Source organism: Curtobacterium sp. PhB142 (assembly GCF_004341255.1).
Classification (GTDB): Bacteria; Actinomycetota; Actinomycetes; order Actinomycetales; family Microbacteriaceae; genus Curtobacterium.
On the sequence record NZ_SLUT01000014.1, the window covers coordinates 1 to 57,671 of the forward strand.

At 69.7% G+C, this 57,671-nt stretch carries 52 protein-coding genes (1 of these 52 running past the window's edge); 34 read left to right on the forward strand and 18 right to left on the reverse strand.

Annotated elements, in window-relative coordinates; all coding sequences use genetic code 11:
- On the forward strand, positions 1 to 795 hold a 795-nt coding region (locus tag EDF31_RS18690), incomplete at its 5' end, for a hypothetical protein (RefSeq protein ID WP_207896301.1).
- 27 nt (positions 796 to 822) lie between these two features.
- On the opposite strand, the gene EDF31_RS18695 is transcribed toward EDF31_RS18690, so the two are convergent.
- The 4 genes from EDF31_RS18695 to EDF31_RS18710 all read right to left on the reverse strand — a co-directional run bounded on the left by EDF31_RS18695 (position 823) and on the right by EDF31_RS18710 (position 5,562).
- A complete protein-coding gene (locus EDF31_RS18695) occupies positions 823 to 1,434 on the reverse strand; it encodes a hypothetical protein (protein WP_131847449.1) in 612 nt (203 codons plus the stop codon).
- A gap of 78 nt (positions 1,435 to 1,512) precedes the next feature.
- Complete coding sequence (locus EDF31_RS18700) at positions 1,513 to 2,565, reverse strand: BLUF domain-containing protein (RefSeq protein ID WP_111086135.1); 1,053 nt, start codon at positions 2,563 to 2,565, stop codon at positions 1,513 to 1,515.
- Between the two features lie 106 nt (positions 2,566 to 2,671).
- Positions 2,672 to 4,396 (reverse strand): glycosyltransferase, encoded by a 1,725-nt coding sequence (locus EDF31_RS18705; RefSeq protein WP_131847451.1) that lies wholly within the window; start codon positions 4,394 to 4,396, stop codon positions 2,672 to 2,674.
- Complete coding sequence (locus EDF31_RS18710; protein WP_131847453.1) at positions 4,393 to 5,562, reverse strand: hypothetical protein; 1,170 nt, start codon at positions 5,560 to 5,562, stop codon at positions 4,393 to 4,395. Before EDF31_RS18710 ends, EDF31_RS18705 begins: the two co-directional genes overlap by 4 nt.
- 651 nt (positions 5,563 to 6,213) lie before the next feature.
- Between EDF31_RS18710 and glgX the strand changes: the two genes are divergently transcribed.
- Both glgX and EDF31_RS18720 read left to right on the forward strand, forming a co-directional pair.
- Positions 6,214 to 8,232 carry a glycogen debranching protein GlgX gene (glgX, locus tag EDF31_RS18715; RefSeq protein WP_131847455.1) on the forward strand — a complete coding sequence of 673 codons (2,019 nt, stop codon included), beginning with the start codon at positions 6,214 to 6,216 and terminating at the stop codon, positions 8,230 to 8,232.
- A gap of 73 nt (positions 8,233 to 8,305) precedes the next feature.
- Positions 8,306 to 8,749, forward strand: coding sequence for a hypothetical protein (locus EDF31_RS18720; protein WP_131847457.1), 444 nt, complete (start codon positions 8,306 to 8,308; stop codon positions 8,747 to 8,749).
- 5 nt (positions 8,750 to 8,754) lie between these two features.
- On the opposite strand, the gene EDF31_RS18725 is transcribed toward EDF31_RS18720, so the two are convergent.
- Both EDF31_RS18725 and EDF31_RS18730 read right to left on the reverse strand, forming a co-directional pair.
- The gene (locus EDF31_RS18725; RefSeq protein WP_131847459.1) at positions 8,755 to 10,053 is read right to left on the reverse strand and encodes a SpoIIE family protein phosphatase; all 1,299 of its coding nucleotides are present in this window, start codon (positions 10,051 to 10,053) and stop codon (positions 8,755 to 8,757) included.
- A gap of 46 nt (positions 10,054 to 10,099) precedes the next feature.
- Positions 10,100 to 10,822, reverse strand: a complete 723-nt coding sequence (locus EDF31_RS18730; RefSeq protein ID WP_131847461.1) for a type II CAAX endopeptidase family protein — start codon at positions 10,820 to 10,822, stop codon at positions 10,100 to 10,102.
- Positions 10,823 to 10,981: 159 nt separating this feature from the next.
- Here EDF31_RS18730 and EDF31_RS18735 point away from each other — a divergent pair, with 159 nt between their 5' ends.
- From EDF31_RS18735 to EDF31_RS18810, 18 genes are all read left to right on the forward strand, one after another.
- Positions 10,982 to 12,424, forward strand: a complete 1,443-nt coding sequence (locus tag EDF31_RS18735; protein WP_131847463.1) for a polysaccharide biosynthesis tyrosine autokinase — start codon at positions 10,982 to 10,984, stop codon at positions 12,422 to 12,424.
- A gap of 77 nt (positions 12,425 to 12,501) precedes the next feature.
- Positions 12,502 to 13,386 (forward strand): hypothetical protein, encoded by an 885-nt coding sequence (locus tag EDF31_RS18740; RefSeq protein WP_131847465.1) that lies wholly within the window; start codon positions 12,502 to 12,504, stop codon positions 13,384 to 13,386.
- Complete coding sequence (locus EDF31_RS18745) at positions 13,373 to 14,860, forward strand: sugar transferase (protein ID WP_131847467.1); 1,488 nt, start codon at positions 13,373 to 13,375, stop codon at positions 14,858 to 14,860. The genes EDF31_RS18740 and EDF31_RS18745 overlap by 14 nt, the downstream gene beginning before the upstream one ends.
- A complete protein-coding gene (locus EDF31_RS18750; protein WP_131847469.1) occupies positions 14,861 to 15,667 on the forward strand; it encodes a WecB/TagA/CpsF family glycosyltransferase in 807 nt (268 codons plus the stop codon).
- Positions 15,660 to 16,757, forward strand: coding sequence for a glycosyltransferase family 4 protein (locus tag EDF31_RS18755; protein ID WP_131847471.1), 1,098 nt, complete (start codon positions 15,660 to 15,662; stop codon positions 16,755 to 16,757). The genes EDF31_RS18750 and EDF31_RS18755 overlap by 8 nt, the downstream gene beginning before the upstream one ends.
- A gap of 1 nt (position 16,758) precedes the next feature.
- Positions 16,759 to 17,868 (forward strand): glycosyltransferase family 4 protein, encoded by a 1,110-nt coding sequence (locus EDF31_RS18760; protein ID WP_131847473.1) that lies wholly within the window; start codon positions 16,759 to 16,761, stop codon positions 17,866 to 17,868.
- The gene (locus tag EDF31_RS18765; protein WP_165901495.1) at positions 17,861 to 18,727 is read left to right on the forward strand and encodes a glycosyltransferase; all 867 of its coding nucleotides are present in this window, start codon (positions 17,861 to 17,863) and stop codon (positions 18,725 to 18,727) included. The genes EDF31_RS18760 and EDF31_RS18765 overlap by 8 nt, the downstream gene beginning before the upstream one ends.
- Positions 18,724 to 20,025: a hypothetical protein gene (locus EDF31_RS20110; protein ID WP_165901496.1), complete on the forward strand. Its 1,302-nt coding sequence runs from the start codon at positions 18,724 to 18,726 to the stop codon at positions 20,023 to 20,025. The genes EDF31_RS18765 and EDF31_RS20110 overlap by 4 nt, the downstream gene beginning before the upstream one ends.
- 347 nt (positions 20,026 to 20,372) lie before the next feature.
- Positions 20,373 to 21,071, forward strand: a complete 699-nt coding sequence (locus tag EDF31_RS20115) for a glycosyltransferase (RefSeq protein WP_165901497.1) — start codon at positions 20,373 to 20,375, stop codon at positions 21,069 to 21,071.
- A gap of 11 nt (positions 21,072 to 21,082) precedes the next feature.
- Positions 21,083 to 21,652 (forward strand): acyltransferase, encoded by a 570-nt coding sequence (locus tag EDF31_RS20525; RefSeq protein ID WP_279387375.1) that lies wholly within the window; start codon positions 21,083 to 21,085, stop codon positions 21,650 to 21,652.
- Positions 21,645 to 22,733, forward strand: coding sequence for a hypothetical protein (locus tag EDF31_RS18780; protein ID WP_131847479.1), 1,089 nt, complete (start codon positions 21,645 to 21,647; stop codon positions 22,731 to 22,733). Before EDF31_RS20525 ends, EDF31_RS18780 begins: the two co-directional genes overlap by 8 nt.
- Complete coding sequence (locus EDF31_RS20120; protein WP_165901498.1) at positions 22,730 to 23,701, forward strand: hypothetical protein; 972 nt, start codon at positions 22,730 to 22,732, stop codon at positions 23,699 to 23,701. The genes EDF31_RS18780 and EDF31_RS20120 overlap by 4 nt, the downstream gene beginning before the upstream one ends.
- Positions 23,698 to 25,146, forward strand: coding sequence for an oligosaccharide flippase family protein (locus EDF31_RS18785; protein WP_165901499.1), 1,449 nt, complete (start codon positions 23,698 to 23,700; stop codon positions 25,144 to 25,146). The genes EDF31_RS20120 and EDF31_RS18785 overlap by 4 nt, the downstream gene beginning before the upstream one ends.
- A gap of 76 nt (positions 25,147 to 25,222) precedes the next feature.
- On the forward strand, positions 25,223 to 26,146 hold the full coding sequence (locus EDF31_RS18790) for a beta-1,6-N-acetylglucosaminyltransferase (protein ID WP_165901500.1): 924 nt from the start codon (positions 25,223 to 25,225) through the stop codon (positions 26,144 to 26,146).
- A gap of 22 nt (positions 26,147 to 26,168) precedes the next feature.
- Positions 26,169 to 27,197, forward strand: a complete 1,029-nt coding sequence (gmd, locus tag EDF31_RS18795) for a GDP-mannose 4,6-dehydratase (protein WP_131847485.1) — start codon at positions 26,169 to 26,171, stop codon at positions 27,195 to 27,197.
- Positions 27,197 to 28,168, forward strand: a complete 972-nt coding sequence (locus EDF31_RS18800; RefSeq protein WP_131847487.1) for a GDP-L-fucose synthase — start codon at positions 27,197 to 27,199, stop codon at positions 28,166 to 28,168. Before gmd ends, EDF31_RS18800 begins: the two co-directional genes overlap by 1 nt.
- A 35-nt stretch (positions 28,169 to 28,203) precedes the next feature.
- Entirely contained in the window at positions 28,204 to 30,024 is a 1,821-nt protein-coding gene (locus EDF31_RS18805) for a DUF4012 domain-containing protein (RefSeq protein ID WP_131847489.1), read from the forward strand.
- 375 nt (positions 30,025 to 30,399) lie between these two features.
- Positions 30,400 to 30,960, forward strand: a complete 561-nt coding sequence (locus tag EDF31_RS18810) for a sortase (protein WP_111086114.1) — start codon at positions 30,400 to 30,402, stop codon at positions 30,958 to 30,960.
- 64 nt (positions 30,961 to 31,024) lie between these two features.
- Here EDF31_RS18810 and EDF31_RS18815 read toward each other — a convergent pair whose 3' ends face one another.
- Positions 31,025 to 31,495, reverse strand: coding sequence for a VanZ family protein (locus EDF31_RS18815; RefSeq protein WP_165901501.1), 471 nt, complete (start codon positions 31,493 to 31,495; stop codon positions 31,025 to 31,027).
- A gap of 260 nt (positions 31,496 to 31,755) precedes the next feature.
- Between EDF31_RS18815 and EDF31_RS18820 the strand changes: the two genes are divergently transcribed.
- From EDF31_RS18820 to EDF31_RS18830, 3 genes are all read left to right on the forward strand, one after another.
- The gene (locus EDF31_RS18820) at positions 31,756 to 32,085 is read left to right on the forward strand and encodes a hypothetical protein (protein WP_131847493.1); all 330 of its coding nucleotides are present in this window, start codon (positions 31,756 to 31,758) and stop codon (positions 32,083 to 32,085) included.
- Positions 32,086 to 32,243: 158 nt separating this feature from the next.
- Entirely contained in the window at positions 32,244 to 32,573 is a 330-nt protein-coding gene (locus EDF31_RS18825; protein WP_207896303.1) for a hypothetical protein, read from the forward strand.
- A gap of 271 nt (positions 32,574 to 32,844) precedes the next feature.
- The gene (locus tag EDF31_RS18830) at positions 32,845 to 38,358 is read left to right on the forward strand and encodes an Ig-like domain-containing protein (RefSeq protein WP_165901502.1); all 5,514 of its coding nucleotides are present in this window, start codon (positions 32,845 to 32,847) and stop codon (positions 38,356 to 38,358) included.
- A 114-nt stretch (positions 38,359 to 38,472) separates the two neighbouring features.
- Here the strand turns inward: EDF31_RS18830 and EDF31_RS18835 are convergent, their stop codons facing one another.
- From EDF31_RS18835 to EDF31_RS18845, 3 genes are all read right to left on the reverse strand, one after another.
- A complete protein-coding gene (locus EDF31_RS18835) occupies positions 38,473 to 39,213 on the reverse strand; it encodes an SOS response-associated peptidase (RefSeq protein WP_131847497.1) in 741 nt (246 codons plus the stop codon).
- 117 nt (positions 39,214 to 39,330) lie between these two features.
- Positions 39,331 to 39,957 carry a hypothetical protein gene (locus EDF31_RS18840; protein WP_131847499.1) on the reverse strand — a complete coding sequence of 209 codons (627 nt, stop codon included), beginning with the start codon at positions 39,955 to 39,957 and terminating at the stop codon, positions 39,331 to 39,333.
- 3 nt (positions 39,958 to 39,960) lie between these two features.
- On the reverse strand, positions 39,961 to 40,647 hold the full coding sequence (locus EDF31_RS18845) for a hypothetical protein (protein WP_131847501.1): 687 nt from the start codon (positions 40,645 to 40,647) through the stop codon (positions 39,961 to 39,963).
- Positions 40,648 to 40,888: 241 nt separating this feature from the next.
- On the opposite strand from EDF31_RS18845, the gene EDF31_RS18850 reads away from it, so the two are divergent.
- The 3 genes from EDF31_RS18850 to EDF31_RS18860 are packed head-to-tail and all read left to right on the forward strand — an operon-like array spanning position 40,889 to position 42,698.
- Entirely contained in the window at positions 40,889 to 41,314 is a 426-nt protein-coding gene (locus EDF31_RS18850) for an organic hydroperoxide resistance protein (RefSeq protein WP_123293624.1), read from the forward strand.
- Positions 41,315 to 41,323: 9 nt separating this feature from the next.
- Entirely contained in the window at positions 41,324 to 41,710 is a 387-nt protein-coding gene (locus tag EDF31_RS18855; protein WP_123293625.1) for a YchJ family protein, read from the forward strand.
- A gap of 34 nt (positions 41,711 to 41,744) precedes the next feature.
- Complete coding sequence (locus EDF31_RS18860) at positions 41,745 to 42,698, forward strand: SDR family NAD(P)-dependent oxidoreductase (protein WP_131847503.1); 954 nt, start codon at positions 41,745 to 41,747, stop codon at positions 42,696 to 42,698.
- A gap of 20 nt (positions 42,699 to 42,718) precedes the next feature.
- Here the strand turns inward: EDF31_RS18860 and EDF31_RS18865 are convergent, their stop codons facing one another.
- On the reverse strand, positions 42,719 to 43,585 hold the full coding sequence (locus EDF31_RS18865; RefSeq protein WP_131847505.1) for a shikimate dehydrogenase: 867 nt from the start codon (positions 43,583 to 43,585) through the stop codon (positions 42,719 to 42,721).
- 58 nt (positions 43,586 to 43,643) lie between these two features.
- On the opposite strand from EDF31_RS18865, the gene EDF31_RS18870 reads away from it, so the two are divergent.
- A complete protein-coding gene (locus EDF31_RS18870) occupies positions 43,644 to 44,651 on the forward strand; it encodes an iron-siderophore ABC transporter substrate-binding protein (RefSeq protein ID WP_131847507.1) in 1,008 nt (335 codons plus the stop codon).
- 131 nt (positions 44,652 to 44,782) lie between these two features.
- On the opposite strand, the gene EDF31_RS18875 is transcribed toward EDF31_RS18870, so the two are convergent.
- Positions 44,783 to 45,187 carry a DUF1304 domain-containing protein gene (locus tag EDF31_RS18875; RefSeq protein ID WP_123293628.1) on the reverse strand — a complete coding sequence of 135 codons (405 nt, stop codon included), beginning with the start codon at positions 45,185 to 45,187 and terminating at the stop codon, positions 44,783 to 44,785.
- A gap of 60 nt (positions 45,188 to 45,247) precedes the next feature.
- Between EDF31_RS18875 and EDF31_RS18880 the strand changes: the two genes are divergently transcribed.
- Positions 45,248 to 45,583, forward strand: a complete 336-nt coding sequence (locus EDF31_RS18880; protein ID WP_123293629.1) for a chorismate mutase — start codon at positions 45,248 to 45,250, stop codon at positions 45,581 to 45,583.
- Positions 45,580 to 46,683, forward strand: a complete 1,104-nt coding sequence (locus EDF31_RS18885) for a beta-propeller fold lactonase family protein (protein WP_131847509.1) — start codon at positions 45,580 to 45,582, stop codon at positions 46,681 to 46,683. Before EDF31_RS18880 ends, EDF31_RS18885 begins: the two co-directional genes overlap by 4 nt.
- A 137-nt stretch (positions 46,684 to 46,820) precedes the next feature.
- Here EDF31_RS18885 and EDF31_RS18890 read toward each other — a convergent pair whose 3' ends face one another.
- The 4 genes from EDF31_RS18890 to purS are packed head-to-tail and all read right to left on the reverse strand — an operon-like array spanning position 46,821 to position 51,127.
- Positions 46,821 to 47,741 carry a 2-hydroxyacid dehydrogenase gene (locus EDF31_RS18890; RefSeq protein WP_165901503.1) on the reverse strand — a complete coding sequence of 307 codons (921 nt, stop codon included), beginning with the start codon at positions 47,739 to 47,741 and terminating at the stop codon, positions 46,821 to 46,823.
- Between the two features lie 16 nt (positions 47,742 to 47,757).
- Complete coding sequence (gene purL, locus EDF31_RS18895) at positions 47,758 to 50,139, reverse strand: phosphoribosylformylglycinamidine synthase subunit PurL (RefSeq protein ID WP_243650153.1); 2,382 nt, start codon at positions 50,137 to 50,139, stop codon at positions 47,758 to 47,760.
- 35 nt (positions 50,140 to 50,174) lie between these two features.
- Positions 50,175 to 50,870, reverse strand: coding sequence for a phosphoribosylformylglycinamidine synthase subunit PurQ (purQ, locus tag EDF31_RS18900; protein WP_111085606.1), 696 nt, complete (start codon positions 50,868 to 50,870; stop codon positions 50,175 to 50,177).
- 5 nt (positions 50,871 to 50,875) lie between these two features.
- A complete protein-coding gene (purS, locus tag EDF31_RS18905; RefSeq protein WP_017886272.1) occupies positions 50,876 to 51,127 on the reverse strand; it encodes a phosphoribosylformylglycinamidine synthase subunit PurS in 252 nt (83 codons plus the stop codon).
- A gap of 188 nt (positions 51,128 to 51,315) precedes the next feature.
- Here purS and EDF31_RS18910 point away from each other — a divergent pair, with 188 nt between their 5' ends.
- Together EDF31_RS18910 and EDF31_RS18915 are read left to right on the forward strand one after the other, a co-directional pair.
- Complete coding sequence (locus EDF31_RS18910) at positions 51,316 to 51,930, forward strand: PadR family transcriptional regulator (RefSeq protein WP_111085590.1); 615 nt, start codon at positions 51,316 to 51,318, stop codon at positions 51,928 to 51,930.
- Complete coding sequence (locus EDF31_RS18915) at positions 51,927 to 53,576, forward strand: DHA2 family efflux MFS transporter permease subunit (protein ID WP_123671983.1); 1,650 nt, start codon at positions 51,927 to 51,929, stop codon at positions 53,574 to 53,576. The genes EDF31_RS18910 and EDF31_RS18915 overlap by 4 nt, the downstream gene beginning before the upstream one ends.
- Positions 53,577 to 53,809: 233 nt before the next feature.
- Here the strand turns inward: EDF31_RS18915 and EDF31_RS18920 are convergent, their stop codons facing one another.
- Both EDF31_RS18920 and EDF31_RS18925 read right to left on the reverse strand, forming a co-directional pair.
- On the reverse strand, positions 53,810 to 54,628 hold the full coding sequence (locus tag EDF31_RS18920; protein ID WP_131847521.1) for a cytochrome c oxidase assembly protein: 819 nt from the start codon (positions 54,626 to 54,628) through the stop codon (positions 53,810 to 53,812).
- Positions 54,629 to 54,776: 148 nt separating this feature from the next.
- Positions 54,777 to 56,090, reverse strand: a complete 1,314-nt coding sequence (locus EDF31_RS18925) for an acyltransferase (RefSeq protein WP_131847513.1) — start codon at positions 56,088 to 56,090, stop codon at positions 54,777 to 54,779.
- Positions 56,091 to 56,259: 169 nt separating this feature from the next.
- Between EDF31_RS18925 and EDF31_RS18930 the strand changes: the two genes are divergently transcribed.
- Complete coding sequence (locus EDF31_RS18930; RefSeq protein ID WP_165901504.1) at positions 56,260 to 56,775, forward strand: Fur family transcriptional regulator; 516 nt, start codon at positions 56,260 to 56,262, stop codon at positions 56,773 to 56,775.
- A 50-nt stretch (positions 56,776 to 56,825) separates the two neighbouring features.
- Positions 56,826 to 57,671, forward strand: the 5' portion of a protein-coding gene (locus EDF31_RS18935) for a catalase (protein ID WP_131847515.1). Its footprint extends 681 nt past the window's final position; only the first 846 of its 1,527 coding nucleotides appear in the window; it begins with the start codon at positions 56,826 to 56,828; the stop codon falls past the right edge of the window.

A 57,671-nucleotide genomic window follows, 5' to 3' on the forward strand; every position in this document is an offset into this window, starting at 1 on the left:
GGAGAGCTCCGGAAGGGACAGGTGTTGCTCTTCGCCGACCCCGACCACGTCGGCACCCTCCGGCTGCACCGGTTCGACTCCCTCAACAGCGACGGGACCCTCACCACGAAGGGCGACGCGAACCCCTCCGCCGACTCCACACACATCTCCCGGTCCGCGGTCACGGGCGTCGGGTACCTCCGTGTCCCACTCATCGGCACACCCGTCCTCTGGGCTGCGGACCATCGAACGGGCCCGCTCGTCGCCCTCGGTTCGGCCCTCGTCCTCGTCGCTGGACTCGCCGTCCTGCCCGCCGTCGCAGATCCGAGCAGGACGACGGGGGCGTCCCGACGTGGGCCCCGGCATCGTCAGCAGGACCACCGGCCGTGGGCGGTGGGGGCTCTCCTCGTCACTTCTGTCTGCACCGTCGCGGCGCTGGCGGTACCTGCTCCGGCGGCCGCCGCGGCCTTCGCCGCCACCGCCACCGCACCCAGCACGATGGCGACCGTGGCCGCGACCCCGGCCACTGCGCTGACGTGCACGTCGAACACGAACGGGTCGGTCACCATCGGGTGGACCTACGACGGGGTGGCACCCGAGCGGTTCACCACGGTCATCGACGGCGTCGCGAGCAGCGACACCAGCGCCGGCACCGCCCGATCCACCAGGATCAGCTCCTGGGACCTCTTCTCGTTCCGCACCTCCAGTGTCACCGTCCGCGCCGACGTCACCTCGACGTGGACGACGACCTCCGCCAGCAGCGTCCGCATCAGCACCGTCCGCTTCCTCGGACTCGGCCGCACCAGTTGTGCCTGACCCGATCCCGCCCTCGTGGGCGGGAGGTCACGACGTCCGCGAAGGCGCCACGCGGAGCCCGGTGGAGCGCTGCTCGAGATCGGCCAGCGCGCGGATGACCTCCGGATCCCGGTGCCGCCATCGGTCGACGACGTCGACGCCGAGCCGGCCGGCGGCGTTCCGGGTCGTCAGCGCGCGGACAGCGAGCAACTCGGCTCCGTCCGGCTGCTGACCGAGGCGCTGTGTGAGCGTGGCGAGCCGGATGAAGCCGCCGCGGTACCGGATCCAGACCACCACCAGGACGATGATCAGCACCGCGGTCGACGAGGTACCCAGGAGGTGCGCCACGTGCAGCGTCTCCTGCTGCTGTTCTGCTCCGGCAGCCGCGATCCGCTGCGCGCTCTGGCTCGCGTCCTGCAGCGGTGCGCTGACCGACTTGCCGATGAACGGCACCTTCTCGAGTGCCGTTGCGGTGCTGCTCAACTGCTCCTGGAACGCGGTGCCCTGGTCGTGGACACGAGTTCCGATGTCGGCGAGGGCGCTGATCGATGCGGAGACCGCTCGCCCGAGCAGAACCGCGGCGACCATCCCGGCCACCACGACGACATCGAGCAGCACCTGCCCTGCCGTGCGGATCGGACGTGCGTCGTAGAACACCATGGACAGGTCCTACCACTCGCGCGATGCTGTGCCTCTCGGCCATCGGCCCATGTGGAGTCGGCGGGACCGGCCCCGTCGTCAGGCGCTGGGGATCGTGGGCAGGTCCCAGTAGGCGGGTCGTTCGTAGTGTTCGGTCCAGCCCCGTCGCATGCGCGACGCGGCGCGGTCGAAGGCGTCGACGACGTCGGTGTCCGGTGTGAGGAGCGCCTGCAGACGGATGCCGTCGTAGAGGGCGAGGAGCTGCTGTGCACCGCGGATCGGATCCATCGTGGCGGGTTCCCGCCCGGCACGGACGTCTTCGGCGAGGGCGGTGCGCACGGTCTCACGGAACTGGAGGTAGGCGGACCGGTAGTAGTCCGCTCCGTCGGTCGACGGGTCGGTCGACGTGGCGAGTGTGGACGCGATCAGGCGCATCAGGGCTGGTTCCTCGGCATGGGCGGCGAGGAGCGCGTGCAGGAACGCGATCGTGCCCTTCTCGGCGGCGAGGGGGAGCAGGGGAGCGGAGACTGCTCGGGTCCACCGCATCACGGTCGCGGCGAGCACGGCGTGCTGCGACGGGAAGAGCCCCAGGACCTCGGGGACGGTCATCCCCGCGCGTTCTGCGACGTCCTCGAGGGTGAACCGGGACGCGCCGCCGGCGTGGACAGCGGTGATCGCGGCGTTCAGGATCCGGGTTCGGGGGATCTCCTCGTCGGCCGCGTCCTGGTTCGTCAAGGGAGCGAGCGGGTGCTTCCGGAACCAGTCGAGCAGAGCACGCGCGCGGGACGCACCGAAGGTGGAGTCGTTGGGGCGGTTGGCGGTGAAGAGGTCGCTGAACCCCGGCACGTCGTGCAGCAACGGGTCGAGCGGCTGGAACGCCATCGACCAGTCCGGGAAGGACCGGTGTCGGATCGGCTCGTTGAGGAGCACTCGGACGTTGGTGTGGCGGGGATCGGCTCGGACCTGATCGAAGCGTTCAGCGACGACGTCGTCGTCGCCCTCGATGATGCCGATGCAGTTGTCGTCGCGGTGTGCGAGCATCCCGGTGACACCGAGGCGGGTGTTCTTCTCCCGGCCGACGGCGAGGATCTGCGCGAGTTCCGAGTCCGTGATCGGTCGGGTCTGCGTGCTGGTGTAGACGAGCGATCGCATGATGGTTTCCCCTCAGGTTCTGACATGACCGGACCGACCACAGCGTGCTCCACCTCGACCGCCGCGGCAACCCCCTGAACGGGAGACGCCGCGGCGACCGCAGTACTCACACGGATGACGTCTTGGTGAGACCGTGCTCCGTCTTCTCCCAGTAGTGGGGTCGGGTGATGAGCTGCCACAGGCCCTTGTAGGCGGCGATCGAGTGCAGCACCCAGTACGCGGGGTTCAGCAACGCCCAGAGCATCAGGTCGAACCGAGCGCGTTTGTACGGCCCCATCATGGTCAGGTAGATCATCGTGGCGTTGCCGAGCAGGAAGTCGAGCACGCACAGCCAGAGCACCGGGGCGGGGAACACCGGGGCCGTCCACGCCGTGGGCAGCACGAGGGTGGCGATCGTCACCGCGATGCCGGGCAGCATGCCGAGGAACGTCAACGGTGTCCCGGCGATGAGCAGCGCGAACGCGGCAGCCCGGCGCACACCGATCTCCCGCACGAGCGCACGGGGGCGCCGGGCGTGGACGAGGGCGGTCTGCATGTACCCCTTGATCCACCGCGACCGCTGCCGGACGAAGTTCGGGATCGAGGTGTTCGCCTCCTCCATCGTGGTCGAGTTGACGACGGAGACGCGGTACCCGACCGCGGACGCACGGATGCCCAGGTCGGCGTCTTCGGTGACGTTGTAGGGGTCCCAGCCACCGAGCTCGCGCAGGAGCTCGGTGCGGAAGTGGTTCGAGGTCCCGCCCAGCGGGATCGGCAGGTTGCGGGCGTCGAGGCCGGCGAGCATGTAGTCGAACCAGTACGAGTACTCCAGCGTGAACATGCGCGTCAGGGCGTTCTCGTCGGCGTTGAAGTAGCTCAGAGCGGCCTGGACGCACACCGTGTCGGTGCCGGCCCGCTCGAACGTGGTGAACACCTTCTTGAGCTGGTCGGGGTCGGGGCGGTCCTCGGCGTCGTAGATGACCACGTACTCGCCGCGGGCGATCGCGAGGCCGACGTTGCAGGCGCGCGGCTTGGTCTGCGGCGCACCGGGAGGGACGATGACGATCCGCATCCAGGCCGGTGGATCAGCGTCGAGGACGGCCTGGCGTGTCTCGTGGTCCTCGGCCTCGACGAGGACCAGGACCTCGAGGCGGTCCTTCGGCCAGTCGAGGACCTCGAGGTTGCGGACGAGGTCGCCGACGATGTTCGCCTCGCGGAACACCGGGACCAGGACGGTGTACGTCGGCAGCGTGGTGTCGTCGAGCGCGGCGACGTCGGCCGCTGAGACCTGCTCGACGAGGTCGAAGCGCGCGCCGACCATGGAGACCCAGAACTTGAAGACGATGCCGGCCAGGAACCCGAGCGAGAGCACCGCGGTGACGATGGCGGCCGTCGTGCCGGGAGCGATCACCAGGCAGCCGGCGAACGCGAGCAGGGCGATGCCGCCGCCGACCTGTTGACCGCGAGACAGCACCGTGCGGGCGGACATGGCCGGGATCGTCCGGGCGAGGTCGTGTGCGGCGAGGTCGGCGACCTCGTCGTCCAGCTCCCACATGATGCGCTGGCGGACCTCGGCCTCATCGACCGCCCGGAGCACGACCGGCTCGCCGAACTCCTCGGTCAGCGCGGCCCGGAGCACATCCGGGTCCGACCGGCCGCTGGTCAGGACGAGGACACCCTCGCGGATCCGTGCGGAGGCGACCCAGCCCTCGTCGACGTGCCGGCGGACCGAGCACCGGTGCGGCGGGCGCCAGTCGGACTCGCCGCCGCGGTGCCGGGCGGTCGTCTCGTCGATCGACGGGGTGTCGGTCTCGCTGGTGACGGCGGACGCACCGGACACGACGGCCGTCATGCGCCCACCGCCGAGACCAGGGCGTGCATCCACTCGGCGACGACCTCGCGTTCGAACGCCGCGGTCCACGCGAGCGGGATCTGGAGGGCGGCGAGCACCATGACGAGAGCGCTCGTGACCCGGCTGCTGGCCCGCGGGAGGATCGCGATCGCGACGGCGAGCATCGTGACGAACGTGTTGCCGGCGGTGGCGACCGGGATGAGTCCGATCGCGTAGCCGGCGAGGATCCCGGCGAACAGCGCGACCACGATGACGATCGCACCGGGTCGGCGCACGAGCAGGGCCAGGAGGCACCCCGCGACGACCATCGCGAGGAGCAACAGCCCGTCGAACGAACCCACCAGGTGCTCGAGGCCGCTCAGCCGGGTGCTGTCGGTGTGCACGGTGTTCCGCAGTGCCGCGAACGGGTCGCGGAGGACGAGCAGGTCGAGCACGGACATCGAGCCGATGACCGCGATGCTCGGGAACACGAGGACGAGCGTGTTCGCTCGGCGGATGCCCGGCTGTCCGTGCCGGGCGAGCTCCAGCAGCGGCGCGGTGAGCGCGGCGATGACGACGTAGACGAGGCCCATGGGGTCGACGAGCGTCGACACCATCAACGACAGGCCGGCACGGAACCCCGCCTGGGTGTCGCCGTACGAGAAGAACCGCACCATGTCGGCGATCGCGAGCGCGAACAGCGCGATGCCGAGGAAGGCCTGCAGGTCGTTGAGGGCGACGAAGGCGTAGAGCGGGTTCGCGCCGAGCGCGATCGTGAAGACGACGACCTTGCGCATCCGGAGCCCGCGCCGGAGCATGGCCTGCGCCAGGAGCTGCAGCAGCACGCCGGCTGCGAGGCCGCCGAGGACCGCTGCACCGTGCACGCCGAACGGCAGGAACCGGAGCAGGACGCCGGAGAGCAGCGGGTAGAGCTGACCGACGGCCTGCACGACGCCGCCGTCGAGTGCCGCCGTCGCCCGGTCGAGGGTCGCCTGGTTGCCGGTGAGCTCCAGGAGCGGTGTGGTCGGGATCTCGATCGAGAGCACGGCGACCACGACGTAGGGCACGGCGAACGCGAGCCGGAGGAGCCACCGCGTCCACGCGCGGGGGAGCGGCCGGAGCGCCGATCGGTGCGGCGACTCGGCCGACGACGGGACGGCGCTCAGACGCGGGACGGTGACGGTCATGCGCGCTCCTTCGGGTGGATGCGGACAGTGGAGCCCAGGCACCCATCACAGTCGGAGGACAGACGAATCGGTACACCCAGAACGGGGTACAGGCGAGCCCCCTGAAGTGAGGACCTCTGCGCGTCTCGTGAATGGGGGTGCCGCCGCGTCGAACCCGAATCGACACGCCGGCACCCACCGTGACCGCCCCACCCGAGGGAGGTCGCCTTCGCTTGGTGCCAAAGCTCCGCGCGGATCTCGTCCGCAACGGAGTTGCTGACTCGATGACTCAATCAGGCGACGCCCCTCGTTGGTATCCCCCAAACGGGGAACGCGCGTTCTCCGGATGGCAGCGGGGCCGCTCCCGTCGATTTCCGCGTACCTGTGCGCCCGGAGAGCGGCACGTCCGTACCGTCTCGTGAGCTACCCCGCGCCGCCCAGCTGCGGGGGCCCGATCCCTGTTCCGGGCTGGCATCGTCGCGGACCGCCGCGCCGAACCCGACGTCGTCGTAGCGCGAGGGCGCCTGCTCCTCGACCCGAACGAGGAGCAGACGCCCTCGGTCACCGTTCGGTGTCGGCCCACGTGGTCGCAGCTGTCCGGTCTGCGCATCCATGCCTGCCGGGGTACGTGCGCGAGCCGGGACCACAGCGGCCGCCCGGTACAACGACACCATGACCACTTCTGCCCGCACCCCGCTCGGGGTCACGCTCGTCGACGGCGGCGCCAACGTCGCTCTCTTCTCCAGCACCGCGGAGCGCGTCGAGTTCTGCACGTTCGACGACGACGGCACGGAACACCGCACCGAGCTGCAGCACCGCACCGGCTACACCTTCCACGACATCGTCCCCGGCGTCGCTGTCGGCACCCGCTACGGCTTCCGCGTGCACGGCGCGTGGGACCCGGCCAAGGGCCTCCGCCACAACGGCTCCAAGCTCCTGCTCGACCCGTACGCCACGGCGGTCGACGGCTCGTACGAGTGGGGCCAGGCCCTGTTCGGGCACGACATGGACGACCCGGAGACCCGCGACGACACCGACTCGGCCGCCGCCATGCCGAAGTCGGTCGTCGCCGACCGCTCGTTCGACTGGGGCGACGACGTCCGTCCCGCGACCCCGCTCGGCGACACCGTCTTCTACGAGGTCCACGTGAAGGGCTTCACGAAGCAGCACCCCGACGTGCCCGAGGCGATCCGCGGCACCTATGCCGGCATGGCGCACCCGGCCGCGATCCAGCACCTTGTCGACCTCGGCGTCACGGCCGTCGAGCTGCTGCCCACGCACCAGTTCGTCCAGGACTCCACACTCGCCGACAAGGGGCTGCGCAACTACTGGGGCTACAACTCCATCGGGTTCTTCGCGCCGCACGACGAGTACTCGTCCAGCGGCACGGCCGGCCAGCAGGTCGCCGAGTTCAAGGAGATGGTCAAGGCCCTGCACGCAGCCGGGCTCGAGGTCATCATGGACGTCGTCTACAACCACACCGCCGAGGGCAACCACATGGGTCCGACGCTGTCCTTCAAGGGCATCGACAACGAGTCGTACTACCGGCTCGTCGAGGGCGACGAAGCGAACTACTTCGACACCACCGGTACCGGCAACAGCCTCAACGTCTCGCACCCGGCCGCGCTCGGTCTGATCATGGACTCGCTGCGCTACTGGGTCGAGGAGATGCACGTCGACGGTTTCCGCTTCGACCTGGCGACCACGCTGACCCGTCAGGGCGGCGAAGCCGAGAAGCACTCCGCGTTCCTCGACATCATCCACCAGGACCCGGTGCTCCGTGAGGTCAAGATGATCGCCGAGCCGTGGGACACCGCGGGGTACCAGGTCGGCGGGTTCCCGGCCGACTGGTCCGAGTGGAACGGCAAGTACCGCGACGACCTCCGTGCCTTCTGGCGCGGCGACGAGGGGGCGCTCGGCGACGCCGTGCAGCGTGTCCTCGGCAGCCCGGACGTCTACGAGGGGTCACGGCGCTCGCCGCTGTGCTCGGTCGACTTCGTCACGGCCCACGACGGCTTCACCCTGGCGGACCTGACCTCGTACGCCGAGAAGCACAACGAGGCGAACGGCGAGGGCAACAACGACGGCGAGAGCGACAACGCCTCGTTCAACGGCGGCGTCGAGGGGCCCACGGACGACGCCGGGGTCAACGCGTACCGCGACCGGCAGCGCCGGAACTTCCTCGGCACCCTGCTGCTTTCGGCCGGTGTGCCGATGATCCTCGGCGGCGACGAGATCGCCCGCTCGCAGGGCGGCAACAACAACGCCTACTGCCAGGACGACGAGATCTCGTGGTTCGACTGGGACGCCGCCGACCAGGACCTGCTCGCGTTCACGACCGCGGCGATCGCGTTCCGGGCCCAGCACCGTTCCCTGCGTCCGGAGTGGTACCGCACGGCACCCGGCGACTCCGACTCGACCGTCTCGGTGCTCCGCGCCGACAACGCGGGCTTCGAGGAAGGGGACTGGGCAGACGGCGGCAACCGGGCGGTGATGCTCGTCCTCGAACAGGGCGACGACACGGTCGCCGTCCTGCTCAACGCCTCGGACACCACCGTCGAGTTCACGCTGCCCGAGAAGCCGGGTGGCGGCACGTGGCAGCTCGGGCTGTCCAGCGACCCGCAGCAGCAGGTCGCGGGTGACGCGGCGACCGTGCTCGTGCGCGACGCGTCCTTCTCCGCGCTGTACTGACACGGTTCCGGTCGCCGGACACCGACCCGGTGGGGTCGACGGTCGGCGATCGGAGCTGGTCTACGTTCGACTCATGGGGACTGACGACGTGACCGGACAGCAGCGGCGGGAGCGGAACCGGTGGTGGCTCTGGTGCGCCGGCGGATTCGTCCTGTCGCTCGGGCTGCTGCTCGTGCTGGGGCGGTGGTTCCCGGTGAGCGCCGGGGTCCTCGTCGGCTGGTTCGTGCTCGCGACCTCGGCCTGGTCACTGCCGACTGGTCGTCCGCGCCTGGGCAGCCCCGTCGCCACCTTCGTGCTGTCGACGATCACGGTCATCGGGGTGAGCTTGCTGGTCGGTGCCATCGTGCCGAACCTGGGCGACGGTGACCTTCGCATCGAGGGGATCGTTCTCGGGGTCGTGCTCACCGCGGTCGGTGGGACGTGGGGGATCGTCGTGGCGAAGCGGTTCTCGCGGCGGCAGGTCGATGCCGAGGTCGAGCGGTTCCGGCGCGAGCAGGAGTCACCGACCGGCGACTGACCTCGTCAGGCTCGGTCCTGGCGCACCGGATGGACCGACTCCGCGGCGGCGTCGGCCGGAACCGGCGCTCGTCGGATCGCGATCACCGTCACATCGTCGTCGTGCGCGACCTCGTCCGCCCGCGCGGACAGTGCCGCCACCAACGCCGTGGGTTCGGAGCCGCAGGCCCGTGCGAGATCGGCCACGGCGTCGACGGTGTCCTCGCGCCCGCCGAACAGGTCGAGCACGCCGTCACTGAACGAGATGAGCAGGTCGCCGGTGTCGAGGAACCCCTCGGTCGTCGCCCACTCGTCGCGGAGCCCCATCCCGAGCGGGAGGTCGCTCGACCGGAGCCGGTCCACGGCACCGTCGGACCGGAGCACCAGGCTCAATCCGTGGCCCGCGTCCGCCCACCGGAAGGTGCCGTCGGTCGAGATGCGCGCGTGGAACAGCGTGGTGAACGTCACGTCGGTCGCGCTGCCCTCGGCGGCGAGCCCGTCGGCCGCCCGCAGGAGCGCCTCGGACGGGTCGTCGACGGCACGGGAACTGCGGACCGTGGCCCGCACGGCCGCTGCGATGAGCCCCGCCCCCACGCCCTTGCCCATCACGTCACCGAGGCTGACGGCGATCCCGCTGTTCGTCTCGTACCAGTCGAAGAAGTCACCACCGACCGACTTCGCCGGCAGGCAGGCGCCCGCCACCGCGACGTCGGCGCCCAGGTGGTCGGTCGGCGTGGGGAGCAGCGAGCGCTGAACGGCGGCGGCACGGTCGATCTCCGCGCGGACGCGTTCCTCGCCCAGTCGGGCAGCGCGGACGTTGCGCCGCGCTCGCCGTGAGAGCTCCTGCACGACTGCCGCGACCGTCCCGAACACGATCACGGTGACGCCAAGGCGGACCAACTCGCTCGCTCCGGGCACGTTCGTCGGCGTCAGGACGTAGGGCGCCATGATCACGAGCGTCACGCCCAGCGCCGCGTACACGACGGTCAGGCGGCCACGGAGCGATCCGCACCAGACGACCGGCAGGACGGCGAGCGAGGTGAAGACCGAGGCACCTGCGCCCGTGCTCGTCCGGAACAGCGCGATCGCCACGAAGTCGAGCACCAGCAGCGCCGGCACGAGCCCGACGGAGTGCGGCAACGCCAGTGCCACCGCAGCCACGACCGTCGCGAGACCGGTGACCGCGAGGCTCGCGACGAACAGGCCGCCGTCCGTCACCTGGAGCGACGGCACCGTGATGCTCAGGACGGCGCTGAGCGCCAACAGCGCACTCAGGGGAGCCTGCCGCGCGAGGGGGCTCTCGAGGATGCTGGTTGGGCGAGACATTCGAGGAGGACGTTACCGGTCGGTGCGTCTGCTGGTGCGATCGATGTCAGCGCGGCCAGGTGAGCACGACGGCCACGGTGTTGAACAGGACGTGCGCCAGGACCGCCCCGCCGATGCGTCCGGTCATCGCGACGAGCGTCCCCGTCAGCAGGCCGAGCACGAACGTCGTCACGAAGACCTCGAACCCCGCGACCGACGATGCGGGCGTGCTGATCGCCAGGTGCATCAGCGCGAACGCGAACGCGGTCACCAGCACGGCCAGGAACCGCGTGCGCGGCGTCAGCTCGGCCGACAGCCGGCGCTGCATGAGACCACGGAACACGATCTCCTCGAGCACCGGACTGACCAGGCACACCCCGATCGCCGAGACCACGAGCAGCAGCACGTCCGGCGTGCCGAGGGTCGGCTGCGGCGTCAGCCCGGTCACACCGAAGAACGCGACGGACAGCACGGCGTCGAGCCCGCGGCACACGATGAAGATGCCGATGGCCGCGACGGCGTCGGCCCACCCGAGCCCGAGCCGGCGCACCAGCAGTGCCGGAGAGGACCTCCGGAGCACCCACCCGACGCCGAGCACGAGCGGCACCCACACGGCCAGGTCGGCGACCAGCACCTGCGTGATCGGGGAGGGCAGACCCCCAGTCCGGGCGACGCCACCGACGACCCGGGACAGCAGCACGGCGACCAGGAGCGCGATCACGATGACCTGCAGGTCCCGCACCGCCGAGGAAGGGCGGGCGGCGGTCGGCGCGTCCGGTTCGGGCTGCATGTCGCCACCGTACGGGACGCAGAACGAGACTCGACGTCGCGCGACCCCGAGCGCGTCTCATCGGTGTGGCAGTATTTCCCTGCCGAACGCTGGGACGATCCCGGTCGACCTGCGACAGGGACTCTGCAGGGCGCGGCGACTTCCGGGGAAGGGTGCCGCGTGGAGCTACGCGACTACATAGCGGTCTTGCGCAAGGGATGGGTCTTCATCCTGGTGCTGGCACTGGTCGGGGTCGCGGCCGCTGCGGGCTTCTCGCTGGTGAAGAAGCCGGTCTACGCAGCATCCGCGCAGGTCTTCGTCTCCACGGAGACGTCCGGCAGCGCGAGCGACCTGGCGCAGGGCAACACGTTCACCCAGCAGCGCGTGCTGACGTACTCGAACCTGGTGTCGACGCCCATCGTCCTGTTGCCGGTCATCTCGTCGCTCAAGCTCGACATGAACGCCGATCAGCTCGCGACCATGGTGGCCGCGACGGCACCGACGAGCACCACCCTCATCTCCATCTCGGTGGAGGGCACCGACCCGGTGCAGGCCGCGAACATCGCGAACGCGACCTCGCAGAGCCTGACCAACGTCGTGCAGGACATCGAGGCCACCGACGCGAGCGGCAAGAGCACGGTCAAGCTGACCCGCGTCAAGCAGGCGGACGTCCCGAGCACCCCGGTCAGTCCGAACGTGCCCGTCAACGTCGCACTCGGCCTGCTCGTCGGGCTCGCACTCGGCATCGGGATCGCCGTGCTGCGCGAGACCCTGGACAACCGTGTCCGGACCGAGCTCGACGTCGAGAAGATCAGCGACAAGCCGGTCATCGGCGGGATCGCCTACGACGCCAAGGCCGCCGAGCGTCCGCTCATCGTGCAGGTCGACCCCCGCAGCCCCCGCGCCGAGTCCTTCCGGACGCTCCGCACGAACCTCCAGTTCCTCGACATCGGCACGGGCGCTCGGACCTTCGTCATGACGTCGTCGATGCAGTCCGAAGGCAAGAGCACGACCGTGGCGAACCTCGCGATCGCCCTGGACAGCGCCGGATTCCGGGTCATCCTGATCGACGCCGATCTGCGCCGCCCCCGCGTCGCCGAGTACATGGACGTCGAGGGCAACGCCGGCCTCACCGACGTGCTCATCGGTCGTGCCGACCTCGAGGACGTCGCACACCCGTGGGGGCGCGGCAAGCTCGTCGTCCTGCCCGCCGGACCGATCCCGCCGAACCCGTCGGAACTCCTCGGCTCGCGCGCGATGCAGGACCTGATCGAACGCCTCGAGCAGCAGTTCGACTACGTGCTGTTCGACGCGCCGCCGTTGCTCCCGGTGACCGACGCGGCGATCCTGGCGAAGAAGGCATCGGGCGCGATCATCGCGGTCGCGTCGGGGCACACCCACAAGGGGCAACTGGCGGCAGCCATCGCGTCGCTCGAGAACGTCGGCGCCCCGATCTCCGGCTTCGTCATCACCAAGATGCCCGTCAAGGGTCCCGGCGCCTACGGGTACGGCCGGTACGGGTACGGCTACGGCTACGGCCAGGACGACGGCGCCACCGCATCGGTGACGCCGCCGAAGCAACCCGGCAAGAAGCTCGGCGTGCTCCGGCGAGCCGGACGCTGAGCGGAGCCGCGACCATGACGACGCGCCGGGGGACCCGAAGCCTCGGCCGCGCACTGCCCCGAACCACACTCATCGTGGTGGCGGCCGTCGTGGTGGTGCTGGTCGCGATCGACGTCGTGCTCGTCTCCCTCGCCCTGGGGCGCACCGCGCCGGAGCGGAACGGACCTGCGGGCCCGATCCCCACGTTCACGAGCACACCCGACACGACCGAGACGCCGCGCGCGAGCGCGTCTACTGACGCAGACTCCGCATCCACCGCTCAGCGGGGGCGGCGTCTGTTGGCAGCCGTGGACGACCGGGAGGCATGGCGTGCGTCCGGCGGGTCGTGCGGCGGCCCCCGGCCGGTGCTGGAACACACCGTGAACGGCGGGTCGACGTGGGTCCCGGTGGGACTCGGGACGGATGTCGGATCGCTCATGGCGATCCGGGCCTCCAGTGCGGAGCTCTCGATCCTGGCGGGCGTCGGTGACGACTGCACCACGACGGCGCGGACCAGCACCGATGCGGGCGTGACGTGGAACGCGGGGACGCCCGGCGCCGCAGGCGCCGGGATCAGCACCGACGGTGTGGTGCTCGCGAGCGGGACGATCCAGGCCCCGTGCGCGGACCCGATCGAGGCGTTCCAGGGGGAGCGGACGTCGGTCGTGATCTGCGACGGCCAGCTCGAGTGGCGGGCCGGGACGGATGCATGGGTGGACGTGCCGATGGGCGGTGTGCGCTCGATCGCGGTCGACGGCGGCGAGTACACCCTGGCCCGCGTGGACGTGGCGTCCTGCTCCGGCGTGCAACTCGTGACCATGCCCGCGGCGGACGTGACCCCCAGCACCGCGGTCTCGCCGGTGGGCTGCGCCGACGGGGCGGACTCCGACGGCACCGTCACGATCGACCGTGCCGGACAGGACGTCTGGCTGTGGGACGGCGAGACGGTCAGAGTCTCGAGTGACGGCGGTGCGTCGTGGTGATGCGACCGTGACGGCGGACGCGCTCCGCGCACCGAGCGTGGTCGGGGCCCGCGACGAGTGGAGCCGCTCGTACTCGCGCCGGGTGCTCATCACGGATCTGCTGGCGCTGATCTGGGTGGTCTTCGGCGTGCAGATCGCCTGGCTGGGGATCGAGTCGAACCTCGCCACCAACACCGCGGACCTCCGGCTCAGCTACTCGGCCATCTCGATCGTCGTGATCGTGGTGTGGATGAGCGCGCTCGCCCTGTACGACACCCGCGGGGCGCGAGTCATCGGTGTCGGGAGCACGGAGTACCGCCTGGTCGCAGACTCCAGCGTCCGGGTGTTCGGACTGTTGGCGATCGCGGCGTTCCTGCTGCACGTCGACCTCGCCCGGGGGTACGTGCTCATCGCCTTTCCAATCGGGATCCTCGTGTTGCTGCTGTCGCGGTGGATGTGGCGGCAGTGGTTGGTTGCCCAGCGTCAGCAGGGTGCGTACTCGGCGACGGTGCTGCTGGTCGGTTCGCCGGCCAGCGTGCTGCACATCGGCCGCGAACTGGCTCGTTCACCCGAAGCCGGGTACCGCGTGGTGGGTGCCGTCGTGTCCTCCAACCACCGCGGGACGCTTGCGGGCTCGACGATCCGGAGCCACGGCGGGTTCGACGACGTGAGCTCCGCCTTGCGCGAGACCGGTGCCGACACCGTCGTGATCACGAGCTCCGACGACCTGCCGCCGGAGCGGGTCCGCGAACTCAGCTGGTCGCTCGAGCCCGGCCGGCAGCACCTGGTCGTCGCACCGAGCCTGACCGACATCGGAGGTCCGCGCATCCACACGCGGCCCGTGCAGGGGCTCCCGCTCATCCACGTCGAGACGCCGACGTACTCTGGGCGCAAGCTCTACACGAAGCGTGCCTTCGACCTGGTCGGTGCAGCGCTGCTCGTCATCGTCCTGTCGCCGCTGCTGCTCGTGCTGACGGTGCTGGTGAAGACCACCACACCGGGTCCGGTCTTCTTCCGCCAGGAGCGAGTCGGACTGAACGGCGGCACCTTCCGGATGATCAAGTTCCGATCGATGGTCGTCGATGCCGAAGATCGCCTGCAGGAGCTCAGCGCCCTGGACCGGGCGGAGGGCAACGACGTCCTGTTCAAGATGCGGAACGATCCCCGCGTCACCCGGATCGGCGGTTTCATGCGGCGATACAGCCTCGACGAGGTGCCGCAGCTGTTCAACGTCCTCGCCGGCAGCATGTCGCTCGTCGGTCCGCGTCCTCCGCTCGCCCGCGAGGTCGCGCGCTACGACACCCACGTCCACCGTCGGTTCCTGGTGAAGCCGGGCATGACGGGTCTGTGGCAGGTCAGCGGTCGGTCCGACCTGTCGTGGGAGGATTCGGTGCGGTTGGACCTGTACTACGTGGAAAACTGGTCGATCCTCGGGGACCTCGTGGTGCTGTGGCGGACGCTTAAGGCGATCTCGGCTAGCCGAGGTGCGTACTAGATGGGCGCTCGAGATCGATCAGGTGACGATGATTCGCGCGGACGAGGCGGCCGTGACACGGTGCTTGCCGCTCCGCGCGTCCGCACTGCCGGCGTGCCGTTGGTGGCGCGACCTGCACCGGAGGTCATCGATGGTCTCCGTCGGTGTGCTTCCGGTCTGCGGGGCCCCGGAATCCCGGTCCACTTCGTCAACGCTTACACGGTGTCGCTGACCTCCGAAGCCCGCTACCTCGAGCTTTTCCAGTCGGGGGGACTGAACATCGCCGACGGGACCCCACTCGCTTGGATCGCCCGTCGCAGAGCGCCTGACGTCGCACACCTGCGTGGGCCGGACGCGTTCCGCGAGTTGCTCGCGTCCGATCCGAGGCACGGTCTGCGGCACTTCCTCCTGGGCGGAACCGAGGAATCTCTCGAACGGCTCAGACTCGCCGTGGCACGCGACTACCCCGACACGACGGTCGTCGGATCATTCAGCCCGCCGTTCCGGCCCCTGGGGCAGGCGGATCACGACGAGATCGACGTCCTGATCAAGGACGCTGGCGCGAACGTGGTCTGGGTCGGCATCGGGACCCCGAAGCAGGATTACGAGACGGTCCGCCTCGCGAAGGTGCACCCCGCGGTCGTCCTCGCCGTCGGCGCGGCGTTCAACTTCGTTTCCGGCGAGGTCGTCGAGGCACCGCTCCTGTGGCGTCGGACCGGACTCGAGTGGCTCTACCGGCTGGCTCGCGAGCCCCGGCGTCTCTGGGGACGGTACGTTTTCGGCAACATCACCTTCCTGTTCCTCGTGGGGAGGCGACGGCGTGGTTGAGCACACCGTGGTCGACGTGATCGTGATCAGCCAGGTGCCGCCGCCCGTGCACGGTTCGACGGTCATGACCAAGACCTTCCTGGAGATGCTGCGCACGACCGGACGACGGAGCCGACTCGTGGACCGGCGCTTCAGCAAGTCCGTCGACGAGATCGGCACGGCCAGTTTTCGAAAGGTACTCGGCGCGTTCTCGCTCCTGGGTCGACTGTGGCTGGCCCTTCGCCGCAGCCCGAGCGCTGACGTTGTGTTCTTCACCACGAACCGGCCACCGTCGTTCTGGGTCGACGTCGCCATGAGCGTCGTGCTCCGGGCGTTGCGCCGTCGCTACATCGCCTACGTCCACACATCTGGGTACGCGGACCTGGCCGGTGCGGGCACGGCACAGCGCCGCGGCGTGAGGCTGCTGCTCGGGGGAGCCGCATCGGTCGTCGTGCTCGGCACTTCGATGCGTGCGGACGTCGAGCGGTTCAACGGCACGGTCCGCACCATCCCGAACACCGTGGCCGAGTCGATGCCGCCTGCGGTTCCAGCGGCTGCCGCTCCGTCGATCGTGTTCGTCTCGAACCTGATCCCGGGCAAGGGCGCGGACGAATTCATGCGCATCGCCAACCGGTGTCTCCGGGACGTACCCGCTGCACGTGCGGTCGTCGTGGGGCGTGCGCCGACCACCGAGTACGAGGACGAGTTGCGGGCCATCCTGGAACCCGACGTCCGAACTCGCGTCATGTTCGCCGGCCCTCTGTTCGACGCTGATCGCGATGCCGTCGTCGCGTCGGCGTCCGTGCTCGTGTTCCCGAGCAGCTACCGGTACGAGGCCCAACCGCTGACCGTGTTGGAAGCGCTCCGGCTGGGTGTCCCCGTCGTGGCCTACGCAGTGGGAGGACTGGGAGATGTCATCGACGACGACGTCAACGGTTACCTCGTGGAGACGCGGGATCGGGAGGCTGCGGCCGATCGATGCCGCTCGATCATGACGTCGCCGGACCTCCGGACGCGACTGGGAGCCGGTGCTCGGGCAGTGTCCGAGGAACGTTTCACTCCCGCTCGGTACGCCGCTGCTTGGTCCGACCTCCTCGAAAGACGTGACTGACATGGCGGGTCGGCGCTTCGCGATCGTGCAGGAGTACGTGCCCGCCTACCGGGTACCCCTGTTCACCCAGCTGGCTGCGGCGGTGGCGGCCGACGGCGACGAGCTGCTGGTCTTCGCAGGCGACCCTGCCGGTGCGTTGGCGGAACGGCGGGACGGCGTCCAGAGCAGCCCCTGGCTCCGGACCATCCGGCAGCGTGAGTTCAGGATCTTCGGCCGACGACTGGTACTGCGAGCGTTGCCCCGAGCTGTCTGGAGCGCCGACCTGATCGTGGTGGAGCAAGCACGTCGCAACACGGACGTCCCGTTCCTCCTGGCCTGGCCCAGAACCGCGCGGAAGACAGCTTTGTGGGGACACGGCGCTGACGTCGTCAAAATCCCTTCGCGTCTCGAGCGGCGCTACAGCCGCTTGCTGCTCCGGCGCGCCGCGTGGCTCTTCGCCTACACGCAGGCAGGAGCGGACCGGGCTGTGGACGCCGGGATCAACCGTCAGCGGACAACCGTCCTCTGGAACAGCATCGACACCCGAAGACTCCGCCAGGATCTCGATGCGGTGGGACCAGGTCGAGCAGGCGTGTCACCGCGGGCTGCCTTCATCGGAGGCCTCGATTCCAGCAAACGGATCGAGGATCTCATATCCATCGGAGAGGCTGCACACGGACTCGATCCTGGATTCCGCCTCGTCATCGGCGGGGACGGGGAACTCCGCGGCATCGTCGAGGCGGCTGCGGAACGGTTCTCCTGGATCGACCACCGTGGCTCCGTGGCCGGGACCGACAAGGCCGCACTGCTGCAGGAGAGCGATCTGCTCCTGATACCCGGTCGTGTCGGTCTCGCTGCCATCGACAGCCTGGCGGCGGGACGGCCGATCGTGACGCTCTCGACGTCTCTCCACGGGCCCGAGTTCGAGTACCTTGAGCCGGGAGTCACCTGCGTCGTCACCGACGGTGTCCACGATGCAGCGCGGGCCCTGGTCGGGCTCTTCCACGATCGGACCGCACTCGACGCGATGCAAGCACGGTGTCGGGAAGCCTCCCAGAACTACTCCATCGAGCACACGGTGCGCCGGTTCCACGATGGATTGAACGCAGCGATCGAGGATGACCATGAATGAGTTGCACGTGATCGTGGCGAGCCACAACCGCGCCGCCACCACGCATCGCGCCCTGTCCTCGCTCGACGTCGCGGCTGCGGAAGCGGACCTGTCGTACGACGTGACCTTGTTCGACGACGGCTCGACCGATGAGACCGTCGCCGTGGCCACTGCCGCTGTCAAGAACCTCACGGTCCTCCGCGGAGACGGGTCAGCGTTCTGGGCACGTTCGATGGCCGCGGCCGAAGACGAGGTCCTCTCCCGTGATGACGTGCACGACGGCGATTGGTTGCTGTGGTTCAACGACGACGTCGTCCTTGCGCCGTCAGGTCTCAGGAACATGGTCGCGGCAGCATCCGCCTTGCCTGTCGGCGTCCTCGTGGGCAGCACCGTCGATGGTGTTTCGGGTCTGTTGACCTACGGCGGCCTGCGAAGGAGCGGGGTCCACCCGCTCGCCTTCGACCTCGTCGAACCACCAGCTGCTCCCGATGAGGGAGCGAAGGTGGACGCCTTCAACGGGAACGTGGTGCTGATGCCGGTGCACGTTGCTCGAACGGTCGGCGCGATCGACGGTGCCTTCAGTCATGCGTTCGCAGATGTCGACTACGGATCACGAGCGGTTGCGAAGGGTGTTCCGATCATCGTTGCCGGGGGCGTGGTCGGCTTCTGCAGCAGGAACCCGACCGTCTCGCACAGCTCCGCGGTAGCTGCCTGGCGTGCTTACACCGGGCGCAAGGGGGCCGGTAATCCACGCGCCCTCCGCCGGTACCTCCGTCGACACAGCCCTCGCTCCTGGTGGTTCTTCTTCGCGTCGTCGTACGGTCTGTGGTGGATGCGCACCATCAGGCGCTCCCTGCGACCGAGGAGGGTGAGACCTTGACCACGCTGCTCTTCCTGGTCGTTGCGGTCATTCTCCTCTCCATCGCTGTCGGCCTCGTCCGGATGCACCCGCGGATTGTCTACTGGGTGGTCTCCCTCTACGCGGTCACCGCCTGGGAATACCCCAACTTCGGGACCATCGGGACGTATGGGGGGACGACCATCACGCTCGGGGACGGACTGGCTGTCGCACTGGTGGTCGCAGGGGTCCTCGACGCGCGCACGGCGCTCCGGCGTTTCCGGCCTCCTGCGCTCATCGCGGGAGCGCTGGTCATCGTGCTCCTCGCAGCTGCTCTCGCCCGGGGGATCGAGCAGTACGGTCTCGGCGCAGCAGTGAACGAATCCCGTGCCTTCCTCTACGTCCTCGGGATCCTCTTCTGGGCCGTCACCCGCCCATGGCCAACCGGCGAGATCGCGTACGCGCAGAAGTTCTTCGTGGTCGTACAAGGCGTCGGGTTGTGTGTCGTGGCCACTTACCACGTCATCCGCTACGGACTCGGGGGGACTGCCGACTTCGTCCTGGTCAACGGCGAACTCAACCAGACCGGTCGTCCGCTGGTCTCCGGACAGGCGCTGCTCCTCACGCTCTGCGCGATCCTGGCGTTGCGCGTGTGGCATCAGGGAGGGCAGACCCGTTACCTGACACTCTCGGGTCTCTTCGTCGTGTTCGTGATCATCAGCCAGCAGCGCACGGTCTGGGTGACCGCGATCGTGCTCGCGTTGCTGCTCCTGGCGCGTGGGCCCCGGAGCCTCCGGACCAAGCTGGTCGTGCTCGTCGGCGTGTGCCTCGTCGGCGGGGTCCTCGTCGTGGCCGCGCAGTCGTCGATGAGCAGCATCATCGACGAGTTCGCCGGTTCGGCGTCGAACACGGGGACGTACTCCGCGCGCTTGACGAGCTGGCTGGGGTTGATCGCCGAATCGGTCCAAGAAGGCCCGTTGACCGTGCTGTTCGGAGCCCCGTTCGGGCACGGGTACGCGAGGTTCGAAGGCGTCGGGAGGTGGGTCGTCTTCGCGCCGCACAACTGGTACGTGACGGTGTACCTCAGGGAAGGTCTGGTCGGGCTCGGCGCCATGTTGGTCATTTTCCTGCCCCGGGTGGTTGCGGGCCTCCGTTCGCACCGCGATGTGTTCCTCGAGTGCATCCTGGTGTGCTTCCTCCTGTACGGGTGGACCTACTCGTGGCAGTGGTGGACCTGTCTGCCCCTGGCACTCGCCTTCCTCGACCGAGCCTTCCCCGCACTGGCCGAGCCGGTCTCCGTTCCGGCGACCGCTTCCCGCCGGTTGCAGGAGATTCGTTAGTGGACGGGCTACGGGTACTGCACCTGCTCGGTGAGCTCAGGCCGAGCGGCATGGAGCGGATGCTCGTGTCCGGGGCCCCCGGCTTCGCTGCCCTGGCCGTGCATGGCCACGTCCTCGGCGTGGGGACCGACCACCCGTTCGCCGAGGAGATCAGGCGCGCCGGGTACTCCGTCACGACCACCGATCACCCCGCACACACCTCACCCGGGCGTCGGGTCTTGCGTCGGGTCGTCTCGGCATTCCGTCCCGATGTCATCCACATCCACACGGAACGGCGGTACTTGCAAACGGTCTTCTCCGTTCGCAAGGTCGACCGACGCGTGCCCGTCGTGCGCACCGTCCACAACGTGTTCGACGCGCACGGCCGATGGTTCGCGAGTCGGCTCCTGCAGGCGCTGATCGGCGACCGCGCACTGAGCGCGTTGATCGTCCCGAGCCCGGACGTCGCGCGCAACGAGAAGCGGTTCGGCCGGGATCCGCAGGTGATCTTCAACTGGGTGGAGGACCGCTTCTTCGAACTCGCCGGGAGCCGTTCCGGAGCCGGTCCGGACACGACGGGGCCGGTCGTACTGGTCGGGAACTGCTCGCGCATCAAGAGCCACGGAGTCGCCCTCGAAGCGGCGCTGCTCGGGAACCTGCGCGTCGCCCACATCGGTTCCGAGGAGCATGCCGAACCCGCGGAGCGAGCGATCCTGGACCGTCTCCAGCGCAACGGCCTCCTGGTCGCCCGTGGAGTCGCCGATCCGGCGGATGCGCTCCTTGCTGGAAGGGTGTTCGCCATGCCGAGTCGCCACGAAGGGATGCCCGTCGCCCTGGCCGAGGCGCTCGTCGTCGGGATGCCAGCGGTGGTGGCGGATGTTCCTGGGCTGCGCTGGGCGACCGGTGAGCCAGGTGTTGTGGCCCTTGCGAGCCGGGAACCGGCTGTGTGGCTCGATGCGTTGCGTGGCGTCGCTGTCAGCGTGAGCGCTCCTACCATCGACTTTCGGGCGCGCCGAGGCACCGCCGAGTACGCAGCGGTGTACCGCGCTGCGGTGGAACGACGATGAGGGGGCAGCGCGTGATCCGACGAGTTCTGGAAACGATCCGGCGGCGTCGCTGGCTTCTAACGCTGCCGCCGACGGTCACGTGGAGCGAGACCGCGACGCTCGGCGAGCGGGTCAGGATCTGGGCGCCCAGATCACTCACGATCGGTGATGACGTCCACATCGGCTCCGATGTCCGGATCGAAGTGGACGGTTCCATCGGAGACCACGTCCTCATCGCGAACCGCGCTGCGATCGTGGGGCGACGCGACCACGACATGACCATCGCAGGGGTGCCGATCACCGAGAGCCCGTGGGTGGGCAATGACAGTTCGCTCAGCGAACCCACGACGATCGGGAGCGACGTCTGGGTGGGGTTCGGCGCCATCATCCTGTCCGGCGTTTCCGTCGGCGACAGCGCTGTGATCGCGGCCGGTTCCGTGGTGACCCGAGATGTGCCGCCGAACGCCATCGTCGCTGGAAACCCGGCGAAGAGGATCGGACAGCGCTTCGGTGAAGCGGTCTTGGCGGAGCACTGGGCGGCGCTGCGCCGCGCTGGCATCCGACTGAGCGGCCCCACGAGGGGCGAGGCCGAGGATGGTTGAGCGTGCTCCGCGGGTCTTCTACGTCCCGAACGAGTTCGGTGGATTCCTGCAGCTCGGCTTCCGCGACCCGCTCCAGGCGCTCGCGAAGACCGGTGCGATCGCAGCCCTCGAGACGTTCAGTGTCCTGAACGCCATCCGGAGCGGAGAAGATCCAGAGCGCTCTCGCGACGAGCTCGTCCGTCGCGTGCGGGAGTTCCGTCCGGACATCCTCTTGATGCAGCACCTTGGCCACACTGGTCTGCGTCGGCATCACTTCGCGGCGCTGCGAGAAGCGTGCGTGTCGGACTTCATCTACCACGAAGCCGACCCGTACTCGCGGTTCCTGCACCCTCTTCCGCCCGAGGCCCGGAACGCGGGGCGCGCAGCCGACGTCGTCTTCACCGTGGGCAAGGGCGTCTTCAGGGACAACTTCCGGCGAGCCGGTAGCCGCGACGTCCGCTGGGTTCCGTCTGCGTACGAACCGGGGCGATCCGAGAACTTCGATCGCGCAATCCGGACGGGCCGCCCGTACGACGTGGTCATCGTGGCGAACAAGAACCGTCCCCGACTGCGTGGGCTGCCGAACTGGCGCGATCGCATCCGGTTCGTCGAGCTCATGCAGGAGCACTTCGGAGGCCGCCTCGCTGTCTTCGGACGGGGATGGGATGGTCCCACCGCGAAGGGGCCAGTGCCTTTCGAGGAGCAGGACAGCGCCATCACATCGGGATGGATCAGTGCGAACTGGGATCACTTCGCGGACGAAGACTCCTACTTCTCGAACCGCCTGCCGATCTCGCTGGCCGCCGGATCGATCCACGCAACGACCGATCACCTCGGCTACGACGGGGTGTTCGGGCCCGCGACCGGGGAGTTCCTGCTCCGCGGTTCGAGTCCGGAGGCGCTCGTAGAGGAGATCGACCGTGTGCTCGCGAATACGTCCGTCGACGAGCGGCTCGCTGCCATCACGGCTGGACGCCGGTTCGCGGCCGAGCACTTCCGTCAGGATGACCTCATGGTGCACATGGTGAACTGGCGCTCGCAGTGGATCGATCCGGTGGCCGCGCGGTCCGTGTGGCCACGGCACGGGGGCGGGCACCGATGACCCTGGCGCCGCTCCGGACTCTCCCGCTCCGCGCTTCCCTCCGGCTCGAGCGGGAGCAGAACGCCCGTGACCTCCGGCGCGGGCCGCAACAGCAGGCATCGGACACGTGGCTTCCGCCGGAGAAACTCGCGGGCCTGCGGGTGCGGATCGACCCGTACCCAGACCTCGGCCATCAGCTGTCCACCTGGATCGCGGGGTACCTGTGGGCCCGTGACCTCGGCGTCCCGTACTTCGGTGGCGACGTGTCGAAGGACACGAAGGGACTCCTCGACCTCTCGGTGCTGACCTCCGAACCGCCCGCCGGACCCACAACCGAGCGGCGCCTCGCAGCGACGGGGTTCGAGAACGAGACGTGGTCGCTTCCGGCGCTGCAGCAGTCGGTGACCCGTGCGTCGACCAGATCTGCGCGGCCCTGGACCGGGCGGATGGCGCTCGACCAGCGCCGATGGGATCAGACCCCGATCGCGGGACCGCTGCGCCGAGCGGTACTCGCCGGCTACCTCGGAGCAGACCTGCTGCAGGCCGAAGCCGACGCGGAATACGTCGCCATCCATGCGCGGCGTGGAGACATCGGTCCGGTGACGCACCCGGACCGTTGGATCGACGTAGACTTCTACGAGCGCCTGATCGCGGAGATCCGGACCGTGCCGCAGTTCCGGACCGCGCCCATCAGGCTCTACACGTCCGGAGACGCAGCTGATCTCCGTGGCTTGGAGCAGCTCGGAGTGGTCATCAAGGACACCGGCGGCCGCGATCGCGACTTCGTCGAGATCGCGGCCGCGCGACTCGTCGTGGCCGCGCCGAGCTCCTTCGGGTTCCTGGCCGCCCTCGTTTCGCGATCTCCGGTCGTTGCGAGAGTCCCTTGGTGGCACCACATTCCCGACACCGGTCGGTGGCTTGCTTACCAGGCGGGCCGTGGACTCGACACCAGGCGGCTGGAGCAGCTCGCCGCCGGAAGTTCTTCGTGACCTCGAACGGCCGCCGGCTCGTCGCAGGCGCATCGTGGGTCTACGGGCTCCAGCTCCTGACCATCGTCGTCCAACTCGGGTACGCGGCTCTGACCTCTCGGCTCGCTGACCCTGCGGTCTTCGGCGCCTACAGCGTCGCGCTCTCGATCGCAGCCCTCGTCAACTTGCTGGGTTCCGGCGGGTTGTCCCAAACTGCCGCGCGAGCTCCGAACGCGGATCGAGCGTCGACGCGCCCCCTGGCCACGTACGCCCTGCTCCTCGGCGGTGGAGCCGCGGTGTTCACCCTGCTCACAGCAGAACTGTGGAGTGCCGTCTGGGCCGCCCCTCAGGCCGCCGGTGCCGTCCGTCTGCTCGCGCTGAGCGCAGCCGTCATGCCGTTCCTCAGTTTGAGCACCGGCCTCCTGCGTCGCCAGGGCATGTTCCGGGAGATGGCGATCGCGACGTTCGGGGCGAACGTGGCTGGCATGGTCTTCGGTCTCGTCGCCGTGTTGATCTTCCGCAGCCCGGAGTCGCTTGCCGTCTCCGCGATCGTCGGGCAGTGGGGGACCCTGGCGTGGGCCGCGAGTCGCCTGCGTGGGGGACTCGTTCCCGGACGCTTGGCGCTCCGCTCGGACAACGTCCGCTTCAGCACGAAGCTGGTGGCCGTCTCGGTGTTCCAGTACATATCGGGGAACGCACCGCGATGGAGTGTCAGCCACTTCATCGGCGCGGGGGTGCTCGGGGCCTGGAACCGCGCCGATGTCCTCTCCACCGTTCCGTTCGCCCAACTGCAGAACGCGCTGCTACAGGTGATCTACCCGGAGTTCCGCCGTTACCCGGTCGGGACGAGCGAGGCACGATCGGCTTGGCTTGACATGCTCAGCCTCATCGCCTGGTTGACGCTCCCGCTCGGAGCGGTGATCGCCGGCATCGGCCCGCAACTCGTGCACATCGCGCTGGGGCCGGGGTGGGGACTCGCCGCTCAGATACTCCCGCTCCTCGCGCTGCTCGGAGCTGTCCAGCCGTTGATGGTGCTCTTGGCGGGGGCGCTCGAGTCGGCGTCGTTCTTCCGTGCGATCTGGGCCGCCGAGGCCGTGGCGTTTCTCGTGAGCGCGATCGGAGTCGTCATGGTCGCCACTCGGCATGACTACGTGTTCGCTCTGCTGGCCCTCATCGGCGCGACGGTCGGTCGGCACTTCGTCCACATCGCACAAGCCCGGCGGGTGGGAGCGGTCCGCCTGTCCGAACTCCTCAGGGGCTACGCGCAACCCGTCGTCTTCGCGGTCGTGCTCTACGGCTCGCTGCTGGCGCTCGCCGCCGGGGGGGCGTCGGTCGCGAGCGTCCCAGCAGGGATCATCGGCCTGGTAGCCCTCGTCACGTGGGTCCTCGTCGCACGAAGCGCGTTGCCGCCGCTCAAGATCCTCCGTCGTCGTGGGATCCTCGGACAGCGAGCTGGCGAAGCGTGACCACCTACACCGTCGCAGGCCTGCTATCCGGCAGCAGAGACGCCTATGCTCCTCACATCACGACGGAAGGTCGGCGGTGAAACCGGTATTCCTCGTCTACACGTTCCAAGACGCCGAACACTTGGGCGAGCTCGTGAACGCGCTCGGCCCACACCGAGTCTTCGTCCATGTGGATGCCAAGGTGGACGTCGGAGATTTCGAGGCGGCCCTGGAACGCACTGGAAACGCTGTCCTCCTCGATGACCGTGTGCAGGTCAACTGGGGCGGCTACTCGCAAGTCCGCGCGATCCGGGCGCTCGTGCAGAAGGCACTCGAGTTCGCTGACGATGACGACTACCTCGTGCTGCTGTCCGGGTCGGACTACCCGCTGCGGGCGGTCGATGAGTTGCTCGAGCACCTCCGGTCCGATCCCGGGCGGCAGTACCTGCGTGCGTTCGAGATATCGAGCAGTGAGCAGAAGTACCGTCGCCAGGTCGACCGCCGACACCATCGGGACTTGTCGTTCCTGTCCAAACGGACTGGGAACAGGATGCTCCGAAGAGTCCGCAACGCCGTGATCAAGGTGCTCGACGGGCCGCTGAGCCTGCGGCACGCACCGGTGCCTCCTACGGGGATGAAGATCGGACACGGTGGGACGCACTTCGCGGTGACCGCGGCGTGCATGCGCGCCATGGAAGCGATCGTGACTCCCGAGGTCGAGCGCTACTTCGAGGCGGTCTTCTGTCCGGAGGAGAAGTTCTACCACTCGTTGGTCATGCGCACGCGGTTCTCCACCGCAACCCCCGCCGGAGGATTCGAGCCGTACGTCGGACCTGGCAACTGGCGGTACGCCAACCTCCACCTGATCGATCCGACGCTCGTCAGGGTGTTCACGATCGATGATTGGCCGGAGATCGTTGCCAGCCCGCAGTTCTTCATCCGGAAGATCGTTTCCGGGCCGAGTACGAGTCTCCGGACGAAACTGAACGTCGAGCGGCTTCGCCCGGCACCACTGAAGTAGAGCAGACGAGAAAAGGGATACATTGCAGAAGAAGGCCCTGATCACCGGGATCACCGGACAGGACGGCTCGTACCTGGCTGAGCTGCTGCTCCGCAAGGGGTACGAGGTGCATGGCCTGATCCGTCGCGCCTCGACGTTCAACACCTCGCGGATCGACCACCTCTACGTCGATCCGCACGAGTCGGGCGCGAAGCTGTTCCTGCACTACGGGGACCTCGGCGACGGTGCACGACTCGTCAGCCTCCTCAGCGAACTGAAGCCGGACGAGGTCTACAACCTCGCGGCGCAATCACACGTGCGGGTGTCGTTCGACGAGCCGGAACACACAGGTGACGTGACGGGTGTGGGCACGATGCGCATGCTCGAGGCGGTCCGGGTGTCCGGCATCCACACGCGCTTCTACCAGGCATCCTCCTCCGAGATGTTCGGGGCGACACCGCCGCCGCAGAACGAGGAGACGCCGTTCTGGCCCCGCTCCCCGTATGGGGCAGCGAAGGTCTACAGCTACTGGGTGACCCGGAACTACCGCGAGGCGTACGGCATGTTCGCGGTGAACGGCATCCTGTTCAACCACGAGTCGCCGCGACGTGGTGAGACGTTCGTCACCCGGAAGATCACCCGTGCGGTCGCGCGGATCAAGGCAGGACTCGAGGACCACGTGTACCTCGGCAACCTCGACTCCGTCCGCGACTGGGGGTACGCCGCCGAGTACGTCGAGGGCATGTGGCGGATGCTGCAGGTCGACGAGCCGGACGACTTCGTCCTGGCGACCGGCGGTGACTTCACGGTCAAGGACTTCCTGACGACCGCGTTCTCCCACGCAGGCCTGAACTGGGAAGACCACGTGCGCTTCGACGAGCGGTACCTACGACCGAGCGAGGTGGATGCGCTGGTCGGTGACGCGTCGAAGGCCAAGGAGAAGCTCGGCTGGGAGGCGACGGTCGACACCGCCGAACTGGCGAGGATCATGGTGGACGCGGACATCGCCGCCCTCGAGCACGAGGGCAGCCCGTGGATCGACACCGTCCGACTCGAGAGCTGGGGATCCTGATGACCACGACCGACTTCACTCCCGGTCCGATCAACCGAGCGGACCGCGTCTACGTCGCGGGACACCGCGGTTTGGTGGGCTCGGCGGTCTGGCGCAAGCTCGAGTCGGAGGGCTTCACCGACATGGTCGGGCGGAGCTCCTCCGAGCTGGACCTGAAGGACCGCGGCGCCGTGTTCGCCTTCTTCGCCGAGCAGCAGCCGAAGCACGTCGTACTAGCGGCAGCCAAGGTCGGCGGGATCATGGCGAACAACACCTACCCGCACGACTTCCTGAGCGAGAACCTGCAGATACAGGTCAACGTGATGGACGCGGCTGTGGAGCACGGCGTCGAGCGGCTCGTCTTCCTCGGGTCGTCGTGCATCTACCCGAAGATGGCCGAACAGCCGATCCACGAGGACGCGCTCCTCACCGGGCACCTCGAGCCCACCAACGACGCGTACGCGATCGCCAAGATCGCTGGCATCCTGCAGGTGCAGGCCGTCCGGCGGCAATTCGGGCGCCCGTGGATATCGGCCATGCCGACGAACCTCTACGGCCCGGGCGACAACTTCTCGCCTACCGGTTCGCACGTCCTGCCGGCCCTCATCCGCCGGTACGACGAAGCGGCACGAACGGGTGCGGCGCGCGTCGAGAACTGGGGGACGGGCTCGCCCCGTCGGGAGTTCCTGCACGTCGACGACATGGCGGCGGCGGTCTTCCACCTGATGGAGCACTACGACGGTCCGGACCAGGTCAACGTCGGGACCGGGTCCGACGTCACCATCAAGGAGATCGCCGAGACGATCGGCAGGATCGTCGGCTTCGAAGGCGAGACGGTCTGGGACACAACCAAGCCGGACGGCACGCCGCAGAAGCTGCTCGACGTATCCAAGCTCGCGGATGCCGGCTGGACTGCGCAGATCGGCCTCGAGGACGGTCTGCGGAGCACCATCGACTGGTACCGCGAACACGTGGACACCGTGCGTCAGTGACGTGGGCTGGACACGGGGAACCGTAGGATCGCGTCATGTCCGACCTGCCCGAGTCGCGACGCACTGCAGCACACCGGGGATCCAGGGCCCGGATCGTCTTGTGGATCGTCCTCGCCCTCGTCCTGCTGCTCATCCTCGCCGTCGCCTGGGTGGGAGTGCGTGGTGCGCTCGCGAAGGGACACCTCGAACGAGCGGTCGGTGACGTCGACACACTGCGCTCCCAACTCACCGGTGGCGACACCGCCGCCGCGCAGAAGACCGCGAAGCACCTGGAGCGTGAAGCGGGGGCAGCTCGTTCGTTGACGGGTGATCCGATCTGGGGGGCCTCGCAGAACGTCCCGTTCTTCGGGGCCAACCTGCGTGCAGTCCGCCAGGTCTCCGTCGTCGTGGACGATGTTGCCCGGAACGCGGTGACCCCGGTCGCCGACGTCATCGGCGGTCTCGGAACCGACTCGTTCGCGCCGAAGAACGGCAAGGTCGACCTGCAGCCGATCGTGGACGCGCAGCCGGCCGTCGCGAAGGCGACGACGACCCTGGCACGGGCTGACCGCGATGCGGACGCGATCGACACGAGTGACACGTTGTCCCCGGTGACGACCGCGGTTGCCGAGCTACGGAACGCGTTGTCGTCCGCTTCTGCGCAGGTGACCACCGCGAACCGGGTCGTGCAGCTCGCGCCGGCGATGCTGGGCAACGACGGTGAACGGAACTACCTGCTGTTGTTCCAGAACAACGCCGAGTTGCGCGCGGGTGGCGGGATCCCGGGTGCCGTGGCGCTCCTCCAGACCGATGACGGTGCCATTCACCTGCAGAACCAGACGTCCGGTGGCTCGTTCGGTCCGTACGCGCAGCCGATCCTGCCGCTGACCCCGGACACGACTGGTCTGTACGGCAGCATCACCGGGAAGTACATGCAGGACGTCACCCTGACCCCGCGTTTCGACGTCTCGGCGAAGCTCGCTCGGGCCATGTGGAAGCAGAAGTTCGGCGAACAGGTCGACGGCGTGCTGGCGATGGACCCGGTGACGCTGAGCTACATCCTCGAGGCCACCGGCCCGGTGAAACTGCCGACCGGAGACACCTTGACGTCGGACAACGCGGTCAAGCTCCTACTGAGCGACGTGTACGCGAGGTACCCGGACCCGGTCGTGCAGGACGCCTTCTTCGCCTCCGCCGCCAGCGCGGTGTTCGACAAGGTCGCGAGTGGTGACTTCGACCCCCAGCAGTTCGTCTCCGCCCTGAGCCAGAGCTCCGGCGAGGACCGACTGCGCCTGTGGAGCGCGGACCGGGCCGAGCAGCGCCGCATCAGCGGTACCGCTGTGGCCGGCGAACTCCCGACCGAGTCGGCGTCGTCACGAGAGTTCGCGGTGTACCTGAACGACGGCACCGGCTCGAAGATGGACTACTACCTCGAGAAGACCGTGTCAGTCGGCAGCTCAGTGTGCCGGAAAGACGGTCGTCCCACGTCGGTCGTCGAGGTCACCATCAAGAACACTGCACCCGCCGACGCCGCGACGAGCTTGCCCGAGTACGTCACGGGTGGCGGCGACTTCGGTGTGGAGCCGGGCAAGATCAAGACCCTGATCGCGACCTACGCGCCCGAGGGCGCGATCTTCCTCGGCGCAACCAAGGACGGCAAGACGACCGCGGTGCAGACGGCGACGGATGGCGGACACCCCGTGGCGCAGTTGCAGACGCTGCTCGCACCGGGCCAGAGCCTGACCTACCGCGTTGCCTTCCTCGGCGAGAGCAAGTACGCGAAAGCCCCCGTGCAGGCGAGCTCCACCCCGGGTGTCCGCCAGTCCGAGGCCAGGCCGATCGCGTTCGAGTGTGACCAGCCTCTCGCCGCCGGGTGAGCCCGCCGTCCCGTTAACGCGGATCGGGCGCCCCCACTCCGGGGGTGATCGATCGCGGCTGTCCGACGTCACAGGCTGGTGATGCGGTGGTCAGGATTCGTGGGGGTTCGGCTGAATGTTCGCCTGACCTGGGATTTCCTCGTCGGATTCAGCCCGATGGCATCATGACGGCGACTCGGTCGCGCGCTCGTCTGGAATGAACACATGACGACCAATGACCGAAATCCACGCCATCTGGTACCGAGCTGTGAAACTCCGGTAGATTGAGACAACTTCGCCATCACAACCGCCAGTTTCTTGGCCGGGGACAACCACGGGCGGATCAGCGGGCTCTGGGTGTCAGGGTCTGGATCTTCAGATCTTTAGGGGAACCACATGAAGAAGCTCATCGCTGCGGTGGTGCTGGCTGGGGCCGCACTGCTCGCCACGCCGACCGTCGCCAACGCCGCCGGTTACACGCCTGACTCCGACGTCTCCGTCTCCGGCACCGCCGTTGCCGGTGGTACCGCCTCCGTGAACTTCACCGAGGGTGCGTTCCAGGACAACGAGACCGTCAACGTCCAGGTCACCGGTGCCGGTGCGGTCACGCTCGGCGCGCTGCCGACCACGACCGTCTCGAAGACCTACACCGCTGCCTCCGACGGTTCACTCGCCGTCAAGGTCACCTTCCCGAAGGGCGCTTCGGGTACCTACAACCTGACCGCCACCGGCGCGACCTCGGGTGTCGTCGGCTTCGCCGCCTTCACCGTCGCCCCGGCTGACGCTGCTGCTGCTGTCCCGGCTGCGGGTGCTGGCTCCGGCACCGACGGCACCCTCGCCTTCACCGGTTCGACCGTGTCCGCCCTGGCCCTCTGGGTCGCCGGTGGCGCAGTCGTCCTCGGTGGTGGCCTGCTGCTGGTCCGCGGCTCGGTCCGTCGCCAGCGCGAGTCCGTCTGAGACTCGAGCCTCTGAAGGAAGCCCCCGGAGCGCATCGCTCCGGGGGCTTCGTCGTGTCCGCGCGTCAGTGACGCCGGCGGTGTGCCGCCCACGCGAGCGCGAGGACGCCCAGGACGGCTCCGATGACCGCTCCCAGGCCGTTCGCCAGGACGTCGGCCACTGATGCGGTGCGCGCGGGCAGGAAGAGCGCCTGGCCGGCCTCGATGCCGACGCTGACGACCAGGCCCACAGCCCCACCGGCCCACCACCAGCGAGCGCCCGCGAGCAGGACCACGAGCAGGCCCAACGGGACGAAGAAGACCACGTTCGACAGCGACTCGACCGTGCCGTAGCCGAACCAGTCGGGGGCCCCGTGCCGATGGGCGATCGCGATCACCCGGTCGAGCGTCGGACCGGCCGCCGCGTCGACGGGTGAACCCCAGAACCCGACGAGCACCACCGCGACGCCGTAGGCGGCGGCGAGCCACGTCGCGACCCGACGGCTGCGGCCGGTGGCCGGGGCGCGCCCTGGATCGCGGGGACTGTCGGAGGTCACCCGACCGACGGTAGTGAGTCGGGCCTCCCGGATGGGCGTCTCCGTCATTCCGTGACGCATCTCGGAGGTCCGGAAAACGAGTACCCCGATCTGAAGCCTGTACCCCGGAAAGACGTCACACCGCCCCGGAAACCCGGGGGACGCCGATGGGCCGCATTGACAGAACCCGTGAATCAACGGGCATCGCTGGCGGTTCGAGCCGTGGTTCTCGTAGCGTTCTGGTGTCAGCAGATGTACCCCGGATCGTGAAGGAGAGCGACATGAGCATCACCGTCAACAACGCGACGCAGGCCGAGGTCACACTCGACACCGACACGGTCGACACCATCGCGATCCTCGAAGCCGACGCGGCGACCTCGACCCGTCCGACCCGCGCGAAGGTCACCTGGGTGCAGGAAGACCAGGGCGAGTGGATCGCCGGCTACGGCGGGTACTTCGGCGGCAGCGTCGACAAGCGCGACGGCCGGTTCGTCGCCTCGGACACCTTCGGCCTCGTCGTCGGTGAGTTCGCCACGCTCGAAGAAGCGCAGACCAAGCTCGAGGACCAGCTCCACGTGATGCTCCCGTCGGTCATCCGACCGGTCGAGTAGGCGCCACCGGCGCCACCGCACCGCACCGCACCGCCAGCGCCACCGCACCTCCGGCACCACCGCACCGTCGGCGCCGTCAGCGCCGGCACCACCCAGCACCATCGGCGTCCGCGACGCCCGCAGCACCAGTACGCAGCACAGCCCGAAGGAGCACGACCATGAGCATGACCACCGATCACCCCCAGCAGGCCGAAGTGACGCTGGACACCCGGACGATCGAGGTCATCGCCGAGATCGAGGCGCAGGTCGTCGCCGACACGGCGCCCGAGCGCGTCCGCATCAGCTGGGCGCAGCCCGACACCGGGCTCTGGGTCGCCAACTACGGCGGGTACTACGGCGGCACCGTCGACCGGCAGGGCACCCACTTCTTCGTCGCCGACACGTTCGGCGAGTACGTGGGGGACTTCCGCTCCCTCGACGAGGCCAAGGGGCGTCTGGCCGAGCGGCTGCACGTGCTGCTGCCCGACGTGATCCGCGCCACCGCCTGATCCGGACCACGCTCGAACCCCTGAAACCCCACCGGATCCCGGTGGGGTTTTCCAGTGCCCCGAGCGGGTGACGTGGGCCTGAGGTGCGCCTACCCCCAACAACGAGTGGTCCCCCCTATTGGGGACCCGTTCCGTCCCCACTTCGGTATCGAGACCTGCCAGTATCGACCCGGCGCCAACGACCGTTCACCCTGAACCGACGGCCGTTGATCAGCGCCCGCATCATCTCGACCCGAAAGTGATCATGCTGCCTGGAAACCAGGGCACCGCTGTGCCTCGACGCCGCTTCGGCGTCCGAACCGTCGCCTTGTTCGGTGCCGCGCTGCTCGTCGGCGCCGGTCTCTCGACGACCACGGCGGTCATCGCGGCCGAGCCGGCGTCGGCCGTCGATGCGACCCAGAACGGTGCGCTGGTCTGCTACCCGCAGAACACGCTGTACGCGATCGACAGCACCGGCAAGGTAGTTGCCGTCGACATCAGTTCGGACGAGTCCAAGGTCGGTCAGACCGCGGACGTCACGAACCTCGGTGCGGGCGCGAACAACGGTCTCGGCATCTCGCGCGAGGGCGTTTCGATGTTCGCCGCAGCGAACGGCGGGACCGCGACGCTTCGTCAGTACGACCCGAAGACGGGTGTCGCCAGCGACCCGGTCGCGACCGACACGACACGGTCAGTGATCCGTGGTGCCGTGAACCCGGCAACGGGCATCTACTACTACGGCGACGGCACCGGTTGGCTCGGCGCGTACCGCCCCGCGACGGACACGACGCCGGCGAAGTACCTGGGTCAGGTCGGGCAGATCAACGGCCTCGCCACGCGGAACGCCGCCGACACCGCGAACGCGAACGGCGACTTCGCGTTCAGCTCCCGCGGACTGTTCTTCGTCGTCGCGGCGAACCACGTCTACCGCGTGAACACGAACGAGGTCCCGACGACGTCGGGCAACACGGCGATGACGACGACCGAGATCGCGACCCTGCCGTCCACCACCAACAGCCCCGGCATCGCGTTCTCCTCCGACGGCTTCCTGTACGTCTCGAACACGGTGACGACCAACCGGGTCCCGACCACCACGATCTTCCAGCTTGACCCCACGTCGGGCAAGGAAGTCCGCAACTTCCGCATCGTCGGTGACTACGCAGCCAGCGACCTGGCCAGCTGCAACTACGCCGACACCGTCACTGGTGAGTCGAGCGTCGACAAGCGCTGGAACAGCGGTGACCAGTTCAAGCTGTCGATCACCGGCGGCGGCATCACCCCGAACGACGGCACTACCGGCACCACGAGCGGCAGCGCCACGGGAATCCAGGCCCAGAAGGCGGGCGCGGTCCTGACCACGCCGAACAAGGACTACACGGTCACGCAGACCGCCGACGGCACCACGGACATGGCGAACTACGACACCACGTGGAAGGCCGTCGACCAGGGGACCAATGCGGTCATCGCGAAGGGCAACGGCAACACCGGCACCTTCACGTTCCCCGCAGCCACGACCGCCGACGGCACCGACATCGTCGTGACCTTCACCAACACGATGCAGGCCGTCCACGTCACCACGACCTCGGACACCGGCAACACGCCGAACGGCACCACGCTGACCGTGCCCGCGAAGGGCGTCTTGTCGAACGACAGCGGCACCGGCCTGTCCGTCGTGTCGAACACCACGCCCGCTCACGGCACCGCGACCGTGAAGCCCGACGGCTCGTACACGTACACGCCGGCCGCCGGCTTCTCGGGCACGGACACCTTCCAGTACACGGCGAAGGACTCCTCCGGCCAGACGTCGACCAGCACGGTGACGATCACCGTCGCCCCGGCGGGCACCGACGACGCGTTCAGTGTGCACGCCGGCCAGACCGCGACTGCGGACGCCGGGACGGGTCTGCTCGCGAACGACCACGGCACCGGCCTGACGGTCACGGGCAACACGAAGCCCGCCCACGGTGACCTGACCGTCGAGAAGGACGGCTCGTACTCGTACACTTCCACCGCCGGTTACTCCGGCCCGGACTCCTTCACCTACACGGCGAAGGACGGCGACGGCGCGGAGATCTCCGGCACGGTCACCATCACGGTGCTGCCGACCGCGGTCGCCGACACGATCACCGCGACGGCGGGGGCCACCACCCCCGGCACCGCCCCCGGCCTGCTCGCCAACGACCTCGGCGCAGACCTGACGGTCACCGGCAACACCAAGCCCGCTCACGGTGACGTCGTCGTCGCGAAGGACGGCAGCTACACGTACACCCCGGCCACCGGCTACTCCGGCCCCGACTCCTTCACGTACACCGTCACCGACGGCACCGGGGGGACCGACACCGTGACCGTGACCGTGAACGTCGCTCCGCTGGCGAAGGACGACACCGTCCGCGTCGCCGCCGGCAACACCTACACCGCCGACACCCGCGCCACCGGCGTCCTGGGCAACGACCTCGGCACCGGCCTGACGATCTCGTCGAACACGAAGCCCGCGCACGGCGAGCTCACCCTCGACAAGGCGACGGGTGCGATCACCTACACGCCGGCCGACGGCTTCTCGGGCACGGACTCGTTCCGGTACACCGCGACGGACACCGCCGGTGCGCCGACGACCGCCACGGTGACCATCACGGTCAACCCGACGATCGCGAACGACACCACGACGACGAGCGCCGGCACCCCGGTGAACGTCGACGTGCAGCACAACGACCGCGGCACGGACCTGGTCACCACGATCGTCACCGGTCCGGCGAACGGCACCGCCGTGGTGGCCGAGGACGGCACCGTCGACTACACGCCGAGGGGTGGCTTCTCCGGCACCGACTCGTTCACCTACACCGTGACCGACGGCTCGAAGGTCACCACCAGCCCGGCGACGGTCACCGTCACCGTCAAGCCGGTCGCGAACGGCGACACCGTGTCGACGAAGTCCGGCGAGACGCTGACCATCGCGCCTGAGACGCTCACCGGCAACGACACGGGAACGAAGCTGACCGTCACCGACGCGGCCGTCGTGGCGGACGCCGACGGCACGACGCACGGCGACGTCGCGATCGACCCGACCACCGGCACGATCACGTACGCGCCGAAGCCCGGCTTCTCGGGCACCGACACCGTCACCTACACGGTGCGGGACGACTCCGGCCAGACCACGACCGGCACGATCACCGTCGTCGTCGGCCCGATGGCCACCCCGGACACCGCGACCGCCACCGCCGGCACCACGCTGACCGTGGGCGGGGACGGCGACGACCGCACGGGCGTGCTCGGGAACGACGAGGGCGCGAAGCTCACCGCCACGGTCGACCTCGAGCCCGCGAACGGCGACCTCGAGCTGGCGGAGGACGGGTCCTACACGTACACCCCGAAGGACGGCTTCTCGGGCACGGACACCTTCACCTACACGGCGAAGGACCCCTCCAGCGGGACGGCCACGGGTGTCGTGACCATCACGGTCGAGCCCGGCACCGAGCCGGACGAGATCACGGTCAAGGCAGGCGGCAGCACGACGGTCACCTCCGCCGACCTGACCGGCAACGACCACGGCACCGGCCTGTCCGTCCTCGACATCCCCGTCGGCAAGAGCGGCACGAACGGCACCGCGGTCCGGAACGACGACGGCACCGTCACCTACACGCCGAAGCCCGGCTTCTCGGGCACCGACGAGTTCACGTACACGGTCACCGACCGCAACGGCCTCACGAACACCGGCACCGTCTCCGTCCGGGTCACCCCCGTCACGGCGGATGGCTCCACGACCACCGACGCCGACGGTTCCATCACCGTCCCGGCCGACAAGGGCGTGCTCGACGGCGCCACCGGCACCGACCTGCACGTCACGGACAACACCGACCCGTCGCACGGTGACGTCGTCGTCGACGAGGACGGCGGCTACACCTACACGCCGAAGCCCGGCTACTCCGGTCCGGACTCGTTCGACTACACCGTCACCGACGGCGCCGGCGGGACCACCACCGGCACCGTGACGATCGTCGTCGCCCCGAAGGCCGTCGCCGACACCGCGACCACCACCGCCTCGACCCCGGTCGACGTCTCGGTCACGGGCAACGACTCCGGCACGGAGCTCGCCGTCACCGCGGTCACCAAGCCCGGTCACGGCAACGCCGCGATCACCGGCACCGTCACCTACACGCCGACCGACGGCTTCTCCGGCACCGACACCTTCACCTACACGGTGACCGACCCGACCGGCGGCACCGAGAAGGCGACCGTCACCGTGACGGTCACACCCGTCGCGGTCGCAGACACCCTGCACACCACCGCCGGCACGGCACTGCCGATCACCGGGACCACCCTGACGGGCAACGACCACGGCGCCACGCTCACGGTCACCGGCCACGGCCACGGCGACGCCGTGCACGGCGCCGTGACCAAGGGCACCGAGCCCGGATCGCTCGTCTACACGCCGAAGAAGGGCTTCTCCGGCACGGACACCTTCACCTACACCGTCACCGACGGCTCCGGCCAGACCACGACGGCGTCCGTGACGGTCCTCGTCGGCATCGCCGCCGTCGACCAGTGGCACACCATGCCCACCAACCAGGTGATGCGCACGTCCACCGCCAACGGCGTCCTCGTCGGCGACTCCGGTTCCGACCTGTGGGCATCGGTGGAGACGAAGCCGCAGCACGGGCGGCTCGCGCTGGCGAAGAACGGGTCGTACGTCTACACGCCGCCGGCGGACTGGTCCGGCCGTGACTGGTTCACCTACGCGGCGAACGACGCCGAGGGACACACCGCCCTCGCGCTCGTCGTCATCGACGTCACCCCGACGGCAGTGGACGACAAGGCCGCCACGACGGCGGGCAAGCCGGTCACCGTCTCGGGCCCCGGCGTGCTCGGCAACGACCACGGCACCGACCTGACGGTCGTGACCTCCGGCACGGCGAAGCACGGCACGGTCTCGATCGCCGCGGACGGCACGTTCGTCTACACCCCGGCGAAGGGCTTCTCCGGCACCGACACCGTGACCTACCGGGCGCAGGACGCCTCCGGTCAGCAGGTCGACGCCACCGTCACCGTCACCGTCGGCATCGACGCGACGAAGGACGCCGGCCACACCATCGCCGGCACCCCGGTCACGCGTGACGCCGCCCACGGTCTGCTCGCGAACGACCAGGGCACCGGCCTCAGCGCCGCCCTGGCCCGCAAGCCGGCCCACGGCACGGTGACGGTCCAGCCCACCGGCGCGTACGTCTACACCCCCGCCGCCGGCTTCACCGGCACGGACACCTTCACCTACACGGTGACGGACGCCTCGGGGCAGACCACCACCGCCACCGCCACGATGACGGTCGTCGCCGCCGCGGTCGCGACAGACGACTCCGCCACCGGGACCGTCGGGCACCAGGTCAGGATCGACCCGCTCGACAACGACTCCGGCACCGGCGGCGCCGCCTTCGAGACGGCGACGCTGCACCTGATCGACCCGAAGACGGGCAAGCCCGTCGACACGGTGGTCGTCGACGGCGAGGGTACCTGGACCGTCGGTCACGGACAGGTCGTGTTCACCCCGGCAGCGGGCCACACCGGCACCCTGTTCGTCGGCTACACCGTCACCGACACCGAGGGCCAGACCGTCACGGCGACCATCACGGTCACCTACCCGACGGGCGTCGCGGCCGCGGTCCACGTCGCGGAGCTCGCGTTCACCGGCACCACCGGCCTGGTCGGCCTGGGCCTCGGAGCGCTCGCCCTGATCCTGGCAGGTGTGCTGCTCTCGATGCGTCGGCGCACCGCCGACGAAGCAGCGGCGCCGGGCATCCGTCGCAGCGCGCGTCCGTAACACCGGGATCGACCGGGAGGCCCGGATCACGTCAGCCGCACGGCGCACGTGATCCGGGCCTCCCGTCTTCCCGCCCCGGTCGCGTGCGCGCCCGGTCGCGCGTCGAACCGCCGGCTACGCCACGGGGTCGATGAGCTGCGGGCCGTCGTTCTTCACGCTGTTCACGGTGCGGGCGACCTCGTACTGCTCCAGGCCGGCCGCGACCGTCAGCGACTCGTGGTCGAGCAGTGCCAGCAGGTCGGCGGTGCCGAGCCCGTCGGCGTCGCCGCGCAGCCAGTCGTCGTAGCCGTCGGGCGTCAGGAACGCCGGCATGCGGTCGTGCACCTCGCCCGGAGCGACGTGGGCGTCGCGCGTGATGATCGCCAGCGAGAGCCGCCACTTGTCCGGGTCGCCCTCGGGCTTCGTCGGGTCCGGCCAGGCGCTCACGACCCCGGCCATCGCCAGGGCACCGCCGGGCTCGTGGACGAAGTGGGGCTCCTTGCCGTCCTCGCGCACCACCCACTCGTAGTAGCCCTGCGCCGGCACGATGCAGCGGTTCGTCGCGAAGGCCCGCTTGAACATGCCGCTCGTCGCGACCGTCTCGATGCGGGCGTTGATCGGCTTCGGGCGCTGCTTCTGGAAGTCCTTCGCCCAGCTCGGCACGAAGCCCCAGCTGATCTGCGGCAGCTCGCGTTCGCCGTGCCGCTGGCGGACGGCGTACACGGGGTCGGTCGGGGCGACGTTCCAGCTCGGCACCAGGCCCGTCCCCACGACGCCGGTGTCCTGGTCGACGTGCTCGGTCCGGTCGGCGAGCTCACCGAGGAGCTCGGGCAACAGATCGGCCGTGGTGTCGGAGACGACGAACCTTCCACACATCCTCCCAGTGTGCCCCGTGCCCCCGACAGTCGCGCGGCCGGTGCTGTTCCCGTGCCCCGTATCCCGCTTCGTGAGCAGAAATGGTCGGGTCCCGTCACGCCAGCCGACCATTTCTGCTCACGAAGTCGGCCCGGCGGGGACCTCGAGCGGCTCGGCGGCCTCGGCGGCGACCCGGGCGCGCTCGGAGCGGCCGAGGCGGACGACGTACTCGGGCAGCACGAGGACGTAGAGCGCGACGGACACCACGGGCCACCAGGGCGCGACGTCGAGCAACGGGCCAGCACCGACGGCGGCGACCCCTGCCCCCAGCAGCGGGGTGACGCGGGCGAGCGTGCCGATCAGGCCGCGGCGGAGCAGGACCGTGTCGGTGCGGACGGCCTCTCGGTCCTCGGGTGCAACGGGGCATGGTCGCCGCTGCAGGTACGGCTGCACCGAGGTCCGCACCGAGTTCTGCCACGAGGCCCGCACCTGCCGCCCGTTGATCGTCGCCGAAGGGTCCGGCGGGCGCCGCGTCGGGAAGCACGCGAACGTGAGCAGGCCCACGCCGGCCGCCAGCAGCACGATGGCCGCCACGCTGCGGAGCGGAGGCTGTGCGGTCCAGCCGAGCCGGGCCTCCAGGACGAGCATGCCGACCAACGCGACCACGGCTGCTGCGCCGGACCACGCTGCCGCGCGGCGGACACGACGCGGGTCCAGCACGTCGTCGACGTGCCGGAAGAAGATCCGCCAACCGAGTGCGAACACGGATCAGTCTCCGGGCAGCGAGAGCTTGCTGCCCTTCGGGGTGCCGGGCCGGCCGCGGGCGGGCGGCGCCGGTGGGACGGGCGGGAGGGCTTCGGCCTCGACGCGCAGCTGCTCCTGACGGCCGAGGGTGCGGATGCCCCCGATGGCGGTGACGGCACCGGTCGCCGGGATGAGGATCCAGACCGCGGAGAGACCGACGATGTCGTCGTTCGTCGAGATCGTGAAGACGTTGAGCAGCACGGTCGCGAGGAACGCGAGTCCCCACCCTCCCAGCAGCAGGTACCCGCGGAACGCTGCCCGGACCAGCAGGTCGCGGGTCTCGGGCATGCCGTGCAGGACGGCGTCACGGTGCTTCGGGTCGACCGCGGGAGGGTTGCGGCGGTAGTAACGGGCGATCGCCTCTTGGGTACGCCAGCCGATGCCAGGGATCGGCGGGACGTTCCAGCCCTTCGGCCCGACCGGTACGAAGCACGTGCCGATGAGTCCGATGCCGGAGGCGAACAGCACCGCCACGATGATCGCAGCGGCGACGGGGACGGAGCCGTCGTCGAAGAACAGTCCGAGTACGACGAGTCCCGCCAGCGCGACGACGGCCACGATCACGCCGACGACCACGATGCGGCGGCGGCGCTGCACGCTGACGAGAGCGGGCAGTCGCTCCCGGTACACCTGCCACCCGATCTTGAACACGTGTCATGTCTACCCGGGCGCGCGGCGTCGTGGCTCGGGCGCTCGGTACTTCGTGAGCAGAAATGGTCGAGTGCGCTCGTGGGGCCCGACCATTTCTGCTCACGAAGTTCACGAAGTGCGCCGCGGGCACCCCGCGGCACGCCGCGGACACGCCCGGCGGCGCGGGCACGCGCGGGCGCCCGGCCCCGGCGCCCCGGGCACGCGCAGCACACGTCCAGGTGGGCGCGATGACCTCGGCTCCATGAGTCTCGACATCGTCTACACCGCAGCCGCCCACGCCACCGGAGGCGGCCGCGACGGGCACGTCCGCAGCGAGGACGACCGGCTCGACCTGGACACCCGCCCGCCGAAGGAGATGGGCGGCAGCGGCGAGGGCACCAACCCCGAGCAGCTGTTCGCCGCCGGGTACGCCGCGTGCTTCCTCGGTGCACTGCACGCCGCGGGCAAGGAACTCGACCTCGACACCACCGGCGCCGAGGTCTCCGCCGAGGTCGGCATCGGCGGCGCCGGCAACGGCACCTTCGGCCTGGCGGTCGAGCTCGACGTCTACGCACCGGCCGCCCCGCAGGAGCAGCGCCAGCGCCTGGCCGAGCGCGCGCACGAGATCTGCCCGTACTCGAACGCCACCCGCGGCAACATCACCGTCGCGCTGTCGATCGTCGACTAGCGTTCCGGCGTGGTCACCGACGAGACGCGCTGCCCCTGCCTGAGCGGCAACCCCTACGGCGAGTGTTGCGGCCCCCTGCACCGCGGCGCGGCCGCGCCGACCGCGGAGCGCCTGATGCGCTCACGCTTCAGCGCGTTCGCGCTGGGCCTGCCGGAGTACCTGCTGCTCACCTGGCACCCGCGCACCCGTCCGGCGGCCCTCGAGTTGGACGCGTCCCAGCGCTGGACCCGGTTGGACGTCCTGACGACGACCTCGGGAGGCCCGTTCGACTCCCAGGGCACGGTCGCGTTCCGCGCGTGGTGGCGTTCCGACGACGACCGCGGGACGCTCGAGGAGACGAGCGCGTTCGTCCGCGAGCAGGGACGATGGTTCTACGTGGACGGTGTCGTCGCCTGACGGCTCCGCACCACGCCAGCTGACAGGAGTCGACATGCCCGCACGCGACCTCACCCGCTTCGGCGACCGGACCACGGCCGCCGAGGTCGTCGACGGCCTCGACCTGACAGGACGCACGGCGGTCGTCACCGGCGCCGCGTCCGGCATCGGGGTGGAGACCGCCCGAGCACTCGCCGGTGCCGGGGCGCGCGTGACGCTCGCCGTGCGGGACGTCGACGCCGGCCGACGGGTCGCGGACGACATCGCCCGGTCGACGGGAACCGACGCACCGGCCGTCGCCGAAGTGCACCTGGACCGCCCGGGCTCCGTCGAGGCGTTCACCGCAGCGTGGTCGGGGCCGCTCGACGTCCTCGTCGCCAACGCCGGCATCATGGACGCGCCCGAGTCGTACACGCCCGCCGGGTGGGAGGCGCAGTTCGCCACGAACCACCTCGGGCACTTCGCCCTCGCGCTCGGGCTGCACGACGCCCTGGCGGCCTCGGGTTCGGCCCGCATCGTCTCGGTGTCGTCGAGCGGCCACGGCGGTTCGCCCGTCGTGTTCGACGACCTGTTCTTCCGCCGGCGTCCCTACGAACCCGGACTCGCCTACGGCCAGTCGAAGACCGCGAACGTGCTGTTCGCCGTCGCCGCTGGCCGGCGGTGGGCCGCCGACGGCATCACCGCGAACGCCCTGATGCCCGGCGGGATCTGGACCGGGCTGCAGAAGCACTGGGACCCGGAGGTCCTCGCCGCCACGAAGATCGCCGCCGCCGACGCCGTGAAGACCTCGGAGCAAGGAGCCGCGACCTCGGTCCTGCTCGCCACCGCACCGGAACTCGACGGGGTCACGGGTCGCTACTTCGAGGACTGCCACGAAGCAGCGGTGGTGGAGCGGATCGAGGACGGCCTGCACGGCGTGCTGCCCTGGGCGCTCGACCCGGACCAGGCCGACCGGCTGTGGGACGTGTCCGTCGCCCTGCTCGACGCCGAGGCGCGGTCCCGCGGCTGACCGCGGTGCGCCGGCGTCGGCTAGTTGCTGATGACGGCGGGCAGGCCGACGGCGGTGCGCATCGAACGGCGAACGGCGGCCTCGTCGGGGAGGAGTTCGTCCTCGTCACCGGTCAGGAAGAAACGGATCTGCCCGATGGCCTGCTCGGTGAGCATGTCGAGGCCGTTCAGCACCCGGCCGCCGGCATCGGCCCAGCGCGACGCGGCGGCGGTCGGCCACGGCTCGTAGGCGACGTCGAACAGCACGGCGTCCGACCCCGACGGCACCAGCTCGAGCGGGTCGGCGGCGCCGCCGGGCAGCGTCGACAGGACGAACCCGTGGCGGGTTCCGGGTAGGTCGGTGAGCGGCAGGACCTCGAGCGAGACGCCGAGGCGAACGGCCAGCTCCACGAGCGCGCCGGCCTTCGCGGTGTCGCGCAGGAACACCCGCACGAGCGACGCCCCGAGCCGCACCGCCGCCGTGAGGGCGCTCGCCGCGGTCGCCCCGCCACCGAGGATCGTCGCCTCGCCGGGCAGGTGTCCGAGGGCCTCGACCGGGCGGACGAGTCCCTGGACGTCGGTGTTGGCGCCCGCGCGGACGACGGCGGACCCCTCGCGTCGGAACGCGACCGTGTTCGCGACCCCGAGCTCGTCGACGAGCGGGGTCGTGCGGTCCAGGAGCGGCAGCACCTCGCGCTTGAGCGGCATCGTGAGACTCAGCCCGCGCCACTCGGGACCCAGCCCCGCGACGAACGCGTCGAGCCCGCCGGACGCGACCTCGTGCCTCCCGTACGACCACCCCAGCCCGAGCGCAGCGTAGGCCGCTTCGTGGAGCGTCGGGGAGAGCGAATGCGCGATGGGGGAGCCGAGCACCGCGAGGCGCGTGCGGTCTGGATCTGGGACGGCCACGGTCACCCAGCCTATCCAGCTGATTTCCTGTACGCCCCGTTAGGTTAGGCTACCCTTCGTGATCCGCTCATCCCTTCGTCTCCGACGTGTCCTCGCCGCTGCGGGTGCCGTCGTCGCAGCCTCCCTCGTCCTCGCCGGCTGTGCCTCTGGCTCCGGTTCGTCCACCGACACTGCGTCGTCCGGCTCGTCCGACGGCGCCTTCCCGGTGTCCATCGCGACCGGCCTCGGCACCACGACGATCGACTCGCAGCCCAAGCGCGTCGTCGCACTCGGCTGGGGTGACGCCGAGACCGCGCTCGAGCTCGGCGTGCAGCCGGTCGGCGCGAGCGACTGGCTCGCCTTCGGTGGCGACGGCGTCGGACCGTGGCTCAAGGACGCGTACACGAAGTCGCCGAAGATCATCCAGACGCTCGAGCCGAGCTACGAGGACATCCTCAAGCTCAACCCCGATCTGATCCTCGACGTGAAGTCGTCTGGTGACAAGGACCGCTACGACAAGCTGTCCGCGATCGCGCCGACCGTCGCGATCCCGAAGGGCGGCGAGAACTACCTCGCCTCGACCGAGCAGCAGACCACGATGATCGCGAAGGCGCTCGGCAAGGAGTCCGAGGGCAAGAAGCTGCTCTCCGACCTCGACGACGCCTACGCCACGGCGCGCAAGGCCCACCCGGACTTCGAGGGCAAGACCGCCGTCGTCGGTGCGTACAGCTCCGAGGGCTTCGGGGCGTACGCCTCCACCGACAGCCGCTCGTCGTTCATGAAGAACCTCGGGTTCACTATCCCGTCGGCCATCGACAAGGAAGCCGGCAAGGCGTTCTCCGTCACGCTGTCCGACGAGAACCTCGACCTGCTCGACGCCGACCTGACGCTGGTCCTACCGATCTACGTCGACGCGTCGAAGGCCGAGGCTGACCCGCTGTTCCAGAAGGTGCCGTCCGTCGAGGCTGGCCACTACATCGTCTTCGACGACAAGGACGTGTCGTCGGCGTTCTCGATGGGCACCACCGCTGCGATCGAGTGGGCGCTCGACAAGCTGCCGGCCCAGTTCGAGGGCAAGCTCGGCTGACCTGGCCGGTCTTCACCCGCGAAAGCGACAGGGTGCCGCCGAACATCGGCGGCACCCTGTCGCTTTTGCGGGGTGTTCGGGGCTGACGGTCTGGTCGAGACGGCTCAGACGGCTCAGGCGGCGCAGACGGCTCAGACCGGGAAGCTCGAGCCGAGCAGGGCGAAGAGCAGCGCGATCAGCGGGAGCGTGCCCTGCTTGAACGCGGAGTTGACGTACTTGCGGCCGGAGCCGACCAGGATCACCGCGGCGCCGAGCATGCTCGCGGTCGAGAACACGACGAGGGTCCAGCCGGTCGCGGTGTTGCCCGCCAGCACCAGCACGACACCGAGGATCGCGCCGATCGCCAGGAACAGGTTGTAGAACCCCTGGTTGAAGGCGAGGGAGCGGGTCGCGTCGGCCTCGGTCTCGGTCGCGATGCCGAACACCTTGCGGGCGCGTGGGCTCGTCCAGATGATGGATTCGAGGAACCAGATGTACACGTGGACGAGGCCAGCGAGGACCGCACACACGCCCGAGATCACGAGCAAGACCGACATGTGCTCATTCTCGCAGGCGTCGGCGGGGTTCGGCTGCGCGTCCGCCAGTAGGCTCGGGGCATGAGCGACGACGTCACCCCGCCCGAGCCCGAAGCGACGGCCGAAGCGACGGCTGTCGCCGAACTCCGGAGCATCCGGCAGAGCATCGACAACATCGACGCCGCCGTCATCCACATGCTCGCCGAGCGCTTCAAGTACACCCAGCGGGTGGGGCACCTGAAGGCCGAATCGGGCATGCCCGCCGCCGACCCGGACCGCGAACAGATCCAGGTCGCACGGCTCCGGAGCCTCGCCGCCGAGGCGCACCTCGACCCTGCCTTCGCCGAGAAGTTCCTCAACTTCATCGTCGCCGAGGTCATCCACCACCACGAGCGCATCGCCGGGCGCGACGAATGAGCGTCGACCTGCCGACCCTGCTCGTCGGTTCCTACACCGCCACCGGCGGCGGGAACGCGACCGGCATCTCCCTGGTCGACGGCGGCGCTGCCAGCGCGGGCGCGGTCGCTCGTACCGTCGCGGTGCTCGACGATCCGTCGTTCCTCGCCGTGTCGGGCGACCGTGTCTACGCCGTGTCCGAGACGAACGACGGCGGCGTCTCCGCCTTCCGGATGCAGAACGGCGCGCTCGAACACCTGTGGGACGCCTCCGCCGGCGGTGACGCCCCGTGCCACCTGCGGGTCGACCCGTCCGGGGCGCTCATCGTCACCAACTACGTCTCCGGCACCGTCACCGCCGTGTCCCTGGCGGCGGCCGAGTCGTTCTCCGCCTCGGTGCTCGCGAGCGACGGCGTCGTCCTGCCCGCAGACGGCGTGCACGGCCGAACCGACCGGCTCGCCGTCCCCGCCTCGGCCATCGCCGTCGCGACCCTGCCCGCCGCCACCGGCCCGGTGCAGGACCGGCAGGATGCGCCGCACGCGCACCAGTCCGTCGCGACGCCGGACGGCACGGTGCTCGTCGCCGACCTCGGTGGCGACGCGCTGCACGAGTTCCGCGTGACCGTGTCGGCCGACGGCGTCCCCACGCTCGAGGCGCTGCGCGTGCACAACGTGGCGCCCGGCGTCGGCCCGCGGCACCTGGCCTGGTACGCAGGCGACCTGTTCGTCGCCGGTGAGCTCGACGGCGCGGTCCACCGACTCCGCCGCGACGAGTCCGGCTCGCTCGTGACGATCGCCTCTACCCCGACGTTCGAGGGTGCGGTGGGGGAGTCGCTCCTCAGCCACATCGAGGTCGACGACGCCGGACTCGTGACCGTCGCCGTCCGTGGCCGAGACCTGATCGTCGTGCTCGACGCTGCCGATGGCGGGCTCACGCTCGTCGGGTCCGCGTCGTGCGGGGGTGCCTGGCCGCGGCACTTCGCCCGGGTGCCCGGGTACGTGCTCGTCGCCAACGAGCGGTCGGACGCCATCGCCGTGCTGCCGATCGGTGCCGACGGTGTGCCGGGCGAGGCCGTGGAGCAGATCGCCGTCGGGACCCCGACGTGCATCGTCCCGCTCTGACCGCCGGTTTGCTGGTGCGCGCCTGACGCCGTCGTGTTGCGACAACGCCTCCATGTTCACGAGACGCCGCTGAACCCGGGGGCGTTTCGTCGACACGGAGGCGTCGTGCGCAGACGACGGCGTGTTCCGACAGGTCGCTAGCGCTCGATCAGGTTCTCGAACGGGCGACCCTCGGCCAGCGCGGCGACCTGCCGACGCATCAGCTCGATCGACCGCGGGACGCTCAGGTCGGTGTTGCCCCCGACGTGCGGCGTGAGGACCGTGTTCGGCGTCGTCCACAGCGGGTGGCCGTCGGGCAGGGGCTCGGGGTCGGTGACGTCGAGCGCCGCGAACAGCCGCTCGGACTGCAGCTCCGCCACCAGTGCATCGGTGTCGACGACCTTGCCGCGAGCGACGTTCACCACCAGGGCGCCGTCGGGCAGCGCGGCCAGCAGTTCGGCGTCGACCAGCCGTTCGGTCTCGTCCGTCAGCGGCGCGATGAGCACGAGGACGTCCGTCGTCGGTGCGAGCTCGGGCAGCTCGCCGAACGCGTGCACGTGGCGACCGTCCTGGTCGCGAGCGGTGCGGGCCACGACGGTGACCTCGGTGCGGAACGCCTCGAAGCGGGTGGCGATCGCCGACCCGATCGCGCCGTAGCCGACGACCGTGACCCGGCGGTCGGCCAGGGAACGGGTCTTCCGGGCGTCCCAGACACCGTTGGCGCGATCGGCCTGGAACGCCCCGAGTTCACGCAGCGAGGTCAGCGCCAGGCCGACGGCGAGCTCGGCGGTCTCGTCGTCGTGGATCCCCCGACCGTTCGCCAGCTGGGCGTGACCGGGCACGTGCGGCACCGCGTGCTCGTAGCCGGCGCTCGGCAGCTGCAGGAGCTCGAGCGCCGGCAGGTCGTGCACGAACTGCCAGCGGTGCCGTCCACCGAAGTAGAACGGCAGGAACGTGATGGCGACGTCGTCCGGGCGACCGTACGGCGCCTCGACGTCCCACACGTCCAGCTCGATGCCGTCCGGCACGGGGCCGAACCGGTCGACGAGCTCCGCGAAGGGCAAGGTGACGATGGGCACGCGGTGTCCGCCGGGCCTAGGAGTCCGTGCGCGGCGAGAACGCACCGTCGGAGTCGAGCGGCCCACGGCCGACGTACCCCTCGGTGACGTCCTCGACGATCACGTCGCCGAAGCGGGCCGGCAGCGTCGCGTTGTGCGTGCCGCGGAGCTCGTCGAGCGTCGCCGTGAACGCCCCCTGGACCTCGAGCGCATTCGACGTGGCGTCGGTCACGCCGATGCGCAGGACCGGGAAGCCCCGACCGTCGCACAGGCCCTGGAAGCGGACGTCGTCCTCGCGCCGGACGGTCACGATGACGCGACCGGTCGACTCGGAGAACAGCGCGGTCGCCGTGTCGACGCCGTCGCGGGACTCGAGCTCGTCGAGGACCACGCGGGCGCCGAGGCCGAAGCGGAGCACCGACTCGGCGAGCGACTGGCCGAGGCCACCGTCCGCCAGGTCGTGCGCACTCGTCAGCAGCTGCTCGCCGCTCGCTGCGAAGAGCAGCTCGGCGAGCTCCTTCTCGCGACCGAGGTCCACCGCCGGCGGACGACCGCCGAGGTGGCCGTGCACCGTGCCGGCCCAGGCCGACCCGTCGAGCTCGAGGCTCGTGGTGCCGAGCAGGTAGATGTTGTGGCCGTCGTCCTGCCAGCCCGACGGGACGCGCTTGGCGACGTCGTCGATGACACCGAGCACACCGACGACCGGGGTCGGGTGGATCGGGGTCGAGCCGGTCTGGTTGTAGAACGACACGTTGCCGCCGGTGACCGGGATGCCGAGCTCCATGCAGCCGTCGGCCAGGCCCTCGACCGCCTCGGAGAACTGCCACATGACCTCGGGGTTCTCGGGGGAGCCGAAGTTCAGGCAGTCGGTGACCGCGGCGGGGACGGCACCGGTGACGGCGACGTTCCGGTACGCCTCGGCCAGGGCCAGACGAGCACCCTGCTTCGGGTCGAGCTGGCAGTAGCGGCCGTTGGCGTCGGTGGCGATGGCGACACCGAGCCCCGTTTCCTCGTCGACGCGGATCATGCCGCCGTCGTCGGGGAAGGACAGGGCCGTGTTGCCGAGCACGTAGGTGTCGTACTGGTTCGTGACCCAGTTCTTCGACGCCAGGTTCGGCGAACCGAGCAGGCTGAGGAATTGCGCCTTGAGCGCGGGGCCGTCGGCCGGACGGTCGAGCGACGCCGCGCTGTCGGCCTGCAGTGCGTCGATCCAGGTCGGGTAGGCGACCGGGCGGTCGTAGACCGGGCCGTCGACGGCGACGGTGCGCGGGTCGACGTTCACGATCTCCTGGCCCTGCCAGTCGATGACGAGACGGCCGGTGCCGGTGACCTCGCCGAGAACGCTGGTCTCGACCTCCCACTTGCCGACCACGGCGAGGAACTCGTCGAGCTTGTCGGGGCGGACGACCGCCATCATGCGCTCCTGGCTCTCCGACATCAGGATCTCTTCGGCCGTGAGCGTGGGGTCGCGCAGCAGGACGTCGTCGAGCGAGATGTGCATGCCGCCGTCGCCGTTGCTCGCGAGCTCGGACGTGGCGCAGGAGATGCCCGCGGCGCCGAGGTCCTGGATGCCCTCGACCAGTTCCTTCTGGAACAGCTCGAGGCAGCACTCGATCAGGACCTTCTCGGCGAAGGGGTCGCCGACCTGGACGGCGGGACGCTTGGTCGGGCCGCCCTCGGTGAAGGTGTCGGACGCCAGGATCGACGCGCCGCCGATGCCGTCGCCACCGGTGCGGGCACCGAACAGCACGACCTTGTTGCCGGCTCCGGACGCGTTCGCCAGGTGCAGGTCCTCGTGCCGCAGGACGCCGACCGCCAGGGCGTTGACGAGCGGGTTGCCCTGGTACACCGGGTCGAAGTAGGTCTCGCCGCCGATGTTCGGCAGGCCGAGGCAGTTGCCGTAGAACGAGATGCCACCGACGACGCCGTGCACGACGCGTGCGGTGTCCTCGTGGTCGATCGCGCCGAAGCGGAGCTGGTCCATCACGGCGACCGGGCGGGCACCCATCGAGATGATGTCGCGGACGATGCCGCCGACGCCGGTCGCGGCGCCCTGGTACGGCTCGACGTAGGACGGGTGGTTGTGCGACTCGACCTTGAAGGTCACCGCCCAGCCGTTGCCGACGTCGACGACACCGGCGTTCTCGCCCATGCCGACCATCAGGTTCTTCGTCATCTCCGGCGTGACCTTCTTGCCGAACTGACGGAGGTAGTTCTTCGAGGACTTGTAGGAGCAGTGCTCGGACCACATGACGGAGTACATCGCCAGCTCGCCCGAGGTGGGGCGGCGGCCGAGGATCTCCTTGATGCGGGCGTACTCGTCCGGCTTCAGGCCGAGCGCGTCGTACGGCTGGTCCTTGTCGGGAGTCGCCGCGGCATCCTGCACGGTGTCGGGCTTCGGGCGCACGTAAGTCGTCACGGTGTTGTCGTTCCCTGTCACTGGAGTCGCGGCCGTCACTTGACGAGCGTCGACTCGATCACGGAGGTGAAGAAGGTGAGGCCGTCCGTGCCGGAGGCCATGGCAGCGGCGGTGTCCGGGCCGAAGCCGGGCTCGGTCGCGTGCTCGGGGTGCGGCATCAGGCCCACGACGTTGCCGCGCTCGTTCGAGACGCCCGCGATGTCGTCGATCGACCCGTTCGGGTTCACGCCGACGTAGCGGAACACGACCTGGCCGTTGTCCTCGATGCGCTTGATCTCGTCGGCGTCGGCGACGAACCGGCCGTCGGCGTTCTTGAGCGGGATCGTGATCTCCTGCTGCGCGGTGAACCCGGAGGTCCAGGCGGTCGAGGTGGTCTCGACGCGGAGCTTCTGGTCGCGGCGGATGAACTGCTGGTGCGCGTTGCGGGTGTGTGCCCCGGGCACCAGGCGGGCCTCGGCCAGCATCTGGAAGCCGTTGCAGATGCCGAGCACGGGCATGCCCTTGCCGGCGGCGTCGATGACCTCGGCCATGATCGGCGCCTTCGCGGCGATCGCTCCGGCGCGCAGGTAGTCGCCGTACGAGAACCCGCCGGGCAGCACGATGGCGTCGACGCCCTGCAGGTCGTGGTCGCCGTGCCAGAGGGCGACGGGGTCGGCACCGGCGAGACGGACCGCGCGCTGGGCGTCACGGTCGTCGAGGGAGCCGGGGAAGGTGATGACGCCGATGCGCATCCGGGTCACTGACCTTCGACGGTCACGGAGACGACGTCCTCGATGACCGCGTTCGAGAAGACGTCGGCGGCGATGTCGCGGACCTCGGCCAGCTTGGCGTCGTCGACGGGGCCGTCGACGGTCACCTCGAAGCGCTTGCCGATGCGGACGTTGGTCAGGTCGGCCTTGCCCAGACGGGCGAGGGCGTTGCCCACCGCCTTGCCCTGGGGGTCGAGGATCTCGGCCTTGGGCATGACCTCGACGACGATCGTTGGCACGTGTTCTCTCCAGCGCTTCAGGGGTGGGGGACGCGACCAGTCTACGGGGCGCGCGCGACACGCCGGGACGGATCCGGGCCTCCTGTGGAGAACCTGCTGTGCGTTTGCTCACCTGTGTTCGACTCCGTATATTCGAAGTCGAATAGTCCAGTCCGGAGACTGTCGCAGCGATCCGTCAGGAGGCCCGCATGGCGTCGCTCACGCCCCTCGCGTTCGCCGCGCTCGACCTGCTGAACGAGGCACCGATGCACCCGTACGAGATGTTCCAGACGATGGTCCACCGGCAGGAGGAGCGGAACGTCAAGGTCCGCCCGGGCACCCTGTACCACCAGGTCGGCCGCCTCGCCGAGCTCGGGTTCGCCGAGGTCGTGGGCACCGACCGCGACGGCAACCGGCCGGAACGCACCACCTACACGATCACCGACGCCGGCCGCGCGGCACTCGCGGACGGCCTCCGCCGCATGGTGGCGGAGCCCGCGGACGAGTACCCGGAGTTCCACCTGGCCCTCTCCGTGCTCGAGAACCTGCCGCACACCGAGGCGGTCGATGCCGTCCGGGCCCGGATCGTCGCACTCGAACAGGAGCGCGACGACTACGACCAGGCACTCCAGCGCGTGCAGGCCAAGCAGCTGACCGAGCGGTACTGGCTCGACGTGTCGTACGTCCGTGCGATGCTCGCCGCGCAGATCGAGTGGCTCAGCACCACCGTCGACCGCATCGCCAGCGGCGACCTCCCCTGGGACGGCCCGGCCGTCCCCACAGACACTGACTTCCCCACGAACAGCAAGGACACCACTCGATGACCACCGTCACGCCTCCGCGGACGACCGAGAAGAAGCCGTGGCCCGCCCTCTGGGCGCTCGTCGTCGGCTTCTTCATGATCCTCGTCGACTCGACCATCGTGTCGGTCGCCACCCCCACCATCGCCCAGAAGCTCGACGCGGACATCAACTCCGTGATCTGGGTGACGAGCGCGTACCTGCTCGCCTACGCCGTGCCGCTGCTCATCACCGGCCGCCTCGGTGACCGCTTCGGCCCGAAGGTCATGTACCAGATCGGCCTCGTGGTGTTCACGCTCGCCAGCCTCTGGTGCGGTCTCGCCGGCTCGATCGAGATGCTCATCGTGGCCCGCGTCGTGCAGGGTCTCGGCGCCGCGATGATGAGCCCGCAGACGATGTCCGTCATCACGCGCATCTTCCCGCCGCAGAACCGCGGTGCCGCGATGGGTCTCTGGGGCGCCGTCGCCGGTGTCGCCTCGCTCGTCGGCCCGATCGTCGGCGGCCTGCTCGTCGACGGCTTCGGCTGGGAGTGGATCTTCTTCGTGAACGTCCCCGTCGGTGTCGTGGCGTTCGTCCTCGCGCAGCGCTTCGTGCCGTCGTTCGACCGTCACGGGCACCGCTTCGACTACCTCGGCATCTTCCTGTCCGCGGCCGGCCTGTTCCTGCTCGTCTTCGGCATCCAGGAAGGCGAGACCTACGACTGGGGCGTCATCGCCGGACCGATCTCGGTGTGGTCGCTCATCATCGTCGGGCTCGTGGTGCTCGCCGGGTTCGTCGTCTGGCAGGGCGTGCAGAAGGGTGAGCCGCTGCTGCCCCTCGGCCTCTTCAAGGACCGCAACTTCACCCTGGCCAACGTCGCCATCACGGCCGTCGGTGTCGCGATCGCCTCGTTCGCGCTACCGATCATGCTCTGGGCGCAGGACGTCCTGCGGTTCTCGCCGACCCAGGCGGCACTGCTCCTCGTGCCGCAGGCCGTGCTGTCCGCCGGCCTCGCACCGCTCGTCGGCAAGAACCTCAACCGGTGGAACCCGCGCTGGGTCGCCGCGTTCGGCCTCGCGTGCTTCTCGGCCGGGCTGTTCTGGTTCGGCGCACTGCTGTCGTCGAGTGCCGACTGGGGATGGGTGCTCCTGCCGAGCGCGCTCCTCGGCATCGCCAACGCCTGCATGTGGGGTCCGCTGTCGGTCTCGGCGACGCGCAACCTGCCGCCGAAGCTGGCCGGTGCCGGCTCAGGCGTCTACAACACGACGCGTCAGATCGGCGCCGTGCTCGGTTCGGCCGGCATCGCGGCGCTGATGGAGGCCCGGATCACCGCTAACTTCCCGGCCTCGACCGGTGGGACCTCCGCCGGTGGTGCCGAGCAGCAGGTCGGCGGACTGCCCGGGTTCCTGCTCGAGCCGTTCTCGCGGGCCATGGGTGAGTCGCTGTTCCTTCCGGCGATCGTGCTCATCGCGGCGATCGTGGCGGCGCTGTTCCTGGCGAAGCCGAAGCAGACCGTCGCCTGGCAGCAGACCGGCGGCGTGACCGCGCAGCCCGACGCGGAGGGCACTGCGCCGGCCGAGGGCGACGCGAAGCCGACCGAGCACGGCGTGCACGCTGCGGCCGCTGCTCCGGCGACGGCCGAGGCCGAGCTCGCCGCCATCGACCACCACGGCAAGCACGCCGACGCCTGACCCGCGCCGACCACCCGGGCCCCGGGCTGCTCCCACGAGCGGCCCGGGGCCCGCGTGTAGCCGGGGTCCCGGCGCAGTCGTTGCGGCCGCGGGGGTGCGACACGGTCGACGTCGTACGACAACGGGTTCGTCGCAGTCCCGCGTCTGCAACAGTTGCGGCCGCGGGGGTGCGACACCCTCGACGTCGTACGACATCGAGGTCGTCGTTCCGGGTCGGCGCCCCGCCCGCGCGCTCAACCCCGGCGCTGCAGGTGCGCCCGCGTCAGCTCGTCGATCTGCTCGTCGGTCAGGGCGTCGACGGCGTGGGCCTCGCGGCGATCGGTCCGCTGCCACCGGATGAACAGCGAGATGAGCACGGGGATGTCCGCCACCTCGGCGATGAACCACAGCAGGTCGCCCGCCAGGTGCTGATCGCGCAGCGGCGACGGGAACCACGGCTGCCCCACGGCCTGCACCACCGACCCGTCGAGCACGTGGTTCGTGATCCGGAGCACGATGCCCGGCACCGCGTCGATCATCAGCTCCACGAAGGCGAGCAGGAACTCCGCGGTGACGAACGTCGACGACCGCAGCACCCCGGGCTCGGACAGCGGTGCGAGCAGCCCGAACCCGAGCATCGGGACCGTCACCGTGATCACGACGGCCCAGACGGACGATCCCCGCAGGGTCGCCGCGAACGGTGTCAGCAACAGGCCGAACAGGACGAGGGCGACCAGCGGCGCGACGATCGCGTTGCCGAGCAGGCGCACTGGACGCGACCGCATGGCGGCGTCGGCGGCGTGCGTGAGGCGATCCGGGCCTCCTGTCCGGAGCAACGACACGGGCGCACCGAGCGCGGCGAAGGTGGGGACCGCGAAGAAGAGCAGGGCGGACCGCAGCACGAACGCCCACCGCAGCTGCTGGTCGTACACGCCGACGATGCCGAACTGCAGGATCCCGAACAGCACCAGTGCCGCGCCGAACGCGAGGGTGCGCCACCAGGGCCAGCGTGCGCCGCGACGTGCGGCGCCGACCACCCACCAGCCGTAGGCGACCGCGGCGACGACGATCATCACCGCGGACAGGGGATCGAACCGCCAGGTGCTCCAGAACTCGGGTGTCGACGGCGTCGGGTGCCTCCTGCGGATCGGCCTCGTGCCATCCTCTGCCCGGCGTGTGTGCCGGCGCAGACCCGAGCGGCTCCGATCGGTGAGAACCGGTTCAGATCCGGGTGACGCCCCTGGCCGGCGTGGTCCGCGAGAGCAACCACACCCCGATCGGCACCGCGACGGCGCCGATGACCGCGACCCCGAACGACAGGTGCAGCTGCATCACGAGGAACGCCGGACCGATCGTGCAGACCGCCGCGACGGCGACGACGGGCCACGACGGACGGTCGGCCGAGGCCAGCAGGCGGGGGAGCGGGCGGTCGAACCAGCGCAGCGCCCGAGCGACCCCGAGCGCGACGGCGAGCACCACGACCAGTGCGACGACACGGGACGCCCACCACGGACCGGAGCCCGGCGTCGGGAACGGCACCCCGATCAGCAGGGCGACCCCGTTCAGCGCGATGAAGAGCGGCAGGTGCCACAGGTAGATGGTCATGCCGTCCCGACCGAGCACGAACACGGCGCCGAGCGCGGTCCTGGTGCGCATCAGGCGGGTGAGCGGGGCGTGCACGAGCTGGACCAGGCAGGCCTGTGCGATCGCGAGGAACGCCAGCGGGAGCATCGGCGGGTTGAGGTCCTGCAGCATGTCCGGTGCCCACAGCCCGATCGAGGTCGTCGGGACGAGCAGGGCGTAGGCGGCGACCGCCACCGCGAGCAGGAGTGCCTTCGACCGCCGCGCGAACCAGCCGTCGGCCCAGAGGAACCCGAGCTGCTGGGCGAAGAGCCACACCGGTCCGAGGTTGAGCAGTCCGACCTCGGCGACCCCGGTGGCCAGGCGGACCGCGTCGACCGCTCCGGCGAGCAGCAGCAGGACGCCGAGGGTGGCCCACGGTGCCCGCTCGTGCAGGCGCATCATCAGCGGCACGCAGCACTGCGTGATGCCGTACGCGGCGAGGAACCAGAGCGGTGAGCCGATGCCGAACGCGACCTCGGCGAGGAGGTCCGGCGGGGTGCCGACGGCCGTGGCCACACCGAGCCCGAGCGCGAGGAACACGAACAGCGGGACCGCGGGCCGGAACAGGCGCACGAGGCGGATGGCCAGGTAGTCGCGAGCGGGGCTCGGCGCACCGCGCGCGACGGTGCTGCGCCAGCCGACTGCGCTCGCGAAGCCGCCGACCACGAAGAAGAGGGGCATCACCTGCCCGACCCAGGTGGCGGCGACGTACCACGGGAGCTCCTGCAGGGGGCTCGTCACCCGCACCCCCTGGTCGTCGGCGGCGACGCCGACCATCGTGACGTGCACGATGACGACGAGGACGACGCAGGCCGTCCGGATGAGGTCGACGACCAGGTCCCGCTTCGCGATGATCCCCCGGACGTCCGGTGCACTGTTCGCCTGTTCAGGCAGACCTTGGCTCGTGGACATGTCCGGACGCTAGCGTGCGGAGCGGTCGGTCCAGGGTCGTCCCAGCTGATCGCGACCGGATCGTGACACTTCGTATTCCGGTAGCGGCATGCGTCATCGCGCTGACCGTCGGCAGAAGCTCGTGTACAGTGGCCACGTTGTCTTGATTCCTGCAAAAGAAAGGCTCAGCATGGACGCCGACGCCGATCTGCTCCGCACCTCGGGCCTCCGGGTGACGACGCCGCGACTCGCGGTGCTGCGGGCCACCGAATCGATGCCGCACGCCACCGCCGACGACATCGTCACGGCGCTCACGGCGGAACTCCCGACGACCAGCCACCAGGCCGTGTACGGCGTGCTCGCCGCGCTGACCGGCGTCGGCCTCGTCCGACGCATCGAGCCGGCCGGCAGCCCCGCTCGGTACGAGCGACGCACCGGTGACAACCACCACCACATCGTCTGCACCCTGTGCGGCGCGATCGAGGACGTCGACTGCGCCGTCGGGCACTCGCCCTGCCTGACCCCGTCGGACGCGCACGGCTTCGCCGTCACCACCGCCGAGGTCACCTACTGGGGCATCTGCGAGCGGTGCGCCGCGGCCGAGCGCGACGACGCGGGCGCAGACGCGCCCGACGCAAGCGCAAGCGCAGACGCCCCTGACGCAGGCGCAAGCGCAGACGCCCCCGACGCCCCGCGCGTCCCCTGAACCACCCGAGCACCCCTGACCGAACCAACCGTTCCACCCAAGGAGGAACCGTGTCCGACCAGAACACGACCGGCACCCCGTCCGGCACCCCCACCACCACGACCAACTCCGGCGCTCCCGTCTCGAGCGACGAGCACTCGATGGGCGTCGGGGCCGACGGCCCCCTCGCGCTGCACGACCACTACCTGGTCGAGAAGCTCGCCCAGTTCAACCGCGAGCGTGTGCCGGAGCGCGTCGTCCATGCGAAGGGCGGCGGAGCGTTCGGTACCTTCACCGTCACGCAGGACGTCAGCAAGTACACCCGCGCCGCGTTCCTGCAGCCGGGCCAGCAGACCGAGATGCTCACGCGCTTCTCGTCCGTCGCCGGCGAGCAGGGGTCGCCCGACACGTGGCGCGACCCCCGTGGCTTCGCGCTGAAGTTCTACACGTCCGAGGGCAACTACGACCTCGTCGGCAACAACACCCCGGTCTTCTTCATCCGCGACGGCATCAAGTTCCCCGACTTCATCCGCTCGCAGAAGCGTCTGCCCGGATCGCACCTGCGCGACCACGACATGCAGTGGGACTTCTGGACCCTGTCGCCCGAGTCGGCGCACCAGGTCACCTGGCTCATGGGCGACCGTGGCCTGCCGGCGAGCTGGCGCGAGATGGACGGCTTCGGGTCGCACACGTACCAGTGGATCAACGCCGAGGGTGAGCGCTTCTGGGTGAAGTACCACTTCCTGACGGAGCAGGGCCACAAGACCCTGACGCAGGAGGACGCCGACCGCATCGCCGGTGAGGACGCGGACTTCCACATCCGTGACCTGCACGCCGCGATCGAGCGTGGCGACTTCCCGCGCTGGACGCTCAAGGTGCAGATCATGCCCTACGCGGACGCCGAGTCGTACCGGTTC

Excerpts from the sequence above, each read along its gene's own strand:
- EDF31_RS18695 (WP_131847449.1), bottom strand. The coding sequence starts at position 1,434 with ATGGTGTTCTACGACGCACGTCCGATCCGCACGGCAGGGCAGGTGCTG.
- EDF31_RS18700 (WP_111086135.1), bottom strand. The coding sequence starts at position 2,565 with ATGCGATCGCTCGTCTACACCAGCACGCAGACCCGACCGATCACGGAC.
- EDF31_RS18705 (WP_131847451.1), bottom strand. The coding sequence starts at position 4,396 with ATGACGGCCGTCGTGTCCGGTGCGTCCGCCGTCACCAGCGAGACCGAC.
- EDF31_RS18710 (WP_131847453.1), bottom strand. The coding sequence starts at position 5,562 with ATGACCGTCACCGTCCCGCGTCTGAGCGCCGTCCCGTCGTCGGCCGAG.
- glgX (WP_131847455.1), top strand. The coding sequence starts at position 6,214 with ATGACCACTTCTGCCCGCACCCCGCTCGGGGTCACGCTCGTCGACGGC.
- EDF31_RS18720 (WP_131847457.1), top strand. The coding sequence starts at position 8,306 with ATGGGGACTGACGACGTGACCGGACAGCAGCGGCGGGAGCGGAACCGG.
- EDF31_RS18725 (WP_131847459.1), bottom strand. The coding sequence starts at position 10,053 with ATGTCTCGCCCAACCAGCATCCTCGAGAGCCCCCTCGCGCGGCAGGCT.
- EDF31_RS18730 (WP_131847461.1), bottom strand. The coding sequence starts at position 10,822 with ATGCAGCCCGAACCGGACGCGCCGACCGCCGCCCGCCCTTCCTCGGCG.
- EDF31_RS18750 (WP_131847469.1), top strand. The coding sequence starts at position 14,861 with ATGGGCGCTCGAGATCGATCAGGTGACGATGATTCGCGCGGACGAGGC.
- EDF31_RS18760 (WP_131847473.1), top strand. The coding sequence starts at position 16,759 with ATGGCGGGTCGGCGCTTCGCGATCGTGCAGGAGTACGTGCCCGCCTAC.
- EDF31_RS18765 (WP_165901495.1), top strand. The coding sequence starts at position 17,861 with ATGAATGAGTTGCACGTGATCGTGGCGAGCCACAACCGCGCCGCCACC.
- EDF31_RS18780 (WP_131847479.1), top strand. The coding sequence starts at position 21,645 with ATGGTTGAGCGTGCTCCGCGGGTCTTCTACGTCCCGAACGAGTTCGGT.
- EDF31_RS20120 (WP_165901498.1), top strand. The coding sequence starts at position 22,730 with ATGACCCTGGCGCCGCTCCGGACTCTCCCGCTCCGCGCTTCCCTCCGG.
- EDF31_RS18800 (WP_131847487.1), top strand. The coding sequence starts at position 27,197 with ATGACCACGACCGACTTCACTCCCGGTCCGATCAACCGAGCGGACCGC.
- EDF31_RS18805 (WP_131847489.1), top strand. The coding sequence starts at position 28,204 with ATGTCCGACCTGCCCGAGTCGCGACGCACTGCAGCACACCGGGGATCC.
- EDF31_RS18810 (WP_111086114.1), top strand. The coding sequence starts at position 30,400 with ATGAAGAAGCTCATCGCTGCGGTGGTGCTGGCTGGGGCCGCACTGCTC.
- EDF31_RS18820 (WP_131847493.1), top strand. The coding sequence starts at position 31,756 with ATGAGCATCACCGTCAACAACGCGACGCAGGCCGAGGTCACACTCGAC.
- EDF31_RS18825 (WP_207896303.1), top strand. The coding sequence starts at position 32,244 with ATGAGCATGACCACCGATCACCCCCAGCAGGCCGAAGTGACGCTGGAC.
- EDF31_RS18835 (WP_131847497.1), bottom strand. The coding sequence starts at position 39,213 with ATGTGTGGAAGGTTCGTCGTCTCCGACACCACGGCCGATCTGTTGCCC.
- EDF31_RS18850 (WP_123293624.1), top strand. The coding sequence starts at position 40,889 with ATGAGTCTCGACATCGTCTACACCGCAGCCGCCCACGCCACCGGAGGC.
- EDF31_RS18860 (WP_131847503.1), top strand. The coding sequence starts at position 41,745 with ATGCCCGCACGCGACCTCACCCGCTTCGGCGACCGGACCACGGCCGCC.
- EDF31_RS18875 (WP_123293628.1), bottom strand. The coding sequence starts at position 45,187 with ATGTCGGTCTTGCTCGTGATCTCGGGCGTGTGTGCGGTCCTCGCTGGC.
- EDF31_RS18880 (WP_123293629.1), top strand. The coding sequence starts at position 45,248 with ATGAGCGACGACGTCACCCCGCCCGAGCCCGAAGCGACGGCCGAAGCG.
- EDF31_RS18885 (WP_131847509.1), top strand. The coding sequence starts at position 45,580 with ATGAGCGTCGACCTGCCGACCCTGCTCGTCGGTTCCTACACCGCCACC.
- purQ (WP_111085606.1), bottom strand. The coding sequence starts at position 50,870 with ATGCGCATCGGCGTCATCACCTTCCCCGGCTCCCTCGACGACCGTGAC.
- EDF31_RS18910 (WP_111085590.1), top strand. The coding sequence starts at position 51,316 with ATGGCGTCGCTCACGCCCCTCGCGTTCGCCGCGCTCGACCTGCTGAAC.
- EDF31_RS18915 (WP_123671983.1), top strand. The coding sequence starts at position 51,927 with ATGACCACCGTCACGCCTCCGCGGACGACCGAGAAGAAGCCGTGGCCC.
- EDF31_RS18920 (WP_131847521.1), bottom strand. The coding sequence starts at position 54,628 with ATGATCGTCGTCGCCGCGGTCGCCTACGGCTGGTGGGTGGTCGGCGCC.
- EDF31_RS18925 (WP_131847513.1), bottom strand. The coding sequence starts at position 56,090 with ATGTCCACGAGCCAAGGTCTGCCTGAACAGGCGAACAGTGCACCGGAC.
- EDF31_RS18930 (WP_165901504.1), top strand. The coding sequence starts at position 56,260 with ATGGACGCCGACGCCGATCTGCTCCGCACCTCGGGCCTCCGGGTGACG.